The organism is Sphaerospermopsis torques-reginae ITEP-024 (genome assembly GCF_019598945.1).
GTDB lineage: Bacteria > Cyanobacteriota > Cyanobacteriia > Cyanobacteriales > Nostocaceae > Sphaerospermopsis.
The window spans coordinates 4,382,375-4,440,045 of sequence record NZ_CP080598.1 but is presented as its reverse complement, the minus strand read 5'-3'; the positions used below and the strand labels follow the sequence as shown (position 1 = coordinate 4,440,045).

Below are 57,671 nucleotides of genomic sequence, written 5' to 3'. Positions count from 1 at the left end.
TCAACAAGCAAAATTGCGTCCTCAACAAACAGCATTAATATTTGAACAAGAAAAACTCACTTATTCAGAAGTAAATCATCGCGCTAACCAACTAGCACATTATTTAATTAATACTGGGGTGAAACCAGAAGCAAGAGTGGGATTATGGTTATCCCGTTCTTTAGATTTGGTAATAGCTATTTTAGGGATTTTGAAAGCTGGGGGTGTTTACGTTCTCTTTGATCCTGACTATCCAAGCGATCGCATAGCTTATATGTTAGAAGATAGTCAAGTTACAATTTTACTCACACATACGCAATTTCAAACCCAAATACCACCCCATACCGCTAAGACCATATTTATTGATAATTGCCAAACTGAAATCACCCAAGCACCAACAACAGAACCAGAAATATTAGTCCTTCCAGATAACGCTGCTTACATTATTTATACCTCCGGTTCTACAGGAAAACCCAAAGGAGTTGTAGTCACCCATCGTCATGTTGTGCGCTTAATGTTAGCCACTGAAAAATGGTTCAAATTTAACGCCAAAGATGTTTGGACACTCTTTCATTCCTGCGCTTTTGATTTCTCAGTTTGGGAAATTTGGGGGGCGCTTTTCTATGGAGGTCGTCTAGTCATTGTCCCTTATTTAGTCAGTCGTTCACCGGAAGAATTTTATAACTTATTATGTGAGGAAAAAGTCACAGTTTTAAATCAAACACCTTCAGCTTTTCGGCAATTAATCCAAGCAGAATCAATACTTTGTCGAGAAGGAGAATTAGAATTACGCTATGTAATTTTTGGTGGAGAAGCCCTAGATTTAGCCAGTTTAGAACCTTGGTTTGAACGTCATGATGATCAGTTTCCGTTACTCGTAAATATGTATGGCATTACGGAAACAACAGTTCATGTAACTTACCGTCCCCTATCTTTAAAAGATGTCAAAAAAAGATTAGGAAGTTTAATTGGTAAACCCATTCCTGACCTGTCTTTATATATTTTAGATCGTCATTTTCAACCAGTTCCTATTGGTGTCGTGGGAGAAATGTATATTGGTGGCGCAGGTGTAACTCGTGGTTATTTTCACCGTCCTCAACTGACAGCAGAAAGGATGATTCCTAATCCTTTTAATAATAAAAACCCAGAACGTCTCTACAAAACAGGTGATTTAGCCCGCTTTCTTGATAATGGGGACATTGAATATATAGGACGCAATGATCATCAAGTAAAAGTTCGTGGTTTCCGTATTGAATTAGGAGAAATTGCAGCAGTTATTAAACGCCATCCAGAAGTAAGAGATGCTTTAGTTATTGTGAGGGAAGAAAACAAAGAAGATATCAGAATAGAAGCTTACATCATTCCTAAAAAACAAAGTTCTGACACCGCAAATTTAACAAAAGAACAAACCCAAGAATGGCAATATACCTTTAACGATACCTATAATATTACTCAATTTGAAACTGTTGAAACTAACGAAGACTTTAATATTATCGGTTGGAATAGTAGTTATGATAATCAACCTATTCCTGCTGAAGAAATGCGTCAATGGTTAAATAATACCCTGACCAGAATTCAAGCACTCAAACCACAAATAGTTTTAGAAATAGGTTGTGGTACGGGGATGATTTTATTAAATATTGCTCCTCAAGTAGAATCTTATTGGGGAACAGATTTTTCCCAAGCTGCAATTACTCGCTTAACAAATATCATTCAAAATCGCTCTTTAAATAACGTCAATTTATTAACAAGAGAAGCAATTGATTTTTCAGAAATTCCTGTCAATTATTTTGATACCATTGTCATTAATTCCGTCGCTCAATATTTCCCCTCTATCGAATATTTACAACAGGTAATTACAAATGCTTTACAAATCTTAGCACCAGGAGGAAGTTTATTTATTGGTGATAATCGCAATTTATCACTATTAAATTATTTTCATGCCAGCGTTGCTTATTTCCAAGCTGATGACAATACAGATCAAGAAACATTGAAAACCCAAGTCCGACGTATAGCTAAAACAGAAAATGAGTTAGTAATTGATCCACAGTTCTTTGTTAATTTAACACAAACATTCTCTAATTTAACAGCAGTAGAAATTCAACTGAAAGCCGAAAATAGTCATAATGAACTTACTAAATATCGTTATGATGTCGTCTTACACAAATTAGGTGCATCAGCAAATCAACCAATAGAAATTATTTGGCAAGATTGGGAAACAGCCAATTTACTATTAACAGACTTAAAACAGCAAATTATCAAAACAGGTGCTATTGGTTGGCGTAATATACCCAATGCCAGGTTAATTAAAGATGCTGCTATTTACCAGTGGATGTCAGAAAATAATAGTGAAAATACCATTGGTGAATTAAGGCAACTAATTAATCAAATTCATAACCAAACAGCAATTGAACCAGCAGATTTATATACCCTTGCTCAAGAAATTGGTTATGATATAACTATTAGTTATTCACCAGAAAAGTCTGATTATTTTGATGTCTGTTTCTATCGCCCAACTGAGGGAAAACGTATTGCCCCATTAATGCCAATTAGCAGTAAATTATCTACTGAAAATAATAACTCTTATTGGCTTGATCCACTAAAAAGCAGATTTTCAAAATCCTTAATTTCCCAATTAAAAGAACAGGTGCGGGAAAAATTACCAGAATATATGTGTCCATCTGCTTTTGTGATGTTAGAAAGTTTCCCCCTAACTCCCAGTGGTAAACTAGATAGACGCGCTTTACCCACACCAGAAAGAGATGTAACGATTAGTAAACAAGCCTTTGTTCCAGCTACCACCCCCACAGAAAAGAAACTATTTCAACTTTGGATTGATGTTTTAGGAATTGATCAAATCAGTGTTACAGAGGATTTCTTCCATTTAGGAGGACATTCACTTTTAGCAACTAAATTAGTTTCTCGTATTAGAGAAGAATTTAATATAGCCTTACCTTTACGTGCAGTTTTTGAACATTCAACGATTTCAGGTTTAGGAACAGAAATTGATCATTTAGGTGCGCTAAATAATTGTAAAACTACACAGCAAGATATTATTGCTGTTATTCCTAACCGCGAGAATTTACCCCTTTCTTTCTCTCAATCTCGACTATGGTTTTTAGATTTATTAGAACCAAACAATGCTGCTTATAATATCTCAGTGGCTTTTCGTTTAGAAGGCAATTTAAATCTAGAAGCATTACACCAAAGTCTGCAAACTATTATTCAACGTCATGAAGTATTACGCACAACTTTTGAAAATATAGACGGTGCGCCCATTCAGATAATTCATGAATTTTCAGAAGTACCGTTAACAGTAACAAATCTCAGTCATTTAGACTCGCAAACCCAACAAGAAACACTGAAAACAGCAATTCAAGAAGTAATTATTACACCATTCAATCTGCGTCAATTGCCTTTATTGCGTGTTCATCTCTATCAATTATCTGAAGATGTTAATGTTTTAGTATTGGTGATACACCATATCATTGCTGATGGTTGGTCTTTGGGATTAATGATTAAGGAATTATCCTTATTTTATACAGCAATTTGTCAAAGTAATATCAAATCTTTACCACCTTTATCTATACAATATGCAGACTTTGCCAATTGGCAACAGACAGTTTTTGCACAAACCCAATTACCTGCACAATTAGCTTACTGGAAACAAAAACTAGCAGGTGCAAATGAGGTTTTACAATTACCAACAGATTATCCCCGTCCCGCAGTTGCTAGTTATCAAGGTAGTGCAGTATCCTTTACAATTAATAAACAAATTAGTGGGGAATTTCAAAAATTATGTGAATCCCAAGGTGCTACCCTATTCATGGGATTATTGGGGGTATTTAGCATTTTATTAATGCGTTATTCAGGACAAGAAGATTTCTTAATTGGTACACCCATTGCTAACCGTAATCGCAAACAAGTTGAAGATTTAATTGGCTTTTTTGTCAATACTTTAGTAATTAGAAATGATGTAAGTGGTAATCCTGATTTCATTATTTTACTATCCAGAATTAAAGAAGAAACCTTACAAGCTTATGCTCATCAGGATGTACCCTTTGAAAGAATTGTCGAAGAAATACATCCCGAAAGAAACCTGAGCCATCATCCTTTATTTCAGGTGATGTTTGTTTTGCAAAATGCGCCAATGGGTAAATTAGAATTACCCAATTTACAACTAACTCCCTGGGAATTAGAACAAGCAGTAGCCAAGTTTGATTTAACTTTGTTAATGACAGAAACAGAACAAGGAATTGAAGGAATATGGGAATATAGAACCGATTTATTTGCAGTAGAAACAATTGATAGGATGATTGGGCATTTCCAAACCTTGCTAGATCATATTATTGCCCAACCTCAAAAACCAATTCATGAATTATCTATACTCACCACATCTGAACACCATCAATTATTAGTAGAATGGAATCAGACTCAAGTTGAGTATCCCCAAGCGAAACAAAATCAATGTCTTCATCAATTATTTGAATTACAAGTAGAGAAAACACCGGATGCAGTTGCGGTGGTGTTTGAAAACCAAAGTCTTACCTATCGTCAACTGAATCAAAGAGCAAATCAATTAGCTCATTATCTGCAATCTTTAGGGGTAAAACCCGATGTATTAGTGGGTATTTGTATTGAGCGTTCTTTAGAAATGGTAATTGGTTTATTGGGTATTCTCAAAGCTGGTGGTGCTTATGTTCCCCTTGATCCCAATTATCCCCAAGAACGTCTAACTTTTATGTTAGAAGATGCCCAAATTTCCATGTTATTAACACAGAAGCAACTGCGAGAAAGTTTAGATATTCCATCTGTAAGCAATATTATTTGTTTAGATAGCGACTGGGAAATTATCGCTCAACAAAATACAGAAAATCTTGTTAGTAATTTAGTGGGAGAAAATCTAGCTTATCTAATTTACACGTCTGGTTCAACTGGTAAACCTAAAGGAGTGATGATAACCCACCGTGCTATCTGTAATCATATGTTATGGATGCAAGAAACTTTTTCTTTTCAAGCAACAGATAAAGTATTACAAAAAACTCCCTTTAGTTTCGATGCTTCCGTTTGGGAGTTTTACGCACCTTTATTAACAGGAGGACAGTTAATAGTTGCGGAGAAAGGTGGACATCAAGACAGTGCTTACCTCTTAAAACTAATTTCTGAACAACAAGTAACTGTGTTGCAACTTGTTCCCTCTTTACTGCAAATGTTATTAGAACAAAGGGGAATAGAAAATTGTAAATCTCTAAAACATATCTTCTGTGGAGGTGAAGCTTTATCAGTAGAACTGAAACAAAGTTTGTTGAGCAAACTAAACGTAAACTTGCATAATCTCTATGGACCTACCGAAACTTGTATTGATGCCACATTCTGGAATTGCAAAAATAAACATAACCAGCAAAGTAACCAACAAATAGTTCCTATTGGTAGTCCCATTGCTAACACTCAAACTTATATCCTTGACTCCCATTTGCAACGAGTTCCTATTGGTATTCCTGGGGAACTATATATTGGGGGTATGGGACTAGCGCGGGGTTATTTCCAACGTCCAGAATTAACTGCTGAGAAATTTATTCCTCATCCTTTTAGCAATGAACCAGGTGCGCGTCTCTATAAAACAGGTGACTTAGTTCGTTATCTTCCTGACGGTAACATTGAGTTTTTAGGACGCATTGACCATCAAGTAAAAATACGCGGTTTCCGCATTGAACTAGGAGAAATTGAAGCCGTATTAAGTCAACATCCTGATATCCTTAATGCTGTTGTCGTTACTACTATAGATTCATCCGGTAGTAAAAGCTTAATTGCTTATCTTGTCACTCAGAAACAACAATTAATTGCTTCAGGTGCATTGCGCGATTTCTTGACAGCAAAATTACCTGATTACATGATACCCAGCAGTTTTGTAATTTTGGATCATCTACCTTTAACACCTAATGGTAAACTTGATAGAAAAGCCCTATCTGCGCTGAATGTAAACAGAAATATTGACGTTGCTCAACATATTTCACCCCGCACTCCTTTAGAATATCAGTTAGTAGAAATCTGGGAAGAAATGCTTAAAGTTAATCCTATAGGTGTAACTGAAAACTTCTTTGATTTAGGTGGTCATTCTCTCCTAGCTATTAGATTAATAGCAGCCATTGAACAGAAATTAAACTTTAATTTACCAGTAGTTTCTTTATTCAGAGAAGGGACAATCGAAAAAATTGCTGCCTTGTTAGAACAAGAAAAACCCAGCAGTTATTTAGATGTTCTTGTTCCTCTGCAAACTCAAGGTGATTTACCTCCCTTATTTCTCATTCACCAAGCAGGAGGTTATGGTTTATCCTATTCAGTTTTAGCCGAGAAATTAGCTACACAAATGGAGAAAAAACGTCCTATTTACGCCATTCAAGCACGTGGTTTAGATGATAAACAACCACCTTTAGATACTATCGAAGCAATGGCAAATAGTTATATTAACGCCATTCGAGAAATACAACCTTGTAGACCTTACTTATTAGGTGGTCACTCTTTAGGAGGATTAATTGCTTTTGCAATGGCTCACCAATTAGAAACTGTGGGAGAGCAAATTGAACATCTATTAATTATAGATACCCATCCACCGTTAGCAACTGATGAAATTACAGCTTCTCTGGAAGATAATGTAGGGATTCTATGTTTTATTGTTGAGCAAATAGGATTGCATTTTAATAAAACTGTATCTATTAATTATCAGGAATTGGCGAGTTTAGATCAAAATTCTCAATTTGAGTATGTTTTACAAACTTTACAGGATCATGAAGTTATTCCACCCGACTCAGGACGGAATTTAATTGCTGGTTTAATTAGCGTTTATAAAGCTAATATCCAAGCTAGTTTAGTTTATCAACCTCAACCTATTAAAGCTCCTATTATACTCTTTAAAACCCCATCCTTAGCAGCACAATTTCCCGATGATCCTACCCTTGGTTGGGGACAATTAACCAGTGAACAAGTGCAGGTTTGTTGTGTAACAGGTGAACATCAAACGATGTTAAAAGAACCTGATGTGGAAAATTTAGTAATGGAAATTATGGCGACATTAACGTAAGCATTCAGCTATCAGTAATCAGTAATCAGCCATTTTAATCTTAGCTAATCTTAGCAATGTTATCTGCATCTGTTTCTTTTTACTCTTTGTATTTAAACATTTCAGATATATCTCTGACGGCTGAATGCTTAAACATCAACAAACTTTTGATCCACTCATTCCCTATTCCCATTTCAATTTTCATTGTTCTCGCAATCAAAACGCGAACTCTTTTCTCTTGATCCTACCCCCTCTTTTTCCTTAACCGAACAGTATTGCTATGAGAACCCATCTGCTGCGATAGTGCTTTCCACGCACCGAGATGAGCCATGCCAAGTGCGCCGCCACCTTGAAAAGCAATGTACGCTTGTTTTTTCTCTGTCATCTAAGTTACTGTCCTTAGTATTTGTGTATTTCTGATTAGAATAGAATTATAATTTCATTTAATTTGGTATAATAATTTAAAATAATCAAATAGACAAGTACAAGTAAGCAGATAGAAATGTACTTGACATTATAGCAAAAGAAGTCATATTAATTACCAGGTCATCAAAAAAAAACCTCCCAGTTGGGAGGCTAAAAATATAGCGCAGACAACTTATATATCTAAATCAACATCACAGCAATTGATCCTCCCAAAGCAGCAGAAATACCAGAAACAACTGCTGTTGCAAACAACCACCAAGCAGCATTGGCCGCAGCTTTACGGGTTTCTTCTGCTTGACGTTGTGCTTGATGTTTTACCTGTTCTAGCCGATGTTGTGCTTCATGTTGTAGCTGTTCTGCTCGTTGTAAAACCATATTTCGGGCGTGTTCAATTCTGTCAATAATGCGGTTAACATCTGCCTCAGAAATATCTTCACGGGAACTGAAAATAGCTACTAAAGTTTCACGATTGAAATGAGACAAGCGATCGCGCAATGCTTCAAACCCAGCTTGAGGATCTTCCAATAATTGACGGATATCATGCTGAATCCCTTCATAATTCAATTCTGGGCGTTCTAGAGAATTAAGATAATTACGAATCCTGGCAAAAATGCCTTCAATTATATCTTGAATGCGTCTTTGAATACCCCGCACCTGTTCTACAAATTGTTCACGCACTAAGAGCATATTATCAGCAATTCCCGCTGCTTCTTCATCAGTAATATCTTCCCGAATTTTCAACAAAGCAATAATTGTTTCTCTGTCAAAATGGGAAAGGCGATCGCTCAAACTTTCCATCCCTACTCTGGGATCATGCAACAATAAATGCAAATCTCTTTTAATTCCTTCTGGGTGCAATTCCTCTTTACCCGTATGTCGTAAATACTCCTGCAAATAAGTTTGAAAAGTCTGCATTCTTTGTTGTGTTCTTATTGCTAAACGACGGGGCGCACGGACAATATTGCTAATGGATGTCTGTACATTATCAATGATTTGATTAACTTGTTCCTCACTCAAATCTTGACGTTGACTTAACAACTTCACCAAAGTATCTCTATCAATACGCGATAATCGGCGACGCAGTACCACAACACCCTCTCTAGGGTTTTCAAATAATCTTATGAAATCTCGCTGAATACCTTCAGGATTCAATTCTTCTTTACCAGTATTTCGCAGATAATCTGCAATAGTCGCAGTCACAGAATCATATTGTTCCCGTGCTTTTTCCCCTACAAATTGCGGTATGTGGCGGATATTATGCCATGATTCTTCCACTACATCAATAATTTGATGAACTTGTGTTTCTGTTAAATCTTGACGTTGACTTAATAATTGCACCAAAGTATCTCGATCAAAACGAGATAACCGCGCCCGAATAGCTAAAACTCCCGCTTGGGGGTCTTCTAAAAGTCGTTTTAAATCAGCGCGAATAGCATCAGAATTTAATTGTTCTTTACCTGTATTTCGCAGATATGATTCCACATTTAACCAGAGAGTTTCCGCTTGATGTTGTGCCTGTTGTGCTATTCCTAAAGATTCTACCAACACGCGATCGCGCTGCATTTCTAATTCATCTAAAATCGGATCTAAATCTCGTTCTTGAATATCATTGCGTGCTAATAGAATCTCAGCCATTTCTTCCCGTTCAACTTGTGCCAGTCGTCGGGATAAAGTTTGATAATCTGCTTCTGAATCTGCCAACAGTGGTTTAAAATTATCCTCAATTCCTTCTGGTGTTAAATCTTCTCTGGGAGTTACCAGTAAATAACTTTCAACTCGTCTTTGCAAATCTTGGACAATTTCTCTTTCTTCCTGCGCTGTTACTATTACTAAAACCTCATCCCGCACCATTAACAATTGATCAGCAATTTGATAAATTTGTGATTGAGTTAATACTCCCTTAGTTTGCAAAATATTGATAAAATCCTGACGGGTAATTTGCTCTAATTCCCTATGTATTACCCCAGGATCAGCCGCAGGATCATAAATCACATCTCTAAATTCTTGGGCAATTTTTTCTTGACTGAGTTGCCAAGGATAAGAGTTAAGCAGGTAGTTGTGAATATCCGCACGAATAGGATTATAAGGTTGTTCTGTAACTTGTTTTGTCACTTGTTTTGTCACTTGTTCCGTGACTTTTTCTGTAGCAGTATTTAAGGAACGCCAAATTTTTTCTACATCCAAATCAGACAAATCTGCTCTACCTAAAACTACCCCAGTTAGTGCTGATATTGCTTGTTGCATCATTCCTGGTTTTTGTTCTGTTTCTTTGGTAGAGTGAATTTCAGCAATTAATTGATCAAGTTTGGCGTTGAGTTCATCGGTTTTGGTGTGTCCAGGGGGAAGGGATTTGAGATAATTTACCAACTCACCTAAACTTTCTTTTGTAGGTTTTTTCTGACTCACTACTTGTTCCCAAACATTGTATAAAGCGTCAGCAATGCGGTTAACTTCTCGTTGGGATAAATCGGTGCGACTGCTAACTAAATCAACAAACTGTTGACGGTCGATATTTCCCAAGTCTGCACTGGTGGCGATCGCTTTAAATTGCGGTTCATTAAGTAAGCTTTTAAACTCATCCCGAATCTGCGATATATCAAGTTCTGGGGGACGTAGTTTTTCTATGTAATGTTCTATATTTTGGCGAATACTTGCGGGGGGAATGGCGCTTCCTAGTTCCCGACGCACAGCAGAGGCAGCCGCTTCAGCCGTTGCTACCACTTGCTGATTTACAGCCCTAGTGCCTAATGCAGCTGTAGCTGTTCCCATAATCGCCTGAAAACTGGCAGTAGCTGTATTCACAACCGAACCTATTAAAGAACCAACTGTAGTTGAACTTACCCACATTAGTAATAGAAAATACGCTCCCCAAATGACTAAACCTAAAATTGCTCCTAATCCGGGATCTAAAATTAATAAACTCAATTTTACAGCTAAGAAACAAGCGATGAATAAAGCAATTGTCACTGTAACTAATGTCCAAATTCCCAACCTCGTGCCAATTTTGCGAATTGTGCCACCAAAACTTTCAACTTCCTGAGATTCTGAAGGATGTCCTAAATAGGAAATACCCGCAGCAATTGAGAGATTTGTTAACACTAATTGAAAGGCAAAAGCGAGAATTACCCCAGAAATTAAAGCCACAAAAAAGCGCGGACCCGATGTGAGAATCGAAGCCTGTGCTGGTGTGACATTGGGAGTAGTTACAGGTACTTGTGTCATCCACAATAAATGTTTGTATAGTTCCTGCATCATTTCTATTTCCTACCTCTAAGCCAGATATTTGTGCAAAATTGGGATGATCCCTGCGTTATAAGGATTTTACTGCTTCACTAATGACCTCTGCTGGATGTGAATATTCAACTTGTCCAACCTTCAGAATCCAAAAAAATAGGTGATATTAGCATCCATCGCAGGTGAGAAAGCCTTATATAACGTTAGATAGAAGTTGAAGATTTTATGATTGTAAATTTATATAAATTCTAGCTTATTTATTAATATCAATACTGTTATTCTTTAGGTGCTTTAGGTGAAAATTTTTGTTTTTTGGATTGTAGTCAGTCAATTTTTGATAGCTGGTTTCCATTTATTTACCATAAAAAATTTTTTCACCATCTCAGGGTAGATTTGTCTGGGTAAATAGCTTTATAATTATCGTCCCTAAGAAGTGCCTCTAGTTTGTACTATAGGCATAAAACAACTGTGTGTGTAAAAGCTACATTAAAGTTAAGCATTAAAAAAGATTAGATTCAGAACCTCAAACTTATTGAAATTTGGAGGTAAAAAATGGAAACTCGCTCATCTACTGATATACCACCCGTTGCTAAAGCTTATAATGGTGTAGATCGTAATGCCTTTATTTTTGGTTGGAATCCTCAAGCAGAATTGTGGAATGGACGCTTGGCAATGATTGGATTTTTAGCTTATTTACTTTGGGATTTAGCTGGTTATAGCGTTCTTCGTGACGTTTTACACATCTTGAGATATTAACGTCAGAAAGGAGATCCAGGAGTCAGGAGTTCTTTATTTTGGATTTTGGATTTTGGATTTTGGATTTTGGATTGTTTTTGTGATCTCCAATCTAAAATCTAAAAAATCTAAAATCTCAAATTTTTCTCCCCATCTCCCCTATCTTGTAACACCTAAATCCCTGACTTCTCAAAGAAGTTAGGGATCTATTTTTTGAGCATTTTGTTTTATGTTTAAAGTAAAAAACGCACCAAAACATACAAAGCTGAAGTCACAAGTTGCAATAAGGTAATAGGAATACCATAATGTAAAAAAGTCTTAAAAGAAATTCTTCTACCATGCTGTTCAGCAATACCAGCAGCAACAATATTAGAAGATGCTCCCACTAAAGTACCATTTCCGCCCAAAGTTGCACCAAACATCATGGCATAAAACAGTGGTAAAACTTCTGGGGGAAACTGTCCTTGAAAATCTGGTGATAAAACTTCTGCTGGTGCTAATCCCACATTTACAAGATATTGTTTAAGTAAAGGGACCATTGCCACTACTAAAGGAATATTAGGTACAACACTTGATAAGATGCCTACTACAAATAACAAAAGTAGAGAACCCAGTAAAATATTTTTACCTAAGATAAACCCTAAAACACCTGATAAATTCTTAATCACACCTGTTTTATCTAGTCCTCCAATCAGCACAAAAATACTCATGAAGAAAATTAAGGTACTCCAATCTACATCTCGCAAAATATTATGAACTGAATCAATTCTGCTTTTGTGTGCCAGTAATAAAGCTAAAGCAGCACCTAATAAAGCCACCGCCGCAGGGGAAATTGGTATTGGTAAAGATTCGCCAATTACAAAAAATATCAACACAAAAGCTACTATCACTCCGCCCACAATTAAAACTCGTGGATGATTAATTTGCGGATGGGGTAATTCTGCCAAATTTTCTAGGTTTTTATGCCAAATTTTTCTAAATAAAATTGGTAGTGTTACTACAACAGTAACAACAGAAATAACTCCTCCTAAACTCAATTTAGCTAAATAATCTATAAAGCTAATATTGACAGCATCACCTACAATAAATGTCGCTGGATCTCCTACTAAAGTTAATAATCCGGCACTATTAGCAACAAACACCATCAAAATTAATAAAGGTACAAAATTAACTCCTATTTCTTCTGCCATTGGCGGAATTAATGGAGCTAATAACATAACTGTAGTGGCATTGGGTAAAACAGCACAAATTGGCGTAACTAATGCCACTATTCCTAATAGTAATTTTTTGCCACTACCTTGAGCAAGAATGACTATTTGTGTGGCTATATAACTAAAGATATTCGTCGGTTCAAATGCTCTCACCAATACCATTACGCCGAAAAACAAACCCAAAGTTCCATGACTTTTACCAATATAACCAACTGCTTCCGGTAAAGTCATGATATTAGTAAAAACTAATATTAATGCACCCAATAAAGCAGCTACCATTAAATCAATCCATTCCGTCATGATTACCACAATGACGGTGATAAATGTGATAATGCTGAAAACAGCTTGCCAGTTTTCCATATCATCTTCCCTGATAATGTGATTGTTTTTTATTGTGTGAAAAAGAGCGAAAAAGCCACCTATATATAACTATAGGCGACTTAGTAGTTGATTATTGCTCTATGGGCATTAAAAATGTATTAAGTAATTCTCAGGTGATTAATCAAGACACCGAGGAATACCCAAAACAGCACAGGGAAAATGAGGATCTAAACGTTCAATCACAGGATGATTGATAGATTGACAACCTAAAACCAGAGCATCAGCAGTTTCTAATTCTACAACTTTTTTCAGTTCAGTAGATAAGTTACCAAATCGTAGATGAGATTTAAAATCACTCTGCCATTCTTGGGCTAAATTTTTGGCTTGCCAAAGAATTTTATCTGCTTTTTCCGGTGCTGAAGTGGTAAGTAACTGAGGTTTTGATGGCGTTAACACCATTGTCTTTGATTGGCTTACTTGCAAATACTGATGTGTTAATTCAGCCCAATTTGGTGGATAATTGAATTTATGATGATCAGAAATACTTGCCTGTTCTTCTAACACATAAACAGCCTGAACATTGACTTGAATATTGCTTGCTAAATGGGTTTGATGTGCAATACAAAAAGCAATATCTAAGGCTGTATGACTATTAGGAGAACCATCATAACCAACAATTAATTTGATGGATTTTACCAATGAATTTTTCTCACTCAGGCATTTTCTTGGAGCAGGTAGTAATACCATTTGCTCAATCAGGTCATGGCGACCAATAGCACTTTGCAAACGTGCTAACAATGGCTTGATTTTCACAGCTTTAACTTCTCTCCCTTGAAACGAATGATGAATGAGAAGCAGGGATGCCAATTTTAGATTTTAGATTTTAGATTTTGGATTCATAAGTAAGTATTCAGCTATCAGTAATCAGCAATCAGCTTTTGGAAACGTACCATCAAAAACAACCATTTGATCACCAAATGACTAAGCAAGCATTCTGATTTCTGAATCCTGAATTTTGACATTCCTAGTTCATCCAAAATCATTGACTAAAATCGCAAATTGATTAAGGAAAACCCAATAACAACTGGTATTACAGCCAAGGTTTTGGGAGTTCCTTCCATTGCCGACGGAGTTAGCTGACGGGCTAAGACTGGAAGGTGTCTTTCAATTAAGATTCGCCCCAATTATTTGGTTCCTCCGCTTCAAATCCAGCTTTCATGAATTTGAATTAGGCTACCCACAGATAAGCATTCAGCGATCAGTAATCAGCAGTCAGCTTTTTAATGGTTACGCCCAAAATCTGTATTTGATCATCTACCGATTTATCAAATATTCTGAAATACTGATGCCTCAATCCTGAATACTGACGTTAAAAGTAGAAATTCAAAATTTTAAATGTTCAAAATTTTAAATGTTCAAAATTTTAAATGTTCAAAATTTTAAATGTTCAAAATTTTAAATGTTCAAAATTTTAAATGTTCAAAATTTTAAATTTCCACTTTTTGAATTGTAGCTTATATTTCTGAATTTGTATACCCAGGAAATAATAATTTATTTTACTCCTCTGAAGTAAAGTAACGGTCTAAAAAATTCAAGGCGTGGTTGCGTAATTCAAAGTATTCTTTAGAATTGCGGATCGCACTGCGATCGCGTGGACGTTTAAACGGAACTTTGAGAATTTCTCCGATAGTGGCGCATGGTCCATTGGTCATTAAAACAATGCGATCGGACATATAAATTGCCTCATCTACATCATGGGTAATCATCATGACTGCTTGACGATGATTTTCCCAAATATCTAATACTTGACGCTGCAATTTACCACGAGTTAAAGCATCTAAAGCTCCAAATGGTTCATCCATTAATAACATTTTCGGACGAATTGCCAAAGCTCTAGCAATACCCACCCTTTGTTTCATCCCTCCAGAAATTTCATCAGGATATTTATCTGCTGCTGCCGTTAAGTTTACCATTGCCAAGTGTTCATTCACAATGCTAATTTTTTCGGCGCGATTTGCATTTTTTAGCACTTCATCCACAGCTAAACGGATATTTTCCCGCACAGTTAACCACGGTAACAGGGAATAATTTTGAAATACCATCATTCTATCTGCACCTGGTTTGCGGATTTCTTTACCATCTAAGCGAACTGAACCTGATGTAGCTTTTTGAAATCCACCAATAATTTTTAGAAGTGTTGATTTTCCACAACCAGAATGACCAATTACAGAAATATATTCATTTTCACCAATTGTCAAATTAACGCCATCTAAAACAACAAACTCTCCTTTGTCTGCTGTGGGATAAGACTTGACTAAATTTTCAATTTCTAGAAATCCATGCTGGGTCTGAACTTGTTGATAATTATCATTTTCTAAGGAAGTATATCTCATGATTAAATTCTCCTGAATTAGTTAATATTTTGTCGGTAAAATTAAGACATGAAGAAACGAGTGGGAGCATTTGCTTTGATAGAAAAACTATTGAGATAGCCGACGGGATCACTGGGATCAAAGCCTTTTTTATCTATGAATACTTCTGGGGGTTCAACTTTATAATCATCCTTGGGACATGGAATCCCCATTTCTGTGGCTATCTCTCGATATAAATCTGTTCTCCAACCTTTTTCGGCTACTTGTTCAGCGTTTTTAGGGATTTCTTTAATTTGTCCCCAGCGTGCTGCTTGAGTCATTAACCAAATACTCCGAGAACGCCATAAAAAGGTGGAATGTTCTCCTAATTCTTGAGGAACGTTATTAGGAAGATCATAAAAAATTGTGGTATCTTCAGCTTTGATTGTGCGGTCTTTACCATCAAAACCACCATAGTTGTAATTGCCAATAATTCCTGGCGATGTAAATTTGCTGATAGGTGCATTTTTATTTTTTGGTTTTGCACCAGTAAAAGAACGATCTGTTAATAATTCGGCTACTTCTTGGCGGTTTTCGGGTTTACTGCAATACTGACAAGCTTCTATCATCGCCTTCACTAAAGAGCGGTAAGTTTTGGGATAATTGACTATAAAAGATTCCATTACTCCTAATAGTCTGTCTGGGTGTCCGTACCAAATTTCTTTACCTTGAGCAAAAGTAAAACCAATACCTTCGTTACCTGTAATTGCTCTAGTGTTCCAAGGTTCGGCGACCATGTATGCTTGCATTGCGCCAATTCTCATGTTTGTCACCATTTGCGGTGGGGGAGTAATAATGATGCGAAATTCTTTGAAAGGGTCAACACCAGCAGCAGCAGCAAGATAACGGGCAAAGTATTCATAAATGGCAGAACTCAGAACTACTGACCAAACCTTCTTTTCTGGGGGTTGTTGGTTAAAATAACCTCGAAAATCTCGCCCAAAAGCTTCTAATGCCCCATCACCGTATTGTTGCTGATATTCATACCAAGGACGTATACCAAAGTCCCACATATCTTTATTCATGGTCATGGCGTTACCATGACGATGTATGGTCATGGCTGCACATAGGGGGGCATGACGCGCCCCTTCTGCACCTATTCGGGCGTTAGTGACTGCACCAGAGACGACAGGGGAAGCATCGAGACGACCAAAAATTAAACCGTCGCGGGAGTTTGCCCAACTAGCTTCGCGGTTGAGTTTGACATTTAAGCCATATTTGCGGAAGAAACCTTTTTTCCAGGCGATCGCAAATGGCGCACAATCATTAACAGGAACATAACCAATAATCAGATCAGGTTTTTCTAATTCTTGAGGTTTAACTACTGGTTCTACAGCTAAAGCTTCTTCTGTCAGTCCTTTAGCAGACCTATCTCCAGAAACAGCACAGGATGACAACGCTATTCCCGCAGTCGTTAAACCTATTCCCTTGATAAAATCTCTGCGAGTCCAATTATTTTCACTCATAATTGTCTACAATTTTGAATTTTAGATTTTAGATGATGAAAAATTCAATGGATAAGCTTTGTCAGCTTCCATCTTTTGACACCATTTTGCAAATTTAGATCAGGTATTCATTAATAAGCTCACCTGAACTTTGAGCTAAATTTTTTACGTAAAAATGATGATCAAACTTTTGCCCATTCTGGGCAACCTAGTTTTTTTCTATTCCCTATTCCCTATTCCCTTTCATTTCACACTTCCTGGACGATGGGTAACAAATTCTTGAAGTTTACCCACCGCGTAATCTAAAATTAAGCCAGTTAAGCCAATTACAAACACCGCCAAAAATACAGAACTGAGATTTAAACGACTCCATTCATCCCAAACAAAAAAGCCAATTCCAATACCACCGGTCAACATTTCTACAGCCACAATTACTAGCCAAGCAATACCTAAACTAATTCTTAAACCTGTGAAAATATAAGGCAAACTGGCAGGCCAAATAATTTTAATAATCTGCCGCCAACGTGGCATTTCTAACACCTGTGCCACATCTATATAATCTTTAGGTACGCTAGAAACTCCCAAGGCAGTATTAATCATAGTCGGCCATAAAGACGTAATGAAAATCACAAAAATAGCCGAAGGATCTGCCAAATTGAAGATAGCTAAAGAGATAGGCAACCAAGCTAGGGGTGAGACAGGTTTAAATATCTGAATGATCGGATTAAAAGCCAGCATTGCCGGTTTAGACATCCCAATTAAAAACCCACAGGGAATTGCTACTAATGCACCTAAACCAAAACCTAATATTACCCGGCGTAAACTTGCTAATAGTAACCAACCAATTCCTAAATTACCGGGACCCCGTTCATAAAAGGGATTTAAAATGTAGTCCAGATTAGCAATTAAAGCTTCAGGTGGTGTAGGCATTAATTCATGATTAGCAAGTGCTACTACCCACCAGAGTAAAATTATTCCTGAAAAACCCGCAACAGGCAATAAAAACTCATCACGAAAAATTACAGGTTTTGCTTTTTTCCACGCCAATTGTCCAGCAACGGCAAAAATTGCAGCTAAATTCAGTTGTAAAATCATATTGTAACCTCAACAGAGTTCAGTACAGATACACTGAATCTGAGCAGTACCAGCCTTGGACACTGATGAGATCAAAACATTATCAAATGCTGTCTCTTCAGTCCCCTCTCAATGCCTACGAAGTTAGCTGACGGACTAGGGTTGAGAGATACCCCTTTTTGGGCGATTTTGGTTATTTTCTAACATTAACTTAGGAATTTATTAACCAATCGCTACAAAAATACGCCCCAAAACTTGGTTCCTCCGTTCCAACGCTGTTGACTCTGGTGCGTTGGATTAGGCTGACTTACTCATAATTAATAGTAACAGCGAAAATCTAACATTGATGAACAGTAATCACATCAGTATTCAAAATAAAAATTAGTTACTTAACTACTGACATCAAGCAGTTTAATTGATTGTGCGCTGTACCTTAGAGGATGTTTGAAAAGTTTTTAATATATAAATAAACCCCTCTCCAAACCTCTCCCCGACGCGGGGAGAGGCTTTGAAACCCCCATTCCCTTGTAGGGAAGGGGGGAAGGGGGGTTAGGTTTCTAGAGATTATCGGTTTCATCTAATACTTTTCAAACAACCTCTTAGATATATGTCGCTCATCAATTATTACAATAAACCTCGTTTTTTCAATTTAGCGATCGCATCCTCAGCCGCAGCCTTTTCTGCTTCTTTTTTACTCTTTCCTTTCCCTTCTCCCAACTCTTTACCATCTACAAATACTTTGGAAAGAAATTCCGGTGCATGATCAGGACCTCCGGCTTTTTCTGTGACATATTTAGGAGGTTCTTGGATACCTTGAGCTTGTGTCAACTCTTGTAATCTGTTTTTTGAATCTACATTTGATCTCGGTTCTACCACATCTTCCGATACAGAATCAAATAATGGTTCAAGAATGACTTTAAGTGGTTCAACATTAAAATCATTATCTAAATAATATGCACCAATTACAGCTTCAAAGGTACTACTTAAAAGGTTAGGATTTTGCAAACCTCCATCTCTAATTGTCCCTTTTCCCAATCTCATCCTCAAATCTAAACCAACTTGTAAAGCGAATTTCGCTAGTTGTTTTTCTTCCACTAATGCAGAACGAAGACGGGTTAATTCATCCTCTCCTTTTTTGGGATAACGACTGTACAAATATTGTCCACTGAGGAAGTTTAAAATTGCATCTCCAAGAAATTCTAAGCGTTCGTTGTGTTCGCCTTCTCCTGGGTTTTCGTTGACATAAGAACGATGGGTTAATGCTTGACGCAGGAGTTTTTCGTTATTGAATATCAGTAGTTTGTGCATTTGATCTTGTATTTTTATTGTGTGTTTGCTGTTGTAACTAATGTGAAATATGGAAAAATGATAAAACCCCAATGTGCGGTTATCATAAACTAATTATTTCTATAAACTGATATTTTATAGCGAGTAAATAAATTAGGGTGTACCTCATAACACTGGGAAACGCTATATAAAATTAACACATTAGACCAAGTGTTCAAAGGAAGGAACAAAGCAAGACTTGTCACAAAAGAATCCTGCTGTTGAGACAACTACTGAAACCTGTGGTGTATAGTTCTGCTTGAGATGGGATTTCTGACATTTCTCACATAGCATTTATATTTGCCTGTTAGATTTGTATAATTACGTAGTGAAACTGGAATGTCAATACTGTATTTAACGTATTTTCAAATACAGATTTTCATACAATACAATTATTTTAAGGAATTAAAATTTAATATTTTTTTAATCAAAAATGTGAGTTAGATATTATTGCTAATAATACGTAAACTTATATTAAGTAAATATCAAATATTTGACATGATGTATTTTTTTTTGATACCTTGTTTTACGAAGATGAAAAGCCAAAAATGAGCTTGAAAATTCAGCCACAATCATCCCCAAACCAGACAAATTGCCAAAAGGTATAGTGTTAAATCATTATACTTCCAATAGGCTGAAAATTTTGCATTAATCATAATCAAAAACCAAAAAACTTTGGATCAAAATTATAAGGATCATCAACATGAGCAACGATTTAACCGGTGGAAATGAACTGAAAAGCCGTGGAGTTTGTGATACAAGAACCAACTTTTATTTAGTAGATACTAACAATCCCATTAACATTAATGGCGATATTAATGGCTGGGAAATTTGGGCAGATACAATAGCTCCTCTACAACTGATTATTTACCGAAAAGACGGTAGTTCTTGGTCAGTAGTAGGTAAGAGTGACACGAAAACTCCTGTGGTAGGACTTAACCAGTTTTCCCTATCTACACCCATGACAGTTAAACAAGGTGACTTTGTTGGGATTTATTATCCTGGAGGAGGTTCAGTAAGTTTCAACCGCACAACAGATAAAGAAGCTTGGGACTTGGGAAATTTAACTGGTAAAGTTCTTTTCACTACCACTGGTGCTGGTGCTACAGCCTTTTCTGGCTCAAGTAATCGCGTTTATTCCATCAGGGTAAAAGGTGTTGCACAAGTAATACAACCTACAAGTGATAAAACCATACCAGGTGTGATAGGTATTGGCATGAACAATCAACTATATACCAGAAAGACCTTAACCAGTAATTGGGAACATATTGCTAACAGTGGTTCAGTATTGGGGATTGTATGTTATTCAGGTGTAGCATTAGCACCCAAGAGTCAACCAGAAGTTAAACCAGAAACTACACCAGTTTTGAAATCTTTAGGTCGAATTGTCGTTAATGCAGACGAATGGACTATAAGTGATGCAGGAATCAAAACTACACCTGATGCAGCTACATTTGCTCTGAATATTGCCAAATATTTTGTAGGAGAAAATAAAGGCAAATTTCATGTACTTTCCAATAATTTTGGTTTAACCGGAGCATCTCTAGAACAAACAATGACCAAAGCGGATCATACTTGGACCAAGGGAATGAATATTCCTATTAACCTAGAAACCCTGCAAAAATATGACGGGATTTTTATTGGTGGTGATCCTGTAAATAACCAAGTTTTAATTGAATATGTGAAAAATGGCGGTAAGGTTTACCTTTGTGCTGGCACCGGTCAAGGAGGAGCGCAAGTAGAAGCAAATAATTGGAATACTTTCCTAGCTGCGTTTGGCTTGAAATTCCAGGGAGCATACAACGGAATTGGTGGTAATATAGCAGTTAATAATCCCAATCATCCTCTCTTTGCAGGAGTCAAAACCCTTTATCAAAACAATGGTAATTCCATTACTGATTTACAAGCTGATTCACCATTAAATCAAATCATTCTCGCTCATAGTAGTGGACAAGGATTAATAGGTACTGCTGAATTTATTAAACCTCCTGCACCAGAACCAACACCACAAGCGATCGCTCAATCAACACCAGAAGTTAAACCAGAACCAACACCAGAACCGATCGCTCAATCAACACCAGAAGTTAAACCAGAATCAACACCAGAATCGATCGCTCAATCAACACCAGAAGTTAAACCAGAATCAACACCACAAGCGATCGCTCAATCAACACCAGAAGTTAAACCAGAACCAACACCACAAGCGATCGCTCAATCAACACCAGAAGTTAAACCAGAATCAACACCAGAATCGATCGCTCAATCAACACCAGAAGTTAAACCAGAACCAACACCACAAGCGATCGCTGAATCAACACCAGAAGTTAAACCAGAAACCACGGTTGAAAGCACACCAGAAACTCCAGTTAGTGACTCAGAAGAATTTACCATTACTGCTACTCAAGGTGTCACCATTTCCAAACTATCTTACAAAGGTCAAGTCAAACGTACTCAGTCTGATGAATACATAGAAATTAGCAATTTTGGTAACATTCCTGCTGATATTTCTGGTTGGAAAATTACTTCTGCGGGTAGTCCTAAACAAGTATTAACTTTCCCCCAAGGAACTGTGTTAGAAGGTAGTAAGAGTTTCTGTGTTTACACCAATGAAGTACATCCTGAAACCGGTGGTTTCTCTTTTGGTAGTCGTTCTGCAATTTGGAATGATGCAGGGGATGAAGCAAAATTGTTTGATGCAGCAGGAAACAATGTTTCTACTTTAGCTTATGGTAAAAACACTGTTGCAGGTATCAAACAAGAATTAAAAGTTCCTCAACTCAAGTTTGTTGCTACTTATAATGCAGTTAACAAACAAATGTCTTTAGGTGGAAAAGTAACATTTACCGAAGCTGTATCCCTAGCAATTCGCAGTTTCTTAGAAGATGAAAGTGATGCTGAAAGTCCTTTAGGATTAATTCTCAATGATCCTGATAGTTTTGATTTACCAAATGATGTTACCAAAGCAGTCGCTACTGAAAAACTGCGTTCTTATCTCAACGAAAATGGGGTATTAACTTTATATCCTACTGAGAAACGTAGCACCGCAGAAAATGGCGAAACTGTAGATAAAAATTGGATTTTTGAGTTATCACTAGATGCAATGAGTGATGTCATCTTTTGGGCAATTGTACCACGTTCTGGTAATGAAAAAGTCTATAACTATGGGTTTTCATAGGTAGGTTTTTCATAGGTATTTAATCAAGATACCCTACTTCTCTAAGAAGTAGGGGATCTGAATTTTGCAAGTTATCAAAGTGTATTGATATCAATTCCTTTAGCTTGCAATTTAGCTAATAAGTCTTGATATTTTTGTTGTTTCTGTTCTAAGAGGTTGTTTGAAAAGTCTAAATTCATACATCCCTTGGCGATTATAAATCGCGTCTACACAGACCAAACCCACCTTCGTGGGTTCAAAAGCCTTGATTTTTCATTAGTCCACTAGTGGACTTCGTTTGTATAGTAGCGAATTATATTCGCCGATAGCATAGCTTGGCGTTAGCCATAAACTTTTAAAACATCTTCTCAGGCAATGATGAAAAATATTGTATCTAATCCTTTTTGGTGGCTTTTTTGATCTCTGACAGTTGAGGGTGCGGAATGTGGGTTCCAATCTTCACTGACTTTCCTTGACTATCTTAGGGTGTGCAGAGCATAGTCAAAAAATAGTCAAAAGGGTGCTAAAACAAATATTCAGCCCTCTAGAACTAGTGATCACTAGGATATGAAACCCTTATATAGTAAGCTTTATTAAATGGCTCAGGTCGGATTTGAACCAACGACCCCAGGCTTATGAGTCCCGTGCTCTAACCAACTGAGCTACTGAGCCAAACGTTTCATCAACATTCATTAATATAGCACACTATTTTGACTGTGGCAATGACCCAAACGAATTTTTTGCCAAATTTTTTCTCCCATATAGCCGTATACAAAGTAGTTAGGACATCAATATAATAATGAACCTCTTACTACAAAACGGTTTTACTCCTGCCTTCTGCCTCCTACCTCCTGCTATATTTCCAAAATAAAAGAGGGAGTCAAACTCCCTCCACAAACAAGACAATTACTAAATTAACCAGCAGCCAAGTATTTACAGGCGTGCTTGTGTCCGTGATGGCAAGAAAGCAATAGGGTTAACTGCGCCCTTACCTGAAGGATGAACTTCAAAGTGGAGGTGGGGACCTGTGCTAAACCCAGTGCTACCCATAGCGGCAATGGTTTGTCCTTGTTCCACTTCTTGACCTACTTGCACTAAAATCCGGCTGTTGTGAGCATAGCGGGTCATGCTGCCATCAGTATGGCGGATATCAACCAAAAGCCCATAACCACCGTTATTCCAGCCCGCTTTTACAACCCTACCTGCGGACGAGGCGTAAATTGGCGTACCAACGCCGTTAGCAATATCAATACCTCTGTGCATTCTACCCCAGCGCCAGCCATAGCCAGAGGTAAGCACACCCTTAGCAGGCCAAATATGAGCGTTGGCAGAGGAAGGCTCGGTAGTTTCTTCAACAGATTTAGGTAGATACATATCTACTGCTGCCAAAGGTGGTAAAGCTGGGGATACTCTGGTTCCGCGCAAGTTACCCAAGGAGTCACTAGAGTTGACACCAGCGGGAGGTACGTTTAACCTAATGCTAGAAGAACTACCAGAGGAGTTACCAGGTAAAGCTGTTTGCCTGGATAGGAATTGGGGGTTAATTGGCTCGTTATTGGGTCGAGCCGCACTTATTAAGGGCTTAATCGGTGGTTGACTATAGCCTGGTTGTATGGGCTTGGGTACAGAAATTGATACCGCATTCAGTTGAGCATTAACTGGAAAATTTGTTTGATTATTGGCTTTCTCCACCACAACGGGGACTGGTGTATTTTCAGTTTCATCCACGTTAGCCACAGTTACACCTGACTGTTGAGCGCGGTATTTTTCCCTTAGTCTTTCAAGTTCGGCTTGCAAGCTGCGGATACGCTCAGGACCTTTGAGCTTTGCTGTTTTTTGAGGTAGTTGTTGCTCTGTTTGTGTTTCTGTCGCAATATCCAGTTGTGAATTATCACCACCCACTGTCAAGGAATTAGGAGCAGTGAATTCAGTTTCTGGGGTTGGCGGCAGTTGATTCCCAGCTACAGGTACGGGAATAGCAACACTGCTGTTGTTCCTAGCGACTGGTGACTGTTTGACTACAGGTATGGGAATGGCAACACTGTTATTGTTGCTTTCCACTGGTGACTGTTTGACTACAGGTACGGGAATGGCAACACTGTTATTGTTGCTTTCCACTGGTGACTGTGGAATCAGAGGTAGATTAGCTTCTGGATCAGGTTTACTCAGAGGAGAAACAGCAAGTTTGGGATTGCTGCTAGGCCGGATGAAAGTAGGACTGATTGCTACAGTTGGCTGAGTGTAACTGGTAAGCTCTGCTTTAGCTGTGGGAATAATCAGTTTTTGACTGATTTGCAGCTGGTTGGGATCATCGAGATTATTAGCTTTGATGATATCGGAAACAGAAGTCCCGTAATTATCAGCAATCTCGGCTAATGTGTCTCCGGGTTTAACTTCGTAGGTTGTCGTTGCTGATTGCGCGACAACTGCGGGTACGGGTGCAGGTGTTAATGCTTTCTGCACTGGCGCACTTGTTTGTTTATCCTGTTTTAACCTGGATATCAGGTCGGCTTGGTTAGCATCTATCACCTCTGCCGACTGTACTGGCAAACTGTTATTAGCTACAGTTGTTGGTTGTGCTACGTCAATACCAGTTTCTGATAACTTATTGGTCTCATCAGACCGCAACTGGGCAAGACTATTTCTTAAACGGTTGGATTTTTCCTGTAAGCGATTGAGTGCGAACTCTTGCTGCGCTTTCAGTTGTGCATTAACATCATTGCTAACTGGGTTTGCTGATTCTACTATTACGACTGGGGATTGAGAATCAGCAACACCCTGATTTTGAGAAAATTGCGATTCTGTCTGGGACAGTGGTTGTTCTGTTTGTAACCGAGATTGAACTGAGTTGTTATTCAATCCCTGCTCTACTTGGGGTTGCAAGTAGACAGCATTTTTGTCAGCTTCTGATGCACGAATTTGCACAGCCATTTCCTTGGCTGCAACTGGCCATTTAGCTTCAAGCCCAGGCACTTGCGAAACTGCTGTTGGTTCCCCGACGATGACAGGATTTTCAGGCGCGCTCGCTGAAGGGACTGCTTGGGACTCCAGCTTTGTGGCCGCAAATTTTATCTCAGTGTCAGAAGCAGCAGGAATTGTTGAGGCTGCTTTTTGACTGCCAACAGGAGCGGCTGCTTGGGCTTGATCGCTTTGTCGAGTCACCAAAAGGCTGGTTGCGCCCATTGAGATTGCCAAGCCAATCATCGCGGCTTGGGTTCCCGCCCGGCGGTTTGTTTTGTGAATTGTCTCATTTGACGGCTCGATCGGGACACCATCGCTGTTGGGAGTATTGTTCAACACAGCCTTTACTCTCTTTTTCAATGCTCGTTTCAAAGACGACCTCCTATGATCACGCTTCGCTTAACTGACCTTGATTTTTCTGTTGGATATTAATCCATAATTTGAGATCACATCAAACGATAGATCAAGATCACATTCACCAGAGATACTTAGGCAAGATTAACCTGCTTCTCTGATTTAGACAAGTTCACACTTGTTAGTCAACCTTAAGGTTTTTGCGTTGAATTGTCTGTTTTCACTCCTCACAAAACCCAGGATTTTTCGATTTTGATAGTTATGGCTGATGCTCCTGCTTTCAAAGCGGGGACTAGACAAATCTGATAGCTTTGCTCCCGTCCACTATCGCTGTTAGCATTTGCTCTGCTGCAACTTTCAAAAAAACGATGTTCCTGCTGTAGATATTTTCTAAGTTTTTTTATCTAATCAGTCTTATCAACAGGAGACTTTACGGCTTTTATTTCCTAAAAAACAACCGTACAAATCCGCAGCAGTTTCTGATATGGTTGACTGTATTTCATAATACAAATAGCTAAGATGCTTGACAGTAGATGCTTTGATGATTTTACCTCTGACAGAGATAAAATTTCAATTCACTAAAATCTATCATTGTCTCTTGGCTTGGAATCAAAGTTTCTATACAAATTTCTTATATGACTATCTTTGGAATCAGCAATTTTTTTTATCTGGGTTTATTTAGTATGGAAACGTTCTCACAACCAAATCCTGCTTCTGTAATAACACTTAAGTAGTTAAGTGGAGAATCTGCTTCTTTCCTCACTAATTCAGTCTTTATAGGGAAAACCTAGCTAACTATTGTAGATACCCTAACTGTCGTCGGCATTCAAACAAGCCAATAGCCACACTTACGGATAGATTCAAGCTGCGAACGCCGGGTTCGTGCATGGGTATGTAGAGGGTGGAGTCACAGACATTGAGAACATCTGGCGGTAAGCCTGTGGTTTCACTGCCAAACAATAACCAGTCATCTGCTTGATACTGGTAATTTGTATAGTTAAAACTGCCACGGACGCTAAACCCCAATAATCTGCCGCCTCGCTGTTGATGGACGATTTGGAATGCTTCTGGGGATTCATGATAGTGCAGTTTGACGTAAGGCCAGTAATCTAAACCTGCTCTTTTGAGATAGCGATCGCTAATTTCAAATCCTAAAGGACCTACCAAATGCAATTCTGTCCCTGTAGCTGCACAAGTACGGGCAATATTGCCTGTATTTGGGGGAATTTGCGGGTTAACTAAAACTACCTGGGGCATAAGACAAGTCAAAAGTCAAAAGTTAAAAGTCAAAAGTTAAAAGTCAAAATCCTGTACGGACTGAGGAAGACACTGAAGTTTATGAGTATATCAGACGAAATCTACCTAAAGACAGAGATAGACGACCTATAGGTTTTGTTAATAGGTATTAACCACTAAAGAAAGATTAGATTTTTAAAACAATAAGGTCAAGGAGTCAGGAGGCAGGAGTCAGGAGTCAGGAGGCAGGAGTCAGGAGTCAGGAGGCAGGAGGCAGGAGGCAGGAGGCAGGAGGCAGGGGAGCAGGGAGCAGGGGGAGAAAAGGAGGTTAATAACCCAATCACCAATCACCAGTCCCCAGTCACCAGTCACCAGTCACCAGTCACCAGTCACCAGTCACTAGTCCCCAGTCCCCAGTCACCACTAAGCGACGACAGAGGAACACAATAATTTGCTTTCTAGTTCTTGTTCCCGTTCTTGGGTGGCAATGATGGCTTGTTTAATGACTTGCTGGGCATCGACACCAACTTTGTGCAACTGTAACCATTGTTGGGCTTCGTTGCCTTCACGGAGAATTTTCTGTAAGGGAGACAGGAAACAACCGAAGCCTTGTTGTTTGGCTATGCCCCAAACTTCTTGATATAGCTGGTTAATCCAATCTCTGGCGAGTATGGTACTACCATCTTGCCAATGTTGCAATTGGGCATCAAGACTGGATGTGGCTGCTGCCATTTCATTTTTAGCGGTTATGGTAATTAGTTCTTCAGGTGAGAAACTGCTTTGGGTTAAGGGGTCAATATTGGGGTTATCAATGATTTGCAATAACCGCGTTTCTAATAAGGCTGTAATTGCTAATAAGGAAATAGGATCTGTAACTAAATCACAAATTCGCAATTCTAAGCGATTTAAATCATAAGGACGGCGATCGCCATTTGGTCTCACTGATGTCCACAAATGCCGGACATTTTGCATTGTCCCGACTTTTAGCTGTGCTTCCACCCATTGAATATGATGGTCATGACTGGCAAATAGGGGTACATGACTGGGAGTTTGGGGGAAGAGTCCCCAACGAGTAGAATGATAACCTGTGGCTTTGCCATCTAAAAATGGTGATGAGGCGCTTAGGGCAAGGAAAAGGGGCGCTTCCATACGGATAACCCGACAGGCACGCATTAATATTTCTGGATCGGAAATGCCAATATTAATGTGTACGCTGGCGGTGACAACTTTTGTCCCGTAGGTTTGCTCAATGTAGTCATGATAGGGGTTAGAGAGGTCAGAACGGTAAAAGCGATCGCTTCTTCCCAAGGACAGGGTACTCCCTGGTATCAATGTGTAATTGTTTAACCGCTGCAAATATTTCCGTAACTGCTGACGTGGGCGCAATAAACCACACAATTGATTTTCGTAACTGGTGGAAGCTTTAGTGATGTATTCTACGTTGCGGCTATCTGGCTCTCGCATAAATCCCTGTAAATCCGCAACAATTTGGTCGGAGAGACCAACTATTTCACCTTGAGGTGTGCCAGTATACATCTCAATTTCAAAGCCTTTCGTTAAGACCACTTTATTTTGCTCCTTGGCTCTCCTAATTTTAATAAATTGTATCAAATTTAACGATTTTTTGCATCTGGTGATTGGGGATTGGGGATTGGGGATTGGGGATTGGTGATTGGTGATTGGGGATTGGGTAGTAATTTATAATTACGAATTACCTATTACCCATTACCTATTACCTATTACCTATTACCTATTACCTATTACCCAATTATGAATTACTCATGATTTTTGCTCGTGCAGAATTGATGGTTGCATCAGATAAATCACATAATGCTGCTAAGGAAATTCTGCCTTCATTTAATAAAGAATTTACCCTAGTTGATGCTGCTTCTGATATGCGCTTACCGCTACGAATTTCAATTTTAAATTTATCAGTTATGGCATCGAAAATCACAAACAAAGATATATTTTTCCAAATTATTTGTGTAGGTGGAATCACCTTAAAAGCAGTGACTATTTTTCCTGCTTCTGGTACATGAAATGTTAATCCTGAATTTTGAATAATCTGCTGGATTCTTTCCAAAGGTAAAATAGAAATATCAATATTTATATGTTCTATCTTCACCAAGTTAGCTAAATCAGGTAATTTCATGGGTACATCATTATTTAAATCTTCATTTTTACAGGTAAGTTTACCTTCTAAAAAATCGGTAACTGCATAAATTTCCACTGTATAAGCCGGCAGTGGTACTGTACCTTTTTCATAAAATAACTGTCCTTCTGGTGTGACGGTAATAGGTGATTTAAATGCCAAAGTTTGTAATGATTGAAGTGTGGAAATTGTACTGTGAACAAATACAGGATCAAGTCCCAGGATAGATGCTAATTCATCTCCTGTTGGTGGGGGTTCAAATTCCAGTCCAGCACGGATAATAAACTCTTCCATGACATTAAATGGACGTGGTTCTTTAACTGTTAATTCTAAGGTATTTTTACGCAAACTATAGCGAAATTGACGGGCGGCAAAAACTGATAATTGGGGATTTTCTGTTTCAATTTCGGTGACTATATTTTTGAGATGCGGATCAATATTTCTATCAACAGAACCAGGAAACATCAATAAAACCTCCATGACGATTGGCGAGATTTGCTACTTCTGAATACATTCGACCAACTTTACCAGAGTTGCTGGTAAATAAATCGTGACAACCAACAATTACTAATAATTCTTGAGCGCGAGAAAAAGCGACGTTTACCCGTTCTGGTTTTTTAGCAAATCCCACATCTCCTAAAGGATTATTCCGCACCATACTGACAATTACAACTGGTCTTTCCATACCTTGAAATCTATCAACTGTACCTGTTCTAATGTGCAAGGAGGGAAAAAGTTCCGGTTGTAAACGTTCATCTATTTTTCGCAGTTGAGCGCCATAAAATGTAATGACTGCTATTTCTTTTTTAGGTTCACCATTAGCAACTCTAGAACTCCAAGCATTTTCAAATTCTTGACAGATTTTTTCAATGACATCTACTTCTTGGGGATTAAAAAATGATGTTCCTAATTTTTCTTCTGCAAATTCCTCTTCTCTGGGCATTGTCACCCACATTAAATGATGTTCTGGTTTAATGATTTCACCTGCTAAATTATGGGCGCGTTTGCTGTCTGGTTCTAAAATGCCACATTCTAATTTACCATCATAAAACTGATTGATTGCTCCCATAATATTGGGGTGCATTCGATATTGGTTATTGAGCATTTGTTTAATGCTATTATCGGCATTTTCAAACTGAAATTTAAATAAGGATTCTTCGAGAAATCGCATTTCTTCTCTAGAATGTCCCATTGTTTCTGCGACTTCTTCTATTGTGTCAATTTCTAGCATTGGTGGTAGTTGTCGGTGATCTCCTACCATGACTAATTTTTTGGCTTTTAATGCGGGTATAACTAATTCTGGTGGTGTACATTTACTTACTTCATCAATAATGACAACATCAAAATATTTAAATTCTTCGGAGAAGTTGTAATTTGCAGCTTGCACGCAGGTGATACCAACGACGTTAGCGTTATCTAAATAAATTTGTCTTAAGTCGTTACTATCTCTTTCTGAAGGTTGACGTAGTTTGGTAATCCAATCTTGGACAAAGTTTTGATATTTGTGCAGATAAGTTTCTTCTATTTGTAGTTGTTCCTGCCACAGTTCAAATTGATTTTTTATCTGTTGTAAAGATTCCAGATGCAATAAATCTGTTTCTGAATTTTGGGGTTGATTTGTTTTAAATTTATCAGGTATTTGTTGCCAAGTCAAATTCCACCAGTTTCTTTCTGTGATTAATTCATCAGGTATCTGTGATTGTAATTTATCTGCTAATTCATTTAATTTCTTTTGGGCTTTTTCAATTTTTAGCAAGGAGGATTTAGTGGTTTTTTTGAGTTGTACTAACTCTGTTTGCAAGGATTCTTGAATGACTTCTAATACAGGAAAAGCGTCTAGGGAAGAACTTAAATCATCAAGATGGGTGATGCAGTTTTCCCACAGTTGTACTTGGTTAGTAAATTCTTGATGCTGTTGCCAAATATTTGATGGTGTGGCTAAAAATTGTGCGGTGAGATTTCTTAATTTTGCAGGTAAATGGGGTTGTTTATGCAGTTTTTCTAAAATTCTCACAACTTGTTCTAGTTGAGATTTGACATTTTCATTGGCTTTTTCTACTTGAGCTTGAGTTTTTGATATTTGTTCTGGGGTAATTTGATTATGGGGTATATTATGGGGTAGGTTTTCTGTTGTTGATTTTTGCGGTTGATTTTGTTTTTGCAATTTATTTAATTGTTGTTCTGTTTCGGTTTTGACTTTGAGAATACATTGACGAGAGTTAGCAAGAATTATATCTAATAATTCTTCTGTAATTCGCATTAACGTAGACTCGATGTTATTTAATTCATAAGCTGTGCTGTAGGTTTGTTGCAATTGCATTAACCAAGATTGGGTATTCTCAACTAGCAATGTTCGCTGTTTTGTGGTGAGAAATGGATAATTTTTAAATTGTTGATAGGTTTCTTGCCATTTGCTGCGATCGCTCTTTTCTAAAACTATGGGAATTTGACTCAAATGCTGTTGCATAAAATAGCTAAAATTATACTTTTTCCCTCTTCTATCACTAAAATTACCTTCAATTTCATAGGATAGAGCTTTGATTAATATTTCCCATCCTGGTTGTTGAATTTGATAATTTTTAGGTAATATTTGCAGGTTTAAATTTTGAGCAAACATCAATAACCCTATTGGTAAATTCAACATTGCTGCTGTGAGGGTTAAATCGGATTCTTGGCAATTTTGCAAGACTTGATAAAGATGCTCAAAAGCGGTGATTTTCCATTCTTTAATTGCTTCGATCAGATAATCAATTTCTCGTTTACGGTTTTGCCAGATTTGCAGGTTTGTTTGACAACTTTGCTGATAATTATACAATTGTTGATATTCTGTTTGTAACTGATGCAATGATGCAGAATGTTTTTGGAAAACCTGTACTAATTGAGCTAAGTCTGACATAGCTATGGTTGCATCATAAGCATAGGAGAATGTGGATTGAAATCCCGCAATTTCATTTACTACTGTTTCCCGTAACCACACTGCTAAACCAAATATACCACGTTCAGGATGAATTATACCAAGTTCATCTGTATATTTAAGTGCTTGAGTCACTTGTTTGCGGAAAGTTTCTACTTGCTGATTTTCTAATGTATAAGGTTGTAGACGGGGTAAAAATTCTTTAATTTCTGGATCATCCCAATTGATATTTTTGGGCTTTTTGAGGATATTTTTCAATTCCTGAGTCAGAATTTCTATTTCTGTTTGATTTTCCATTAATTCATGATAAACGGTTTCCTGGCTTTGGTACAGTTCCTCTAATTTAATTTGTTCATCTTTGCTTTTTTTCTGTTTATTATGTAATTTTTCTTCAGCTTTTAAATAAGCTGTAAATCTTGGTAAGTCTGCCAATAATTGCTGGAGAATATCCAAATTCTCCCGACGTAAATTAAGGTTACTTTCGCAGTCATTAGCGGTATTTTCTAACCATTTATTAATGACTTGTTCTTCTAAAAATGCTTGTCCTTCTTCTCCCACTTTTTCAGCTTTTCCTTTGCGGACAGCACGAATAACAGGGTTGTGAACTAAGCGACTTAAAGCATTATCAACTGCTAAATTAGCTTGGGAAGTAATCAATGTCCGACCACCACGCAAAGCAATTTGATAACAAATTTCGGCAATTACTGTGGTTTTACCTGTTCCTGGTGGACCTTGAATTAAAACTAAATCTTCTGCTGCAAGTACCTTTTCTACGGAAGCTTTTTGACCTGCATTTGCAGCAGCTAATAATAAATCTTGAGAGTTGAGTTGAACTGTTTTTTCTATAGGTCTAGCTTGGGAAGCATCAAATAAGAAATCACCTAAATAGGGGTTTTGGGTACGTCCTTGTTTTAATTGTTCTAAGGCTTTTTCTTTTCGTTCTATTTGTTTAATATCACCGGCAGCATCAAAAAACAAGTATCCTTGTGTTGGTAGTTGATAATTTCCCGCTGCTATATATTCTAATAAATCCCGGTCAATTCTAATGTAAATAAGATTATTTTCAGGATCAATTTTTTCAATAGTTCCTAGTTGACGACTGGTACGACGAGTTATTTCTGTGGGTACAGTATCAGAAAATTTAATATCTTGATTTTTTGCCTGTTTTACTCGTTCCCAAAAGTTATCTACGTCTATATAATTTTCTTCCTCACCATTAAGCGTGGCTGAGTTAATATTAATTTTTAAAGCTATTTCTTTTTGTGTGTGGTCATATTGGGAGTCAAAAAAGTTCACACAAAATTGTCGAGCTTTAGCAATACGTTCTTCTACTTTTAAAAATGCTTTCCAAGCTTGTAATTGAGCTTCTGTGGGAACATGATTACCGCATATTGGCATTTTGTTGATCTTTGCCAATATCTGAGGCGCAATATTTACAGTTTCATGATAATTAGGAACTAATTGTAATGGTAAAGGTAAAGCATAAGCGTCAATTTTTCCCCGTGAAGGTGGTAATAAATAAGCTGAGAGAATTTTTAAACCACCAGTACCATTTTTTTTCACTACTGCTCTCAGTCCTAAAGTTTTCTTGAGTTCTTTGAGTCTTTTCGGTAGTTTATATTCTCTATCATCTGTAGCAATTGTTAAATCCCAAATTTCTTCTCCAGTGTCTTTTCCTTGCCCTTGACGACGAATATAAAATAGACAAGTTTGTTTACCTACACATTCAAAAATTAATTCATAAGCACGTTCTTTTTTTTCTCGAAAATCGCTATAAGATTTAACTTTTTCTTGTCCCTCAAAACTGCGAATTATGTTATCAATTGTGGAATTTAATAAGCTATATCCCCAATTTTGATATTTGTTACTTGTGACTAAGTTCGGCATGGATATTCTGGCTTTTTGAGATTTCATAGAATTAATTGATCATTAAACAGGTTTGATGTTATTTTTTAGGAAAACTTGGCATCATACAGCAGGAGTCAGGAGTCAGGAGTCAGGAGTAAAACTAGCTTGGTGTATAGGTTTCAATTTAGATTCTGCACCTCATTGATCTGCAATCTGCTGTAAGTAATGAAATTCATTCAGGTAATTCAGTAATTTAAAATATTATTACCGATATTACTGATTTGTGTAATTGACATTTTGCCAAATGAATTAACCGCAAATTCCACAAAGGAATGATGAGGAAAATTTGTCATATATCAGAAAGTCATCATCAATGTTGAGCATGGTTTTCAAGGTTTTAAAAAGGTTTTAAAGATGAAACTGGTGATAAACTTGACTGGCGGCTCGATGTAATAAAGAATGTCTCCAAACTAAGGATTTCATATCATCAGCATAACCACCACCAATCACGCAAGCCACTGGATACCCAGCACTGACACAGGTTGTTAAAACCTGCATTTCGCGGCGAAAAATTCCTGTGTCGGTGAGAGCTAATTTCCCTAGTTTATCATCTATATGGGTGTCAACTCCAGCATCATAAAATATTATATCTGGTTTAATTTCTGTGAGTAAGTCTGGTAGGTAATTAGCTAGGGTTTGTAAGTAAGCATCGTCTTCCATTCCTATGGGTAATGCAACATCTAAATCACTTGTTTGTTTGGTGCTAGGGAAGTTAATTTCGCAGTGCATGGAAAATGTAAAAACGCTGTGATCATTTTCAAATATAAACGCTGTTCCATCTCCTTGATGTACGTCTAAGTCAACAATTAAAATCTTTTTAGCAAGTCCTAATTTTTGTAAAACGCGAGTAGCAATTGCTAAATCATTAAAAATACAAAAACCAGATCCATAATTAGGAAAAGCGTGATGTGTTCCACCCGCAGTATTACAAGCTAAACCTTGGTTTAATGCTAATTTAGCCGTTAATATTGTTCCACCTACTGCTACACAGGTGCGATTTACTAAAGCTGGACTCCAAGGTAAACCAATGCGTCTTTGTGCTTTTGCTTCTAATGTTCCTTCGCAGTAAGCTTGTACATAACTTTTGGTGTGGACTAATTCTATTAATTCTTGCGGTGGACATTCAGGAGTGTGAAACTGTTCTGGATGTGCTACCCTGTCAGTCAATAGTAATTCATACAGTTGTCGAAATTTCGACATGGGGAAGCGATGTCCAGGCGGTAGAGGTGCAATATAATCTTGATGGTAAATAATTGGTAGATCCATTACTTAGGTGAAGTACACCAATAAATTTTGAGGTTAACTACTACTGATACTGAGAATTAAGTCTCAAAAATCAGTCTCCAGCGAGATTGTGATCAGAAAACAATTAATTTATATGTGTTTTTTCCAGTAATAAAAGTAACTTCTTTGTAGGTATAAATCGGATTTTAGTAAACATATCATCAACTATTTATTCATTGCTATAATGTATCACATATTTTTGCTTGGATGATCATTATACATCAACTTATCTGGAAAAACTTAGCAAGTTTAATTTGCCAATTGTTGATATCCTAATTTTCAGGTGAGCATTCAGCTTTTCGCTTCTAGCTATATTCCTGATTTAACCATCGTTCGCAAGCTGGACTCTTGCAATTTTTAACTGTCAATTCACTATCAAATATAACTATGATGCAATGGATTATACCTCTTATATTTATTCTAGTTGGCTTTCTGGCTGGCATAATTGGCGAAAAAGTTATTTTTAATAGAATTAAAAGCTTTGTTGTTAAGCGACAAATTCCTGGAAGTGAGATTATATTTCAATCACTGCACAGAATGACCTTTATTTGGTTTGTTTTGGCAGGTTTTTTTTGGGCTATTCTTAGTTCTCCTGTTAAACCAGGTATTGCTAATGTTCTGCAAAAAATCATCACCATAATTTTATTATATTCTGTAACTTTAGTTTTAGCTAGACTGACTGCCGGTTTTGTCAATTTATTTGTTCAACGTACCGAGGGAGTTTCTACATCCCTGCTCTCTAATTTAGCTAAAACAATTGTTTTAGTTTTGGGAACATTAATTCTTTTGCAAACTGTGGGTATTGAAATTACTCCCATAGTTACCACCTTGGGAATTGGAGGTTTAGCTGTTGGTTTAGCTCTCCAAGACACCTTAGCTAATTTATTTTCTGGTTTTTATTTAGTTATTTCTAAGCAGGTAAGAGCAGGGGATTATGTTAAATTAGATGATGGTCATCAAGGTTATGTCACAGATATTACTTGGCGAAACACCACAATCAAGGAAATTTCTAATAATGTGATTATTGTTCCTAATTCTAAGTTGGCTTCAGCAATTTTTACTAATTATCATCTACCTGCAAAAGAAATTACTTTAACTATGAATGTGGGTGTTAGTTATGATAGCGATTTGGAATTAGTGGAAAAAGTGACTATAGAAGTCGCTAAAGAAGTGATGCAGGAAATTGCACCAGAATTAATTCAGATTGAACCTTATCTGAGGTTTCACACTTTCAATGATTTTAGCATAGATTATACTCTTTATATGCGAGTCAGTGAATATTTTGACCAGCGCATTGGTAAACATTTGTTGGTGAAGAAGTTACACAAACGCTATCAACAAGAAGGTATTGAAATTCCTTTTCCAATTAGAGAAGTTTATATGCGTAGCGTTTGATTTAATTACGTAGAATTTTGTAGGGGTTTAGCAGTGCTGAACCCTTACAGGAGTCAGGAAAAAGATTCTATTTTCATCAGATTTAGTTTATACAGTAAGAGGGAACAGGGTAAAACTCTATTTTGTAAAGTGATTTAAAATTTTCTAGCAAAAAACGAGAAATAGATCATATAGTAATGTAAGTCTCAACTCGGTTGTGAAAGTTACAGTTACTCATAGTTAAACCTGTATGTATACAGTTAGTATTGAAACTCAACTTCATGCCTTGCGTCCGGGCGATCGCGTCAGATATTCTGGTGTAGATTGGGATATAAAAGATTACAGCACCTACCAAGATCCCCAAGGTTATCAAACAGAGGAATGGTTGTTAGTCTCCTCCGGTGGTTCGGAATATTACTTATTACGAGAATATGACCCCAGTGAGGAAATGAACTCTGTAACTTGGTATATTTCCCACCAGTTACATAATGTGTCTTTATATACTCCAGATTTTCCCAAAGATCAACTACAATTAACTACATTATGGAAAGAAATGCAAGCATTAAATACCCCTTATCCAGAATTAAAACTTTTTTATAAATCCTATTATTTCGATTCACAAACTGAAGGAAGTTATGATTCTGAAGGGAAAACAAAATCTCGCATTACTTGGAATTATTGGGATAAAGACCATTGTGTAAATTTAGCAATAGAAGCTTTTCCCAATCTACAATTAGAGATTTACTCAAGCAAAATAGTCAAGCCTGAAGAATCTCATAATATTCAAAAAGGCGTAGGTTCGCAACGTCAGCTATTGAGGTGGAAACCTGAATTAATTATTGAATTAATAATTGCGCTCATATTTTTGTCCATCGGTATATTTTTAATGATATTTGGGTAAAGTTTCTATGTCTATTTCCTTATTTGTTGAAAACTATGATCATGGTATTGCGTTTTATATCAATGGAGATTTACAGTTTGATAGTGCTGATGAGGCAATTTATCATGAAAATTTAGTAATTCCTGCTCTATCTTTAGCTGTCCAAAGATTTCCTGATACAGATTTACGGGTTTTGATTTGTGGTGGTGGTGATGGATTAGCTGCTAGAGATATTCTGCGTTTTTCTCAGGTAAAAAGCATTGATTTAGTAGACTATAACCCAGATGTTATTAACTTAGCAAATACAGTATTTAAACCTTACAATTTAGGCAGCTTAGAACATGAAAAAGTTACACTATACACTCAAGAAGCCTTTGGATTTGTGAGAGAATTAGTTGATGATTCTTATCATCTGGTAATTTGTGATTTCACCTGTCCTAAATCCGCTGAAGACGCAAAAATCTATAGTCAAGAATGGTTTCAAGAAGTTAATCGTATTTTAATTCCTTCTGGAATAGTTGCTGTTAACGGAGTTTCACCAAATTATGATACTCACGCTTTTTGGTGTTTATATCAAACCTTGCTATCAGTCAATTTTGCAACTAAACCCCTACAAATTCAAATTCCCTCATTTATTAACCATAATTATGGTGATTGGGGTTTCTTTTTAGGTTCAACACAAAGAATTTTGAGGACAGAAATTGAAAACATTGATTTCCCAAATCATTTAAATTATTTAACCCCTGAAAAGTTACTTCAAGTCTTTAGAATTGAACAAGAAATAGCAACAAATCGTCATCAGGTAACTATTCACACCTTAGAAAATGAACAGTTATTTTATTATCTTTTGAATTATCCATCTAACCCAGAAGATATACTATTAAATTCTGGTGAATATGTGGATTTTTTAGACATTGATGAACAGTTCAACGCCGAAATAGAAAATATTAATTCCTTAGATTTGGAATCTGTAGCTAAGTTTTGGTTAGAAAATATTTATGCTGCTCCCGATGCAGAAAAAGACTTACCAGATATTAACCAATTTGTACCAGTACGTCATCCCTACCATGAACCTAAGATGACAACATCTTGGTTAGATAATCTCCAAGGATTATTATCAGAAATAGACATTAACAAATTACTCAATACTTTACTAACTAGAGCGCAGGAATTACCACCACAAATTGCTAGTGAATTGAGGCATTTTGCTGATAAAATTAAGTATAATCAGCCTTTAGGCACGTTAAACCCTAAAATGGTTGAATTTATTACTTTGTTGTCTATAACACTGTTAATGACTAATTTAGTAGCACCAGATTCGGTATTTGCTAAAGGCTCATATTATGGTAGAAGTAGCAGTAGCAGCAGTAGTAGTTATAACGATGGTACTGGTGATGGTAAAATCATCGGTTTTATATTCACGTTATTTAGTAGTTACTGGATATATAGCATTATTAAAAGAATGCGAAATAATTAAAGATGAAGATGATGAATATTGATAATTATCACCCAACCATAGCAGAGAAAAATAAAATATCCTTAACAGTTCGAGAATTACAAGCTTCCGAAAATACAGCTTGGAATTTGTTAGTTAAATCTACTCCCAAGGGTTGCTTTATGCAAACTACAATTTGGGCAGATTTTAAAGAAATAGAAGGTTATAAAACCTTTCGTTATGGATTATATTCAGAAAATAATGATTTAGTGGGTGGGTGTATTTATTATTTATATCCCCATACTAATAAAGCCAATTTATTATTTACTCCTGGTGGTCCTATTTTACCAGAAAATACTTCAGAAAATGCTTCAGAAATAGGGATGAAGTTATTGTTAGAGAAAGGGGAAATTTTAGCCAGAGAACAGGGTGCTGTTGCTCTTCGCATTGAACCATTATGGCAGGAAAAACCTGATTATCTTCAAGATTTTGTTCGCGCACCTGCTGACTTATTACCTTGTGAAACTTTATTAATTGATTTACGTCCAAGTGTAGATGAAATTTTAGCATCTATGAAACCAAAAGGGCGTTATAATATTCGCCTCAGTCAACGTTATGGGGTGAAAATTGAATTTAGTAATGATTCCCAAACTATACCGAAATTCTATAATTTATTCTGGGAAACTGTAGAACGTCAAGAATTTTTTGGTGAACCATACAGCTTTTTTATCAATCTCTGTCAAACGTTATTTAAAGAAAATATGGCAGAAATTGGTTTAGCTAGTTGGAATGGAGAAATAATATCTGCTATTTTAGTAGTATATTGTGGTCATACAGCAACTTATTTATATGGTGGCAGCAACTTATTATATAAACAAGTCATGGCAAATTATGGCTTACATTGGCAAGCTATCCAAAGGACAAAAAATCGCGGTTGTCAAGTTTATGATTTCTATGGTTTTACCCGTGATCCTAATCACGGTTATGCCAAATTTTCTCAATTTAAAAGTCAATTTGGAGGTAAACATATTAAAACAATTGGCGCTCATGATTACTTTTTTTATGATCAGTTAGCAGATACATTAATTAGTTTATTTAAAAAGGTGTCAGGTGGTTAAAATGAATGAAATAATTAGCAAATTTTTCACTCAATCTGGTATTATTGTTATAGAATTAGTAGTAGGTTTTGGCTTATTTTGGGCAGGACAATTAGCTTATCAAAAATTATTTCGCAGACGGTTAGAATTAAATTTAGAATTATTTGTCAAAGATAATCCTGCGGTAGCTATTGCTTTAGTAGGTTACTATTTTGGGATTGTGATTGCGTTGGGTGGTGTTTTAGGAGAAACTGCAATTAATTGGCAAGACAAGGGTATTAATTTAGCTACCTATGGTGCAACAGCAATTATCTTTATGTTAGCTGGTGCATGGGTAGGAGATAAATTTATTTTGCGACAATTTAATTGTGAACGAGAAATTATTCAAGATAGAAATTTGGGTGCTGCTAATGTAGAAGCAGGAAATCATATTGCTAATGGTTTAATTTTAAATTCAGCTTTAGCTGGTGAAAATGGCAGTTGGTGGGTATCTTTAGTTTGTTGGTTAATAGGTTTAGTAACGCTGGTTGTAGTCAGTTCTGTTTATCCCCGTGTGACTAAATATAATGTATTTGCGGAAATAGAAAACCGCAATAACCCCGCCGCTGGTGTAGCTTTAGCAGGATTATTAATTGCCACTGGTAATATAGTTAGAGTGGCTTTTTATCCAGAGTTTACAAATTGGTTAGTTAGTTTTACCCAATATGGTTTAATTTTAGTATTTTGCTTGCTTTCTTTAATTGGTATTCGTTGGTTAGCAGATTTAATTTTAGTTCCCGGTGTGAAAATTTCCGATGAAATTGTGAATCAAGAAATACCTAATGTGGGTGCAGGTTTAATAGAAGCTTTTGCTTATATTGCGGCTTCTTTTTTAATTGCTTGGTGTTTTTAAAAACAGGGGTGTAAGGGTGTAGGGGAGAAATATTATTTTAAACCTTAAATGAAACAATTGTCAATTATCAATTATCAATTATCAATTGAGAAATAATGCCAATTATTCAGATATTCACAACTACTAAATTCTTGGGTGAGTAGCTGTGTTAAAAATTGCGCTTTTTGTAGGTTATCCTTTTGATAATCACAGATATGAATATCAATAGTAACTTTGCTTTCCTCCGGCCAAAAGTGTAATGCTATGTGAGACTCTGCTAATAAAATCACTGCTGATACTCCCTGGGGTTGAAATGCAAAACTCACTTCACCGACTACAGTCAGTTCCGCAGTATCAGCAGCTTTTTTTAAAACTTCTATAAAATCTGTTTTCTGCCAATTAAAAACAGTCTGTTGAACTGGTAAAATTGCAGAAAAATGATGTGACTTAATCAATATTTCCTCACTGTCACCTGTCACCTGTCACCTGTCACCTTTTCTCACAGGTTTAACTGTATATTTTGATGCAAAATTAGCAGCCTCACCTGCACTTACCATAGCTCTGTAGATTAAAGCACAAATTTCGGCTCTGGTAGCTTGTTTTCTACCATTCAATAATCTTACATTAGGATAGTTGACAATTACACCATTTTGTGTTAAAGCCGCGATAAATTCTCGATGTTCGCTTCTGATAGTGGCAGCATCTTGATAAATGGATAATATATCTTTTGTGGAACCGGTAAATTTATAATTTAATCCTTTTGCTAAGGTGATTAAAACATCAAGACGGGTAAGTTTTTGTGTGGGGTTAAAGTTTCTGCTGTTAACAACTGTGAAAAAGCCCATTTCGTAAGTTTCGCGGATGGCATCATACGCCCAATAATTTTTAGGAACATCTCGAAAAGCGGGGGCATTTCGCACTTTACTTTTAATAAAGACTTTTTGCAATAGGGCGGCTAGTTGGGCGCGGGTGACTGGGGCGTTAGGACGAAATGTACCATCAGGATAACCATCTATGATTTCCATTGCTGCCAATTCGGCGATATAATCTTTAGCCCAGTAGTCTTGGGGAATATCAGAAAAGTTGACTCGAATACCCCTAGCTACACCTACGGAACGATATTTAGCTAATAACTCGTTTAGTTGATAGGTAGCGTTGTTACTCAGTTGGGTTAACTGTACCAAACTGCCAGGAATAGATGTTAAGGCTGGTGCTAGTTTAGGATCATAAACGGGAATGGTTTTACCTGCTAAGGCAAACTCACCTTCGCTGAAGGTTGCAGGATAAACACTGGTTTTAGCAACGTTAGCAAAACCAGCTGCTTGGTATTGAGTAATGTCGATATTTTCGGAACTGGTGAGGAAGGTAACTTTTTGGTTTTTGAGTTCTGTGAAGTAGTCGTAGTTGATAGCTGCATCTCTGTCAACGATGCCATCTTCGTTATTATCAACACCATAAAAAACGCGAACTACGGGATTTTCGCTGGGTTTGGCTGATAAAATGAGGTTTACTGCTGTATGATCAGGTAAACAAGCAAATTCAGTGTAGCCAATAAAACGGTTTTTAGTATCATACAATCGGACAACGATGCGATCGCCCAATTTAAAACCATTGACAAATTTGGCTTTTTGCTTAATCTTATATTTGTAATCGCCTAAAAATCTTTCTTTGTGATATTTCTCGCCATATTTCGCTTTAATAGATATCCGGGCAATTACTTCAGAAATTGTACCACCCGGTTGCCAAATATATAAACTAAAACCTGACTTTTCTCTCCTGACAGAAGCAGTAGGAGTTGATGTTTCTTCCTCTTGAGTAGTTTCTTGTGCTAAAAGCTGCTGATCATTGATTTTTGATGGGATTGTAACAGATACAGCAGATAGTTGAGATGCCGCCAAGGTAGAATGTATTGGCGACAAGGCTATGATAGAAACTGATGCTATCAGGACTTTCCTAGAATTAGTTAATCTACTTAAAATCATAGTATTTGATCTGACATTAGACCACTAAATAAGTAAGATTTAGTAGTGATTTTGATGCTACGTGAAAGTTACAGGTGCTAGTGTACATCTTATGTAGTTTTTTCGCTCATGTTTTGTCTAGAATGCCAGGAGGATTACCATAAAGAAACAATACTTTAGGAATCTTAACCAATCATGTTAACAAGCGAGAACTTACAAACTGAGAACTTACAAACATTAGAAAAACAAGTTTGGACTTGGCAAAATTATAAAATTCAATATACTGTGATGGGTACAGGTCAGCCTTTAGTTCTCATTCACGGTTTTGGTGCTTCTATAGGACACTGGCGCAAAAATATCCCTGTTTTAGCCCATGCTGGTTATCGGGTGTTTGCTTTGGATTTATTGGGTTTTGGTGGTTCTGACAAAGCGACTATAGATTATAGCATGGAAGTGTGGGTAAAACTATTAAAAGATTTTTATGATGCACACATTCAAACACCGGCTATATTTATAGGAAATTCCATTGGCGCACTGTTGAGTTTAATAATTCTCACAGAACATCCTGAAATTGCTACTGGGGGAGTATTAATAAATTCTGCTGGTGGTTTGAGTCATCGTCCCCATGAATTAAACCCGGTTTTACGAGTGTTCATGGCTACTTTTAACAAGTTGGTAGCTAACCCAGTCACAGGAAAATTTGTTTTTAACCGCATTCGCCAAAAATCACAAATTCGCCGCACTTTGTATCAAGTATATTGCGATCGCAATGCTGTAACTGATGAACTTGTCGATCTACTTTATACACCATCTTGTGATCCAGGAGCGCAACAAGTTTTTGCTTCCATCCTCACTGCACCACCAGGACCTGCACCCGAAGAACTATTACCCAAATTAAAACAAGCTTTACTTGTAATTTGGGGAGCAAATGATCCTTGGACACCAATTACCGGGGCTAAAATTTATGAAGATGCAGGAAACAATGGCAAAGATATTAAAATTGTGCCTATTGCTAACGCCGGTCATTGTCCCCATGATGAAGTTCCAGATATTGTCAACACTGCAATTATTGACTGGTTAGCACAGAAAAACTGGAAGTCCGTAGGGTAAAACATCAAAATCATCTGGAATTGGTAATGGGTAATGGGTAATGGGTAATTGGTGAATATCATTACCTGTTACCTAATTCCTCTCTCAACTGAGGACAATCTTTTTTCAAATTTTGTCTTGACAAAATAACATTTATATGTGTTTTTTATGATAGAGTTTGATGTCAATCATGGATATAAAGAGAATAAACCCTACAACAATTATCCAGATTTTTCCGCATTTGGCTATCAAGTAATTCAAGAATTAGGTAGAAACTCAGAAGGAGGACGCATTACTTATTTAGCTAATCATATCAACTCTCAAAAACAAGTAGTAATTAAGGAATTTTGTTTTGCAAATACGACTGCTGACTGGTATGGTGTGAAAGCTTATGAAAGGGAAATGCAGTTTTTACAAAGATTAAATCATCCCCGCATCCCTCATTATATAGATTCTTTTGAAACACCAGGATGTTTCTATTTAGTCCAAGAATATAAAAACGCCCCATCATTAGGTTTGAGACGCTGCTTTCATCCCCAAGAAATAAAGGAAATTGCTTTATCAATTTTAGAGATTTTAGTTTATCTACAAGAACAAAAACCTAAAATTATTCATCGAGATATCAAACCAGATAATATTTTAGTAGACCAGCAATTACAAGCTTATTTAGTAGATTTTGGTTTAGCAAAAAAACAGGATGAAAAAGCAGTTTTGAGTACATTGGTTGCTGGTACTCCGGGGTTTATTCCCCCAGAAGCGGAATTTGGACATCCTTTAACAGCAGCTTCAGATTTATATAGTTTAGGTGTAACATTAATTTGTTTACTTACTAATACTATTAGTGCTAATATTGGTAAGTTAATTGATGAAAATTATCGGTCTAATTTTCATACATTACTTCCTTATATCAGTCCGAGTTTTCGATCATGGTTAAAGAAAATGGTTGCACCAAATCGTAAACATCGTTATGCTAATGCGGCGGATGCTTTAGCAGCATTAACACCTATTCCGGTGATGGGTGAAAAAAATCAATTAATTAATGTTTATTCAGGAATATATAATCAAAGGAATTTCACTATTTTGGGTTTAAGTATTATGGGATTATTATTAGGATGGGGTGCAAGTTCCTTTATTTCTCTTCCTGGTAATGCAGTTAATTCTAGTATGCAGTTAAAAAATGATCATAGTAATAGTATACCTACAGTTGATTTTTAAAATAGATGAAATTAAAAACTCGATTTATATTTTAATTGAAAGTTTAATTTAATAAATCGAGTTGGGGAATAATTTCAAGTTTCAAATATCTAACAAATATCTCATACCTAATTTTATATCATTGTTGTTACTTCCTCCACTGCTAAACTTAAAGCTTCTGCTACTTGTTCCACACTCAAACCCATTGCTAACAGTTTGGGAATAGCATCTTTTCTTGCTTGTTCTGCTTTTTCTGCACGTTGTTTTTCTTGTTCGGCACGTTGTTTTTCTTGTTCTTTTTCTTGAACAATTTGATCATAACTTGCGAAAGGTTTACCATCAGGATGATATATTTCTAAGGTTTCATCCGTCAGTAAAAACCGAATTTTCAAAAGAGGACTAATATATTCTTGGGTTGGGGGAATAGGTTCTAAAATATCCTCCCCTCTTAACCATCCTTGAAAATCATTATTTTCTGGATCATATATATAGTATTCTTGGACTCCATAACGATCATAAAATAGTAATTTTTTCTCCATTTCTATTTTTGTATTGCTGGGAGAAAGAATTTCAAAAACTACCTGGGGTGGAATATTATCTTCTCTCCATTGTAAATAGGAAAGTCTATCAATTTTCGGTCTTCCTAAAACTACTAAAACATCAGGTGCGGTGACAATGGTATTTTTCCCTTCTACCGGATACCAAAATAAATCACCAGCCACAAATACGTTAGGATCATTTATAAATAGATAATCAAGATTTTGTTTGATTTCTACTAACCATCGAAATTGAATTGTGTTATTAGCCACTGGTTGTCCGTCACAGTCAGGGTAGATGACTTCTGTTTGTTCTGGGGCTGAGATTTGCAAAATCATAATTCTCTCCTCAGCAATATTTTTTACTAATTTTATAATAATTGAAAATCAGAACGAACCGCAAAGGACGCAAAGGACACGAAGGAAGAAAAGAGAGAAGATTTCAAAGATCAGAAAATTACGTTATTATTAAGGACTGTTTCACTGTGTAACCTTCTCTCTGCCAATATGTCAGAACACCTAGCAACAACTTTAAGCGATCGCCTTCCCTATCCCCAAAATAGCCAAAAAAACCAGCAAAATACTATTCGTATTCGGGGCGCTAGGCAGCATAATCTCAAAAATATTGATTTGGAATTACCCCGCGATCAGTTAATTGTGTTTACTGGTGTTTCTGGTTCGGGTAAGTCTTCTTTGGCCTTTGATACCATTTTTGCAGAAGGTCAACGGCGTTATGTGGAATCTCTGAGTGCTTATGCTCGGCAATTTTTGGGTCAGTTGGATAAACCCGATGTGGAATCTATCGAGGGTTTAAGTCCTGCTATTTCCATTGACCAAAAATCAACTTCCCACAACCCCCGTTCTACAGTGGGAACAGTCACGGAAATTTATGATTATCTGCGGTTGCTTTATGGCCGTGCTGGTGAACCCCATTGTCCTCACTGCGATCGCTCTATTTCCCCCCAAACCATTGACGAAATGTGCGATCGCATCCTTGCACTTCCTGACCGCACCCGTTTCCAAATTCTTGCACCGGTTGTCCGGGGGAAAAAGGGTACTCACCGCAAACTCATTTCTAGTTTAGCCGCTCAAGGTTTTGTTCGGATCAGGGTGGATGGAGAGGTGTTAGAACTCTCAGATTCTATTGAATTGGATAAAAATATTACACATAATATAGAACTGGTTATTGACAGGCTCGTTAAAAAAGACGGTATACAAGAACGTTTGGTTGATTCTCTCACCACCTGCCTCAAGCAATCTCACGGAATTGCTGCAATTGAGGTATTAAATGATACATCAAATAAAGTAGCGCAGGAGCGACAACATAGTAAGTATATAGGAAATGGGGAGGAAAGTCAAGGTATTTCCGAACAAGAATTACCCACAGAAATGGTATTTTCAGAAAACTTTGCTTGTCCAGAACATGGTGCGGTAATGGAAGAATTATCACCCCGTTTGTTTTCTTTTAATTCTCCCTATGGTGCTTGTTCTCACTGTCATGGAATTGGCACTTTAAGAAGGTTTTCTGAGGAGTTATTGATACCTAATCCCGAAGCACCGATTTATGCAGCGATCGCACCTTGGTCAGAAAAGGAAAATTCCTATTATTTAGAGTTATTATATACTTTAGGGTTAGATTATGGATTTGAGTTACAAACTCAATGGAAGAACTTAACCAGAGAACAGCAACAAATAGTTTTATTTGGGGAAGAGAAACGAACCACAGAGACACAGAGAAAGCAGAGTTTTAAAGGTGTAATTCCCATTTTGCAACGGCAATATGAGGGAGGAACGGAGTTAGTTAAGCAGAAGTTAGAGGAATTTTTAATAGATCAACCTTGTGAAGTTTGTGGAGGGAAAAGATTAAAGCCGGAAGCTTTAGCTGTGAAGTTAGGACAATATGGAATTTTAGATTTAACGAGTGTGTCAATTCGGGAATGTCGGGAGAGGGTAGAAAATTTGCAATTAAGTCCCCGACAAATGCAAATTGCTGATTTAGTTTTACGGGAAGTTAAAGCTAGATTACAATTTTTATTAGATGTAGGTTTGGATTATTTAACCTTAGATCGTCCGGCAATGACATTATCAGGAGGAGAAGCACAAAGAATTAGATTAGCTACACAAATCGGTTCTGGTTTAACAGGAGTTCTTTATGTTTTAGACGAACCAAGTATCGGTTTGCATCAAAGAGATAACGGAAGATTGTTGAAAACTTTAACCAAATTACGAGATTTAGGAAATACATTAATAGTTGTTGAACATGATGAAGAAACTATTCGGGAAGCAGATCATATAGTTGATATTGGACCCGGTGCTGGTATTCATGGGGGAAATATTATTGCACAGGGAAATATAGAAGACTTATTAAATGCAGAAGCATCATTAACAGGTGCTTACCTATCAGGAAAAAGAGTAATTCATACCCCTGGAACAAGAAGAGAAGGAAACGGTAGAAGTTTAAGAATAAAAAACGCCCATCGTAACAACTTAAAAAACATAGATGTAGAAATTCCCTTAGGAAAACTGGTTGCTGTGACTGGAGTTTCTGGTTCAGGAAAATCAACATTAATCCACGAATTACTATATCCAGCATTACAACATCATCTTTTAAAAAGAGTACCACTTCCCAAAGAAATCGAAGAAATAAAAGGATTAAACTGTGTAGATAAAGCCATAGTTATAGATCAATCACCCATAGGCAGAACACCCAGATCAAACCCTGCAACCTACACAGGAGTTTTTGATGTCATTAGAGATGTATTTTCCCAAACCATCGAAGCTAAAACCAGAGGATATAAACCAGGACAATTTTCCTTCAACGTCAAAGGTGGCAGATGTGAAGCGTGTAGTGGACAAGGAGTAAACGTCATAGAAATGAACTTTTTACCAGACGTTTATGTACAATGCGAAGTTTGTAAAGGAGCAAGATATAACCGCGAAACCCTACAAGTGAAATACAAAGAAAAATCAATTTCCGACGTTTTAAACATGACCGTTGAAGAAGCATTAGCATTTTGTGAAAACATTCCCAAAGCAGTCACCAGATTACAAACATTAGTAGACGTAGGATTAGGATATGTACAACTAGGACAACCAGCCACCACATTATCAGGAGGAGAAGCGCAACGGGTGAAATTAGCAACAGAATTATCTCGACGCGCAACCGGAAAAACATTATATTTAATAGACGAACCAACAACCGGGTTGTCTTTTTACGACGTTCATAAATTATTAGACGTTCTCCAAAGATTAGTAGACAAAGGAAACTCAATTTTAGTAATAGAACATAACTTAGACGTTATTCGTTGTGCAGATTGGGTAATAGACTTAGGACCAGAAGGAGGAGACAAAGGAGGAGAAATAATAGCAGCAGGAACACCAGAACAAATAGCAGAAAACCCCCATTCCCACACAGGAAAATATCTGCAACAAGTATTAAAACAATACCCACCCCAAAACCCTCTTTAACCTCTCTTCCTTTGCGTACTTTGCGTACTTTGCGGTTCGTTTCTTAAAAATCTTCAATCCTCACGCAAAGACGCAAAGACGCAAAGAAAGAATATAATTATCAATATAGTAAAGGAGAAAAGTTTATGCAGTTAACAATAAAAGACGTAGAAATACTACAACAAAACCTATCCAAAGAACAAGAAGACTATCAAATAGAACTGCAAGAAGGAAACCTCTTAGTTATGGGACCATCAGATATTGAATCTAGTGAAATTGGTGCAGAATTGATCAGATTATTAGGTAACTGGATTAAACCCCGGAACTTAGGGAGAATATTTGACTCAAGCGGTGGTTTCATCATGCCAAACACAGACCTCCGCGCACCCGATGTTTCCTTCGTTGTTGCTTCCAGATTAAAACGCACAGTTAGAGACTTTGGAAACCTAGTTCCTGATTTGGTAGTAGAAATTAAATCAAAAACTGATAGAATCGGAAAATTAGAAGATAAAGTTAAACTCTTTTTAGAACAAGGTGCAAAAATCGGCATATTAATTAATCCTGATGAAAGAACCGTAAGCGTATATCGTCCCAACGGAGAAATTGAAACCTTCACAGGAGATGATAAATTAACCATACCCGAATTATTTCCCGGTTGGGAAATAAACATCTCTGAAATTTGGCCACCTGTATTTGAATAAATTAAAAACCCTCTTTTCCTCTCTTCCTTCGTGTCCTTCGTGTCTTCGTGGTTCATTTCCTCAATCTTTAATTCTCACGCAAAGACGCAATCTCCGTTAGGAGATCCCGCAGGGTAGACGCAAAGAGGAGAAAGAGAGGTTATAATATCGAAAGATTAAAGGAGAAAGATTAATAATGCAAACCATAAAACTAGAATCTCACATTGGTAATGATGGAATTTTACACATACCCTTACCAGAAATCAAAGATGCTGATGTAGAAGTAATTATAGTTTATCAACAAGTTCAAAAACCGCAAAAACGTCAATGGTCTTCAGAATTTCTGAGTACATTTGGAGCGTGGGAAGGAGAAGCATTAGAAAGAGCGCCCCAAGAAGAACAATCTGAAAGAGAACCATTGTTATGATTTATCTGTTAGATACCAATACTTGTATTGGCTATATTAACCGTCGCAATAACTCAATCTATCAGCGTATTACTTCTTTATCTCCAGAAGAAGTAGTTATTTGTGATATTGTAAAATTCGAGCTTTATTATGGAACATATAATAGTTCTCGGACAGAAGAAAACCTAGCAACTCTACAAAAATTTTTTGCAGATTTTGTCAGTTTACCTTTTGATGGTAAAGCTGCTGCTATATGTGGATATATTCGATCTCAACTCAAAAACCAGGGAACACCCATAGGAAGTTATGATTTACAAATTGCGGCGATCGCCCTAACTAACAACTTAACATTAGTCACCCACAACACCAGAGAATTTTCACGCATTCCCGAATTAAAATTAGAAGACTGGGAAAATTTCTAATTCCTAATATCCTGGATTTAAGAATTTACAGGATGTAAACATCAACAAAAATTCTTCCTCTCTTCCTCTCTTCCTTCGTGTCCTTCGTGTCTTCGTGGTTCATTTCCTCAATCTTTAATTCTCACGCAAAGACGCAAAGACGCAAAGGAAGAAAGAGCTTGTCCTAAGAATTGTTTAAAAAATTCAGAACTTAAACCATCGGATAATTAAACCTTTTACGAATAGCTGCTATTACTTGAGTTTCTTCAGGTGTAATTACTCCATCTAAATTAGCAATTTTTTCACATTGTGCTAGTAAAGCAACTGCAAAATCACTATTAACTTGCTCAAGCAACTGTGCTAACGGTGGTGGTGATTTAATATGAGCAGCAATTTCATCCAAAGAAGCAGGACTCAGATTAGCTGCTTTTAACTCTGGTAAAATATTTTCCCAAGTTTTATCAGGATTACCAGCTAAAACAATATGAACCAATATTTGATCCATAATTTTTGTTTGAGAAATAGCAACTTCTAAATATTTTTCGCTCTCTTTTTGAGCATCTACCAAAGTCGCTTCTAAAGTTAATGGATTTTTTTTTGCTTCATAAAATTGACAAGCAGCATAACCTAATCCATAAATCATCACGGCATTGGAACTAGCACCAATCACTGCACCAGCAACAGGCATATTTCGCAATAAACCTAAACCTGCTTGAATTGCGGTTTTTCCTCCTAAGCCTAAACCAAAAATAGCTGCTACTTCACCTTTACGTTCTGAATCTTGTAAATCCATTCCATAAGCAGCAGCAATTTGATAAACTAACTCAGCCGATAATGCAGCCGTCGCCAGGTAATCTACAGCAAACATGGCCGCAGCTTGTCCCGGTGCAAGACTACTAACCCAAGTTGCTAGTTATGGGGAAGAGCGATCGCTAATGCTTGTCCTACAACTTGGGTTGCTTGTATAGCTGCACCTCCAACAGCACCACCAAGACCCATAGCTGCACCACCAACCGCTTCTGCTGTTCCTGCGATCACACCACCAAAACCTATAGCTGCACTACCAACTGTTTCTGCTGTTCCTGCGATCGCACCACCAAGACCCATAGCTGCACCACCAACCGCTTCTGCTGTTCCGGCGATCGCACCACCAAAACCTATAGCTGCACTACCAACTGTTTCTGCTGTTCCGGCGATCGCACCAAAAAAGGAATTAAAAAAAGATGGTTGTTCTGTAGATAACTGACTTTCTGTTTGCTGCACTATTGATGTATAATTTAATTCTAATTCTTCCTGCCAATCTGGAAAATCTTCACCTGTTTCTCGTGCATATATTTTTACTTTTTTCACAGAGTCAATAGATAAATTCAGCAAGTTATCACGAATACAAGCAATGATTGACTCTTTTTCTGGAACTGTTGCTGATTCTAGCATTATCTGGAGACAGTCCTGTTTAAGAGTTGTTTTGACAGTAATACTAGGTGAGTGCAACCACTGATTAACAAGATGATTAATCGCGTTGATATCCCCTGACTTGGCAAGTTCGCTATTATTAGACTGGTTCATAAATTTATAAGTGAAAACACTTTACATACAGAAATCGTATTTTACTTATAAATACCTGTCAATAGGCTTTAAATAAAAGTAGTCAAAGTTAACAGTATTTAATTTTAATTAATCAAGCGTCAAAAGAATCCTGTCAATCCTTAAATCCTGGACATCCTGATATGGCTTACGCCACGCTTCGCTATCAGACAAATAAAATCCTTCTTATTTCAATAAACCCCCCGCTTAAAAAACTGCTGCAAAATCTCCCCCGGTCCCCGATCCCAAGTATCAATATGTTCAAAAATCAAACCCTGATCATTTAACTTATAAGTCGAATAACCATTAAAAAATAACCGCGCTTTCCAGGGAACACGCAACACACCCCGCACCGTCCAAGTTGCTAAAATCGTACCTTCATCAGTTTGAGAAACATCATGTAAATCAAAAGCAAGTTCCGTAAAAAACAACTGACCATGAAAACGCAAAGTCCAAAAAATAATCCGATAATTAAACTTACCCTTAAACTTATTCACCGGGTCACGAAACCAGATATCCTCAGAATAGATATCATAGGAAATATCCTGCTCAAACAAAGTCGGTAAATCTTGCTTGAGAACTTCAATTATCTGTTTTGTTTCTAATTTCATCACTGATATTATACCTTAAAATCCTTCTCAACCGTTTTTCCAATCTTTACCCCTCAAAATTCCATCGCTTCCGCAATGTTTTTTCTTAACTTGAGAACCTGACTATCAGTTTTCGTTCACCAGACACCTCGTATTTCTACTCTACTTATTGACAACCTAACTTTTTATAGATGTTCTCATGAAAAATACTTTGTATAATTGCTCTTAATGAAAATTACAGAAGTTTTGAATCTATCAAATGTTATGTCTATCATCGAAAATTCCTGGACACACGCTTATATCACCACCAATGGCATCAAATTACATTATGTCACCCAAGGGGACGGACCGTTAATGTTAATGTTGCATGGTTTTCCAGAATTTTGGTACTCGTGGCGGCATCAAATACCCCCATTTTCTCAAGATTACCACGTTGTTGCTCTTGATTTGCGTGGTTATAACGATAGTGATAAACCTCAAGCGCAGTCTGCTTATGTGATGGATGAATTGGTTAAAGACATAGAAGGAGTAATCAAAGGTTTAGGATATGAAAGTTGTATTTTAGTCGCTCATGATTGGGGTGGTGCGATCGCTTGGAATTTTGCATACACTCACCCTGATATGGTAGAAAAATTAATTATACTCAACCTCCCCCATCCCGCCAAATTTGCACAAGGTTTAAGCACACCCCAACAATTATTACGCAGTTATTATATTTTATTATTTCAACTGCCGTTAATTCCTGAACTAATCCTGCAAGCTTCAGACTATGAAGCTATAGGTAAAGCTATTCAAGGTACAGCTTTTAATAAAAACGCCTTCACCCAAGCAGACATTGAAGCCTATAAAGATGCTGCCGCAAAACGAGGTGCAATGACAGCCATGTTGAACTATTATCGCAACATTTTTCAACAGGGTATCCTCCACAAACATTGGAGTATTTTGGAAGTTCCTACCCTGATGATTTGGGGAGAACATGACACCGCACTAGGTAAAGAACTTACTTATGGTACACAAGAATACGTCAGAAACTTACAAATCAAATATATTCCTAATTCTGGTCATTGGGTACAACAAGAACAGCCAGAATTAGTCACAGAGTATATGCGCGAATTTCTGCTGTGAAAGAGCTATTTACTAAGAAAAAATACTCATTTGTCACCGCAATAAAACTGTGTTATGTAATGCAACTTAAGAATATTTAACAATAAACTTAACAAACAGAATTCACATTTAATCAGCATTTAGACATAACTCAAACCTAACCCCAGTAACAGTTAGAGCATTACTAACTACCTGGTGAAACATCACATCTAGCTTGTGAGATAAATCAACATTCTTGAACCATTTCATGAGATAATAGGATTGTGAGGAAAATGAACGGGTACTATTATCTAACAGGAAGGGGGAATATTATGAAACGCCAGCTATTAGCCGCTATAGCCTTAGCCGCTCCCCTATTTTTTGCTAACTCAGTACAAGCAGGAAATACCCAAGACCTACAACAACTTTTATCAACTGGGGAATGTCCTAAATGTCAACTCTCAGGAGTTAACCTCAAAGGCGCTCATTTAATTGGAGCAGACTTACGAGGAGCAAACCTCCGGGGAGCAAATTTAACAGAAGCTAACCTGGAAGGTGCAGACTTAACAGGGGCAAATTTAACAGGTGCAAATTTAACATCTGCTTTTGTCACTAATGTGAATTTAAAACAAGCGAATCTTAATAATGCAAATCTCACCAATGCGATTATTAATGATTCCAACGTATATCAAGCATCAATGAATAATCTCACTATTACTGATGCAGAGATATATAATACTGCCATTGGTGTAGGTGGAGAAAATGCAGAAATTCCTGATTGGGATGACGTTGTTAAGGGTAATTAAGTAATAGATGCAAATAGGATACCCGCTTTCTTAAAGAAAGTGGGTATCTGGGTTTGATCGTTCTAAGTTAATGCAGGTGCGATCGCTTCAGAAAGATACTTATTCGCCGCTTGCTTCAAAACCTCTACCTTATCAGTCCGTTCCCAAGGTAAATCTAAATCAGAACGTCCCAAGTGACCATAAGCTGCAACGTCCTGATAAAAACGTCCGCCTCTTTCACTAGGTAAGTTGCGTAGATTGAAAGTGTGGATAATTCCTGCTGGACGCAGTTCAAAGTTATCTTTGACTAATTGCAGTAAGATTTCATCATCAACCTTACCAGTGCCAAAGGTATCTACAAAAATACTTACAGGTCTGGCTACACCAATAGCATAACTTAACTGCACTTCACATTTTTCTGCTAAACCAGCAGCCACAATATTTTTCGCCGCATAACGAGCCGCATAGGCCGCAGAACGGTCTACCTTTGTGGGGTCTTTACCAGAGAAAGCACCACCACCATGTCGGGAATAACCACCGTAGGTATCAACAATGATTTTCCGTCCTGTCAGTCCAGAATCTCCTTGAGGTCCACCAATCACAAATTTACCAGTGGGATTGACTAAAAACCGTGTATCCTCAGTTGGTTTAACTGCAATATCGCCAAACACAGGCATGACAACAGATGTCCACAGGTCTTCTTTAATCTTAGCTTGCACCGCCGCATCATCCGTAATATCCCCAATATTAGGTGTATGCTGGGTGGAAATTAAGATTGTATCAATACCTACAGGTTTACCATCTTCATAAACCACGGTAACTTGGGTTTTACCATCAGGTCGCAAGTATGGCAAATCTCCAGTTTTCCGCACTGCTGCCAATCTTCGGGCAATGCGATGAGCTAAACTAATGGGTAAAGGCATCAATTCTGGTGTTTCGTTACAAGCAAAACCGAACATGATACCTTGATCACCAGCACCAATTTTATCAAATAGTTCTTCACTATCAGCACTACGGGTTTCGTGGGCAGTATTTACACCTTGGGCAATATCCGGTGACTGCTCATCCAAAGCTACGAGTACACTGGCACTATTGGCAGAAAAGCCGTTAACTGCATCAGTATAACCAATTTCCGCGATTTTTTTACGAGCCAGATTGACAAAATTGACATTGGCTTTGGTGGTAATCTCTCCAGTAATTAATACTAATCCAGTATTAACAACTACTTCAGCCGCCACTCGGCTACTGGGATCTTGTGTCAACAAAGCATCCAGAATAGTATCAGAGATTTGATCACAGATTTTATCTGGATGACCTTCAGTTACAGACTCGGAGGTAAATAAATAGCGTCGAGACAAAGGAAAATCCTCCTGGAATAATTTTATTCACTGACTAAATTTGGTTATTTTAGTTTCAGCTACTCATTTCTCAAATCATAACCATATTGACACAGAGAACAGGGAACAGGGAACAGGGAACAGGGAAAAAATTTACTTTCTCCACAACAAAAAAGGGTTACACCCACAGATGCAACCCCTTTTGTGTTTAACAACATTGCTGGTTTTAGACTTGAACTGCTAACTTTGCTTCATTAGCTGTCAATTGTTCATAAACAGCACGCATTTTTAAACCTGTCAACACTTGGAACAAACCAGTTCCATTATTAGAACCTGGATATTCACGGTGTTGCAGTAATAAGTGAGTCATCTCACCTGTGTATTTGGTAGATGTGTTGCTCAGATGGTTTTCGATGTAAATCACTTCATCCAAGTTGTCAAACTGACCATCTACTTCTAAAACAGATACATAACGACCGTAGTACACATCAGAACCGTAGTAAAGCTGCATACCAGGGTAAGAACAGGTCAGTTTGCGTCCACAAGGAGTCCACTGAATGGTTGAACCTTCATCAAACAAGTATGCTGGCTCAAACCCTTCCTTGCCTTCTTTTTGCAACATCCGTACCCGCAATACTTTGCGTTCGGTGTCGTTTTTGATCAAGTTTGTGGGTAATACCTGTAAAACCACATCCGCAAATTCTCTTTGTGGTTCAATGAATTTTTCAAAGTCAGGTTTACGAGAATTGATTTGGGCTAAAACATCTTCATAGCGGTGGCCACGTTCAGCCATATCTCGTTGAATTTTCCAGGCAATTTTGACTTCATCACTGATGTCAAAGTAAACACTGAAATCTAGTAAGGCTCTCACCCGTTCATCATATAAAGGATGCAGCCCCTCAACTACTATAATGTGGTTTGGCTTAATCCGTTCTGGAGGATCAATCATGCCGGTTTCGTGGTTATAAATCGGCTTATCAACGGCATTACCTTCTTTTAGAGCTTTAATTTGCTCATACATGAGGTCAAAATTGTTTGCCCTGGGATCGAGTGCAGTGATACCAGTTTCTTTACGTTGTTTACGATCAAGGCAATGATAGTCATCCAAGCAGATAACTGTCATTAATTCTTCACCAAATAAGTCGATCAATCGACGCAAAAACGTAGACTTACCGCACCCAGAGTCTCCGGCTACTCCAATCAATACCACGCGTTCCGGCTTACTTGTCATAAATCTCCTCTAAATACTAAAAAGATGACCAAATCAATATTTTTTTCACACAACAGATTTTTGAAGTTAGAGGTTTTACTCTAAGGGTAAAACCCTGCGTTCTTTTTATCCAGCATAAATACAGCATATCTGGGTAGTGATCAACATAGTCCTGTTAACTACTGATTTCTACTATCCTGAGTTCTGGGCTGGTAAGTATTTAATCCTAGTGGTATACTAGATTTTAACAGAAAGATGTATTTTGTAACAGGCGTTGCTGTTAAAAACAATTGAATGGTGTACCAGTCTTATTCAACCATATTTTAGTTGACAATAGGCAACAGCAAACAGGCAATATTGATCTTTTTCCTAGCTCCCGGCTTCCGACTCCTGAATTCTTACATATTTGCCTGTTGAAAACTACCAAAGGGTATGTATAATCAGGAAAATAATAAATTTAAATAAATTATTTCGTTTTATAGCGTAAATAATGACTATTATGTGTTATTAGGAGAAGCAATAAGTATGT

At 37.2% G+C, this 57,671-nt stretch carries 37 protein-coding genes, 1 tRNA gene and 2 riboswitches (1 of these 40 cut by a window edge); of the genes, 16 read left to right on the top strand and 22 right to left on the bottom strand.

The window, feature by feature from the left end:
- A protein-coding gene (locus K2F26_RS20660; RefSeq protein WP_220609288.1) for a non-ribosomal peptide synthetase crosses the window boundary here: on the top strand, positions 1–7,057 show its 3' portion. It extends 1,511 nt beyond the left edge of the window; the window shows 7,057 of its 8,568 coding nt (coding positions 1,512–8,568); the start codon falls outside the window, past its left edge; it ends in the stop codon at positions 7,055–7,057.
- A 585-nt stretch (positions 7,058–7,642) separates the two neighbouring features.
- Here the strand turns inward: K2F26_RS20660 and K2F26_RS20655 are convergent.
- Complete coding sequence (locus tag K2F26_RS20655) at positions 7,643–10,714, bottom strand: MFS transporter (protein ID WP_220611971.1); 3,072 nt, start codon at positions 10,712–10,714, stop codon at positions 7,643–7,645.
- Between the two features lie 534 nt (positions 10,715–11,248).
- On the opposite strand from K2F26_RS20655, the gene K2F26_RS20650 reads away from it, so the two are divergent.
- A complete protein-coding gene (locus K2F26_RS20650; protein ID WP_220609287.1) occupies positions 11,249–11,452 on the top strand; it encodes a chlorophyll a/b-binding protein in 204 nt (67 codons plus the stop codon).
- 212 nt (positions 11,453–11,664) lie between these two features.
- On the opposite strand, the gene K2F26_RS20645 is transcribed toward K2F26_RS20650, so the two are convergent.
- The 6 genes from K2F26_RS20645 to rnc form a co-directional block, all read right to left on the bottom strand.
- A complete protein-coding gene (locus K2F26_RS20645; RefSeq protein WP_220609286.1) occupies positions 11,665–13,002 on the bottom strand; it encodes an SLC13 family permease in 1,338 nt (445 codons plus the stop codon).
- Positions 13,003–13,140: 138 nt separating this feature from the next.
- Positions 13,141–13,830: a universal stress protein gene (locus K2F26_RS20640; RefSeq protein ID WP_246605434.1), complete on the bottom strand. Its 690-nt coding sequence runs from the start codon at positions 13,828–13,830 to the stop codon at positions 13,141–13,143.
- 242 nt (positions 13,831–14,072) lie between these two features.
- Positions 14,073–14,208: riboswitch (cyclic di-AMP (ydaO/yuaA leader) on the bottom strand.
- 311 nt (positions 14,209–14,519) lie between these two features.
- Positions 14,520–15,356 carry an ABC transporter ATP-binding protein gene (locus tag K2F26_RS20630; RefSeq protein WP_220609285.1) on the bottom strand — a complete coding sequence of 279 codons (837 nt, stop codon included), beginning with the start codon at positions 15,354–15,356 and terminating at the stop codon, positions 14,520–14,522.
- A 41-nt stretch (positions 15,357–15,397) separates the two neighbouring features.
- Positions 15,398–16,840, bottom strand: a complete 1,443-nt coding sequence (locus K2F26_RS20625) for an ABC transporter substrate-binding protein (RefSeq protein ID WP_220609284.1) — start codon at positions 16,838–16,840, stop codon at positions 15,398–15,400.
- 222 nt (positions 16,841–17,062) lie between these two features.
- Positions 17,063–17,914: a nitrate ABC transporter permease gene (ntrB, locus tag K2F26_RS20620; protein WP_220609283.1), complete on the bottom strand. Its 852-nt coding sequence runs from the start codon at positions 17,912–17,914 to the stop codon at positions 17,063–17,065.
- 98 nt (positions 17,915–18,012) lie between these two features.
- Positions 18,013–18,207, bottom strand: a riboswitch (cyclic di-AMP (ydaO/yuaA leader).
- Between the two features lie 310 nt (positions 18,208–18,517).
- Positions 18,518–19,201, bottom strand: coding sequence for a ribonuclease III (gene rnc, locus K2F26_RS20615; protein ID WP_220609282.1), 684 nt, complete (start codon positions 19,199–19,201; stop codon positions 18,518–18,520).
- A gap of 721 nt (positions 19,202–19,922) precedes the next feature.
- On the opposite strand from rnc, the gene K2F26_RS20610 reads away from it, so the two are divergent.
- Positions 19,923–22,394 (top strand): lamin tail domain-containing protein, encoded by a 2,472-nt coding sequence (locus K2F26_RS20610; protein WP_220609281.1) that lies wholly within the window; start codon positions 19,923–19,925, stop codon positions 22,392–22,394.
- Between the two features lie 577 nt (positions 22,395–22,971).
- Here the strand turns inward: K2F26_RS20610 and K2F26_RS20600 are convergent.
- The 7 genes from K2F26_RS20600 to K2F26_RS20570 all read right to left on the bottom strand — a co-directional run bounded on the left by K2F26_RS20600 (position 22,972) and on the right by K2F26_RS20570 (position 35,164).
- A tRNA-Met gene (locus K2F26_RS20600) sits at positions 22,972–23,045 on the bottom strand.
- A 261-nt stretch (positions 23,046–23,306) separates the two neighbouring features.
- Complete coding sequence (locus K2F26_RS20595; protein WP_246605433.1) at positions 23,307–25,673, bottom strand: peptidoglycan DD-metalloendopeptidase family protein; 2,367 nt, start codon at positions 25,671–25,673, stop codon at positions 23,307–23,309.
- 810 nt (positions 25,674–26,483) lie between these two features.
- Positions 26,484–26,945, bottom strand: a complete 462-nt coding sequence (locus tag K2F26_RS20590; protein ID WP_220609279.1) for a tRNA (cytidine(34)-2'-O)-methyltransferase — start codon at positions 26,943–26,945, stop codon at positions 26,484–26,486.
- A gap of 402 nt (positions 26,946–27,347) precedes the next feature.
- Entirely contained in the window at positions 27,348–28,490 is a 1,143-nt protein-coding gene (gene gshA / locus K2F26_RS20585) for a glutamate--cysteine ligase (RefSeq protein ID WP_220609278.1), read from the bottom strand.
- A 202-nt stretch (positions 28,491–28,692) separates the two neighbouring features.
- Positions 28,693–29,541 (bottom strand): hypothetical protein, encoded by an 849-nt coding sequence (locus K2F26_RS20580; RefSeq protein ID WP_246605432.1) that lies wholly within the window; start codon positions 29,539–29,541, stop codon positions 28,693–28,695.
- Positions 29,522–33,904, bottom strand: a complete 4,383-nt coding sequence (locus K2F26_RS20575) for an AAA domain-containing protein (RefSeq protein ID WP_246605431.1) — start codon at positions 33,902–33,904, stop codon at positions 29,522–29,524. Before K2F26_RS20575 ends, K2F26_RS20580 begins: the two co-directional genes overlap by 20 nt.
- A 342-nt stretch (positions 33,905–34,246) precedes the next feature.
- Positions 34,247–35,164, bottom strand: coding sequence for a histone deacetylase family protein (locus K2F26_RS20570; protein WP_220609277.1), 918 nt, complete (start codon positions 35,162–35,164; stop codon positions 34,247–34,249).
- A 405-nt stretch (positions 35,165–35,569) separates the two neighbouring features.
- Between K2F26_RS20570 and K2F26_RS20565 the strand changes: the two genes are divergently transcribed.
- The 5 genes from K2F26_RS20565 (at position 35,570) to K2F26_RS20545 (ending at position 40,860) form a co-directional block, all read left to right on the top strand.
- Entirely contained in the window at positions 35,570–36,577 is a 1,008-nt protein-coding gene (locus K2F26_RS20565) for a mechanosensitive ion channel family protein (protein ID WP_220609276.1), read from the top strand.
- Positions 36,578–36,806: 229 nt separating this feature from the next.
- Positions 36,807–37,457: a DUF4178 domain-containing protein gene (locus K2F26_RS20560; RefSeq protein ID WP_220609275.1), complete on the top strand. Its 651-nt coding sequence runs from the start codon at positions 36,807–36,809 to the stop codon at positions 37,455–37,457.
- Between the two features lie 7 nt (positions 37,458–37,464).
- Complete coding sequence (locus K2F26_RS20555) at positions 37,465–38,913, top strand: spermine/spermidine synthase domain-containing protein (RefSeq protein WP_220609274.1); 1,449 nt, start codon at positions 37,465–37,467, stop codon at positions 38,911–38,913.
- Positions 38,914–38,921: 8 nt separating this feature from the next.
- A complete protein-coding gene (locus K2F26_RS20550) occupies positions 38,922–39,989 on the top strand; it encodes a lipid II:glycine glycyltransferase FemX (protein WP_246605430.1) in 1,068 nt (355 codons plus the stop codon).
- A 1-nt stretch (position 39,990) separates the two neighbouring features.
- Positions 39,991–40,860: a DUF350 domain-containing protein gene (locus tag K2F26_RS20545; protein ID WP_220609273.1), complete on the top strand. Its 870-nt coding sequence runs from the start codon at positions 39,991–39,993 to the stop codon at positions 40,858–40,860.
- A gap of 74 nt (positions 40,861–40,934) precedes the next feature.
- Here K2F26_RS20545 and K2F26_RS20540 read toward each other — a convergent pair whose 3' ends face one another.
- Together K2F26_RS20540 and K2F26_RS20535 are read right to left on the bottom strand one after the other, a co-directional pair.
- Positions 40,935–41,318 carry an S-adenosylmethionine decarboxylase family protein gene (locus K2F26_RS20540; protein ID WP_246605429.1) on the bottom strand — a complete coding sequence of 128 codons (384 nt, stop codon included), beginning with the start codon at positions 41,316–41,318 and terminating at the stop codon, positions 40,935–40,937.
- Between the two features lie 3 nt (positions 41,319–41,321).
- A complete protein-coding gene (locus K2F26_RS20535) occupies positions 41,322–42,821 on the bottom strand; it encodes an S-layer homology domain-containing protein (RefSeq protein WP_220609272.1) in 1,500 nt (499 codons plus the stop codon).
- A 174-nt stretch (positions 42,822–42,995) separates the two neighbouring features.
- On the opposite strand from K2F26_RS20535, the gene K2F26_RS20530 reads away from it, so the two are divergent.
- Positions 42,996–43,910, top strand: coding sequence for an alpha/beta fold hydrolase (locus tag K2F26_RS20530; protein ID WP_220609271.1), 915 nt, complete (start codon positions 42,996–42,998; stop codon positions 43,908–43,910).
- Between the two features lie 150 nt (positions 43,911–44,060).
- The gene (locus K2F26_RS20525) at positions 44,061–45,104 is read left to right on the top strand and encodes a serine/threonine protein kinase (RefSeq protein ID WP_220611965.1); all 1,044 of its coding nucleotides are present in this window, start codon (positions 44,061–44,063) and stop codon (positions 45,102–45,104) included.
- Between the two features lie 113 nt (positions 45,105–45,217).
- Here K2F26_RS20525 and K2F26_RS20520 read toward each other — a convergent pair whose 3' ends face one another.
- Positions 45,218–45,958, bottom strand: coding sequence for a Uma2 family endonuclease (locus tag K2F26_RS20520; protein WP_220609270.1), 741 nt, complete (start codon positions 45,956–45,958; stop codon positions 45,218–45,220).
- 168 nt (positions 45,959–46,126) lie between these two features.
- Between K2F26_RS20520 and uvrA the strand changes: the two genes are divergently transcribed.
- From uvrA to vapC, 4 genes are all read left to right on the top strand, one after another.
- Positions 46,127–49,087, top strand: coding sequence for an excinuclease ABC subunit UvrA (gene uvrA / locus K2F26_RS20515; protein ID WP_220609269.1), 2,961 nt, complete (start codon positions 46,127–46,129; stop codon positions 49,085–49,087).
- A gap of 125 nt (positions 49,088–49,212) precedes the next feature.
- Positions 49,213–49,767, top strand: a complete 555-nt coding sequence (locus tag K2F26_RS20510; protein WP_220609268.1) for a Uma2 family endonuclease — start codon at positions 49,213–49,215, stop codon at positions 49,765–49,767.
- 175 nt (positions 49,768–49,942) lie between these two features.
- The gene (locus tag K2F26_RS20505) at positions 49,943–50,173 is read left to right on the top strand and encodes a hypothetical protein (RefSeq protein ID WP_220609267.1); all 231 of its coding nucleotides are present in this window, start codon (positions 49,943–49,945) and stop codon (positions 50,171–50,173) included.
- Entirely contained in the window at positions 50,170–50,574 is a 405-nt protein-coding gene (vapC, locus tag K2F26_RS20500; RefSeq protein WP_194059230.1) for a type II toxin-antitoxin system tRNA(fMet)-specific endonuclease VapC, read from the top strand. Before K2F26_RS20505 ends, vapC begins: the two co-directional genes overlap by 4 nt.
- Positions 50,575–50,764: 190 nt before the next feature.
- Here vapC and K2F26_RS24965 read toward each other — a convergent pair whose 3' ends face one another.
- The 3 genes from K2F26_RS24965 to K2F26_RS20490 all read right to left on the bottom strand — a co-directional run bounded on the left by K2F26_RS24965 (position 50,765) and on the right by K2F26_RS20490 (position 52,748).
- Entirely contained in the window at positions 50,765–51,421 is a 657-nt protein-coding gene (locus K2F26_RS24965; protein WP_246605428.1) for a hypothetical protein, read from the bottom strand.
- A 41-nt stretch (positions 51,422–51,462) separates the two neighbouring features.
- Positions 51,463–52,119 carry a hypothetical protein gene (locus tag K2F26_RS24960; RefSeq protein WP_246605427.1) on the bottom strand — a complete coding sequence of 219 codons (657 nt, stop codon included), beginning with the start codon at positions 52,117–52,119 and terminating at the stop codon, positions 51,463–51,465.
- A gap of 209 nt (positions 52,120–52,328) precedes the next feature.
- Entirely contained in the window at positions 52,329–52,748 is a 420-nt protein-coding gene (locus K2F26_RS20490) for a C6orf136 family protein (protein WP_220609266.1), read from the bottom strand.
- 243 nt (positions 52,749–52,991) lie between these two features.
- On the opposite strand from K2F26_RS20490, the gene K2F26_RS20485 reads away from it, so the two are divergent.
- Both K2F26_RS20485 and K2F26_RS20480 read left to right on the top strand, forming a co-directional pair.
- On the top strand, positions 52,992–53,852 hold the full coding sequence (locus K2F26_RS20485; protein ID WP_220609265.1) for an alpha/beta fold hydrolase: 861 nt from the start codon (positions 52,992–52,994) through the stop codon (positions 53,850–53,852).
- 290 nt (positions 53,853–54,142) lie between these two features.
- A complete protein-coding gene (locus K2F26_RS20480; RefSeq protein WP_194059226.1) occupies positions 54,143–54,616 on the top strand; it encodes a pentapeptide repeat-containing protein in 474 nt (157 codons plus the stop codon).
- Between the two features lie 62 nt (positions 54,617–54,678).
- Here K2F26_RS20480 and metK read toward each other — a convergent pair whose 3' ends face one another.
- Both metK and K2F26_RS20470 read right to left on the bottom strand, forming a co-directional pair.
- Positions 54,679–55,953 (bottom strand): methionine adenosyltransferase, encoded by a 1,275-nt coding sequence (metK, locus tag K2F26_RS20475; RefSeq protein WP_220609264.1) that lies wholly within the window; start codon positions 55,951–55,953, stop codon positions 54,679–54,681.
- A 205-nt stretch (positions 55,954–56,158) separates the two neighbouring features.
- A complete protein-coding gene (locus tag K2F26_RS20470; RefSeq protein WP_220609263.1) occupies positions 56,159–57,163 on the bottom strand; it encodes a phosphoribulokinase in 1,005 nt (334 codons plus the stop codon).
- Between the last annotated feature and the right edge of the window lie 508 nt (positions 57,164–57,671).

Excerpts from the sequence above, each read along its gene's own strand:
- K2F26_RS20590 (WP_220609279.1), bottom strand. The coding sequence starts at position 26,945 with ATGCCCCAGGTAGTTTTAGTTAACCCGCAAATTCCCCCAAATACAGGC.
- K2F26_RS20650 (WP_220609287.1), top strand. The coding sequence starts at position 11,249 with ATGGAAACTCGCTCATCTACTGATATACCACCCGTTGCTAAAGCTTAT.
- K2F26_RS20555 (WP_220609274.1), top strand. The coding sequence starts at position 37,465 with ATGTCTATTTCCTTATTTGTTGAAAACTATGATCATGGTATTGCGTTT.
- K2F26_RS20655 (WP_220611971.1), bottom strand. The coding sequence starts at position 10,714 with ATGCAGGAACTATACAAACATTTATTGTGGATGACACAAGTACCTGTA.
- K2F26_RS20625 (WP_220609284.1), bottom strand. The coding sequence starts at position 16,840 with ATGAGTGAAAATAATTGGACTCGCAGAGATTTTATCAAGGGAATAGGT.
- K2F26_RS20565 (WP_220609276.1), top strand. The coding sequence starts at position 35,570 with ATGATGCAATGGATTATACCTCTTATATTTATTCTAGTTGGCTTTCTG.
- K2F26_RS20570 (WP_220609277.1), bottom strand. The coding sequence starts at position 35,164 with ATGGATCTACCAATTATTTACCATCAAGATTATATTGCACCTCTACCG.
- K2F26_RS20530 (WP_220609271.1), top strand. The coding sequence starts at position 42,996 with ATGTTAACAAGCGAGAACTTACAAACTGAGAACTTACAAACATTAGAA.
- rnc (WP_220609282.1), bottom strand. The coding sequence starts at position 19,201 with ATGCACAAACTACTGATATTCAATAACGAAAAACTCCTGCGTCAAGCA.
- K2F26_RS20610 (WP_220609281.1), top strand. The coding sequence starts at position 19,923 with ATGAGCAACGATTTAACCGGTGGAAATGAACTGAAAAGCCGTGGAGTT.
- K2F26_RS20520 (WP_220609270.1), bottom strand. The coding sequence starts at position 45,958 with ATGATTTTGCAAATCTCAGCCCCAGAACAAACAGAAGTCATCTACCCT.
- K2F26_RS20490 (WP_220609266.1), bottom strand. The coding sequence starts at position 52,748 with ATGAAATTAGAAACAAAACAGATAATTGAAGTTCTCAAGCAAGATTTA.
- K2F26_RS20480 (WP_194059226.1), top strand. The coding sequence starts at position 54,143 with ATGAAACGCCAGCTATTAGCCGCTATAGCCTTAGCCGCTCCCCTATTT.
- K2F26_RS20580 (WP_246605432.1), bottom strand. The coding sequence starts at position 29,541 with ATGTTTCCTGGTTCTGTTGATAGAAATATTGATCCGCATCTCAAAAAT.
- K2F26_RS20560 (WP_220609275.1), top strand. The coding sequence starts at position 36,807 with ATGTATACAGTTAGTATTGAAACTCAACTTCATGCCTTGCGTCCGGGC.
- K2F26_RS20535 (WP_220609272.1), bottom strand. The coding sequence starts at position 42,821 with ATGATTTTAAGTAGATTAACTAATTCTAGGAAAGTCCTGATAGCATCA.
- K2F26_RS20550 (WP_246605430.1), top strand. The coding sequence starts at position 38,922 with ATGATGAATATTGATAATTATCACCCAACCATAGCAGAGAAAAATAAA.
- K2F26_RS20545 (WP_220609273.1), top strand. The coding sequence starts at position 39,991 with ATGAATGAAATAATTAGCAAATTTTTCACTCAATCTGGTATTATTGTT.
- K2F26_RS20510 (WP_220609268.1), top strand. The coding sequence starts at position 49,213 with ATGCAGTTAACAATAAAAGACGTAGAAATACTACAACAAAACCTATCC.
- K2F26_RS24965 (WP_246605428.1), bottom strand. The coding sequence starts at position 51,421 with ATGTTTGCTGTAGATTACCTGGCGACGGCTGCATTATCGGCTGAGTTA.
- K2F26_RS20630 (WP_220609285.1), bottom strand. The coding sequence starts at position 15,356 with ATGAGATATACTTCCTTAGAAAATGATAATTATCAACAAGTTCAGACC.
- uvrA (WP_220609269.1), top strand. The coding sequence starts at position 46,127 with ATGTCAGAACACCTAGCAACAACTTTAAGCGATCGCCTTCCCTATCCC.
- K2F26_RS20485 (WP_220609265.1), top strand. The coding sequence starts at position 52,992 with ATGTCTATCATCGAAAATTCCTGGACACACGCTTATATCACCACCAAT.
- K2F26_RS20645 (WP_220609286.1), bottom strand. The coding sequence starts at position 13,002 with ATGGAAAACTGGCAAGCTGTTTTCAGCATTATCACATTTATCACCGTC.
- vapC (WP_194059230.1), top strand. The coding sequence starts at position 50,170 with ATGATTTATCTGTTAGATACCAATACTTGTATTGGCTATATTAACCGT.
- K2F26_RS20505 (WP_220609267.1), top strand. The coding sequence starts at position 49,943 with ATGCAAACCATAAAACTAGAATCTCACATTGGTAATGATGGAATTTTA.
- ntrB (WP_220609283.1), bottom strand. The coding sequence starts at position 17,914 with ATGATTTTACAACTGAATTTAGCTGCAATTTTTGCCGTTGCTGGACAA.
- K2F26_RS24960 (WP_246605427.1), bottom strand. The coding sequence starts at position 52,119 with ATGAACCAGTCTAATAATAGCGAACTTGCCAAGTCAGGGGATATCAAC.
- K2F26_RS20470 (WP_220609263.1), bottom strand. The coding sequence starts at position 57,163 with ATGACAAGTAAGCCGGAACGCGTGGTATTGATTGGAGTAGCCGGAGAC.
- K2F26_RS20575 (WP_246605431.1), bottom strand. The coding sequence starts at position 33,904 with ATGAAATCTCAAAAAGCCAGAATATCCATGCCGAACTTAGTCACAAGT.